The organism is Kitasatospora sp. NPDC088548 (assembly GCF_044753005.1).
Classification (GTDB): Bacteria; Actinomycetota; Actinomycetes; order Streptomycetales; family Streptomycetaceae; genus Kitasatospora.
Genome location: NZ_JBIVMI010000041.1, coordinates 1 through 55909, shown reverse-complemented (window position 1 = coordinate 55909; position 55909 = coordinate 1). Strand labels below are relative to the sequence as shown.

70 protein-coding genes (1 of these 70 cut by a window edge) are annotated in these 55909 nt (G+C 73.4%); 56 read left to right on the top strand and 14 right to left on the bottom strand.

The features are described 5' to 3' along the window. Positions 1–1150, bottom strand: the 5' portion of a protein-coding gene (locus ACIP82_RS35090; RefSeq protein ID WP_400659397.1) for a hypothetical protein. 221 nt of this gene lie to the left of the window's left edge; the window shows 1150 of its 1371 coding nt (coding positions 1–1150); its start codon is at positions 1148–1150; the stop codon falls past the left edge of the window. Positions 1151–2027: 877 nt separating this feature from the next. Between ACIP82_RS35090 and ACIP82_RS35085 the strand changes: the two genes are divergently transcribed. The 3 genes from ACIP82_RS35085 to ACIP82_RS35075 all read left to right on the top strand — a co-directional run bounded on the left by ACIP82_RS35085 (position 2028) and on the right by ACIP82_RS35075 (position 3934). Then, positions 2028–2537, top strand: coding sequence for a hypothetical protein (locus ACIP82_RS35085; protein ID WP_400659396.1), 510 nt, complete (start codon positions 2028–2030; stop codon positions 2535–2537). 55 nt (positions 2538–2592) lie between these two features. After that, complete coding sequence (locus ACIP82_RS35080; protein WP_400659394.1) at positions 2593–2844, top strand: hypothetical protein; 252 nt, start codon at positions 2593–2595, stop codon at positions 2842–2844. A gap of 310 nt (positions 2845–3154) precedes the next feature. Further along, positions 3155–3934, top strand: a complete 780-nt coding sequence (locus ACIP82_RS35075) for a hypothetical protein (protein ID WP_400659392.1) — start codon at positions 3155–3157, stop codon at positions 3932–3934. A gap of 105 nt (positions 3935–4039) precedes the next feature. On the opposite strand, the gene ACIP82_RS35070 is transcribed toward ACIP82_RS35075, so the two are convergent. From ACIP82_RS35070 to ACIP82_RS35060, 3 genes are all read right to left on the bottom strand, one after another. Continuing rightward, positions 4040–4255, bottom strand: a complete 216-nt coding sequence (locus tag ACIP82_RS35070; protein WP_400659390.1) for a hypothetical protein — start codon at positions 4253–4255, stop codon at positions 4040–4042. 154 nt (positions 4256–4409) lie between these two features. Then, entirely contained in the window at positions 4410–4751 is a 342-nt protein-coding gene (locus ACIP82_RS35065) for a replication initiation protein, RepL2 (RefSeq protein WP_400659388.1), read from the bottom strand. Between the two features lie 2 nt (positions 4752–4753). Further along, positions 4754–5242, bottom strand: a complete 489-nt coding sequence (locus ACIP82_RS35060; protein WP_400659386.1) for a winged helix-turn-helix domain-containing protein — start codon at positions 5240–5242, stop codon at positions 4754–4756. 367 nt (positions 5243–5609) lie between these two features. Here ACIP82_RS35060 and ACIP82_RS35055 point away from each other — a divergent pair, with 367 nt between their 5' ends. Next, the gene (locus ACIP82_RS35055) at positions 5610–5771 is read left to right on the top strand and encodes a hypothetical protein (RefSeq protein WP_400659384.1); all 162 of its coding nucleotides are present in this window, start codon (positions 5610–5612) and stop codon (positions 5769–5771) included. Positions 5772–6510: 739 nt separating this feature from the next. Here ACIP82_RS35055 and ACIP82_RS35050 read toward each other — a convergent pair. From ACIP82_RS35050 to ACIP82_RS35015, 8 genes are all read right to left on the bottom strand, one after another. After that, the gene (locus tag ACIP82_RS35050; RefSeq protein ID WP_400659382.1) at positions 6511–7689 is read right to left on the bottom strand and encodes a protein kinase; all 1179 of its coding nucleotides are present in this window, start codon (positions 7687–7689) and stop codon (positions 6511–6513) included. 182 nt (positions 7690–7871) lie between these two features. Beyond that, positions 7872–8168 (bottom strand): hypothetical protein, encoded by a 297-nt coding sequence (locus ACIP82_RS35045; RefSeq protein ID WP_400659380.1) that lies wholly within the window; start codon positions 8166–8168, stop codon positions 7872–7874. Continuing rightward, positions 8165–8575 carry a hypothetical protein gene (locus ACIP82_RS35040; RefSeq protein WP_400659378.1) on the bottom strand — a complete coding sequence of 137 codons (411 nt, stop codon included), beginning with the start codon at positions 8573–8575 and terminating at the stop codon, positions 8165–8167. The genes ACIP82_RS35045 and ACIP82_RS35040 overlap by 4 nt, the downstream gene beginning before the upstream one ends. Beyond that, positions 8572–9408 (bottom strand): DciA family protein, encoded by an 837-nt coding sequence (locus ACIP82_RS35035; protein WP_400659376.1) that lies wholly within the window; start codon positions 9406–9408, stop codon positions 8572–8574. The genes ACIP82_RS35040 and ACIP82_RS35035 overlap by 4 nt, the downstream gene beginning before the upstream one ends. Continuing rightward, on the bottom strand, positions 9405–10043 hold the full coding sequence (locus tag ACIP82_RS35030; protein WP_400659374.1) for a hypothetical protein: 639 nt from the start codon (positions 10041–10043) through the stop codon (positions 9405–9407). The genes ACIP82_RS35035 and ACIP82_RS35030 overlap by 4 nt, the downstream gene beginning before the upstream one ends. After that, positions 10040–11311, bottom strand: coding sequence for a hypothetical protein (locus ACIP82_RS35025; RefSeq protein ID WP_400659372.1), 1272 nt, complete (start codon positions 11309–11311; stop codon positions 10040–10042). The genes ACIP82_RS35030 and ACIP82_RS35025 overlap by 4 nt, the downstream gene beginning before the upstream one ends. Before the next feature lie 1092 nt (positions 11312–12403). Continuing rightward, positions 12404–12976, bottom strand: a complete 573-nt coding sequence (locus ACIP82_RS35020; RefSeq protein WP_400659370.1) for a GNAT family N-acetyltransferase — start codon at positions 12974–12976, stop codon at positions 12404–12406. After that, positions 12973–13767, bottom strand: coding sequence for a GntR family transcriptional regulator (locus ACIP82_RS35015; protein ID WP_400659368.1), 795 nt, complete (start codon positions 13765–13767; stop codon positions 12973–12975). The genes ACIP82_RS35020 and ACIP82_RS35015 overlap by 4 nt, the downstream gene beginning before the upstream one ends. Positions 13768–14235: 468 nt before the next feature. Between ACIP82_RS35015 and ACIP82_RS35010 the strand changes: the two genes are divergently transcribed. The 43 genes from ACIP82_RS35010 (at position 14236) to ACIP82_RS34800 (ending at position 44355) form a co-directional block, all read left to right on the top strand. Then, on the top strand, positions 14236–14856 hold the full coding sequence (locus ACIP82_RS35010; RefSeq protein ID WP_400659366.1) for a hypothetical protein: 621 nt from the start codon (positions 14236–14238) through the stop codon (positions 14854–14856). Positions 14857–15031: 175 nt separating this feature from the next. Beyond that, a complete protein-coding gene (locus ACIP82_RS35005) occupies positions 15032–15436 on the top strand; it encodes a hypothetical protein (RefSeq protein ID WP_400659364.1) in 405 nt (134 codons plus the stop codon). A 5-nt stretch (positions 15437–15441) separates the two neighbouring features. Next, on the top strand, positions 15442–15591 hold the full coding sequence (locus ACIP82_RS35000; RefSeq protein ID WP_400659362.1) for a hypothetical protein: 150 nt from the start codon (positions 15442–15444) through the stop codon (positions 15589–15591). A 218-nt stretch (positions 15592–15809) separates the two neighbouring features. After that, positions 15810–18041, top strand: a complete 2232-nt coding sequence (locus ACIP82_RS34995; RefSeq protein WP_400659360.1) for a hypothetical protein — start codon at positions 15810–15812, stop codon at positions 18039–18041. Between the two features lie 151 nt (positions 18042–18192). After that, complete coding sequence (locus tag ACIP82_RS34990) at positions 18193–18729, top strand: hypothetical protein (RefSeq protein ID WP_400659358.1); 537 nt, start codon at positions 18193–18195, stop codon at positions 18727–18729. Continuing rightward, positions 18726–18962 (top strand): hypothetical protein, encoded by a 237-nt coding sequence (locus ACIP82_RS34985; RefSeq protein WP_400659356.1) that lies wholly within the window; start codon positions 18726–18728, stop codon positions 18960–18962. The genes ACIP82_RS34990 and ACIP82_RS34985 overlap by 4 nt, the downstream gene beginning before the upstream one ends. 134 nt (positions 18963–19096) lie before the next feature. Further along, positions 19097–21322 carry a hypothetical protein gene (locus ACIP82_RS34980; protein WP_400659354.1) on the top strand — a complete coding sequence of 742 codons (2226 nt, stop codon included), beginning with the start codon at positions 19097–19099 and terminating at the stop codon, positions 21320–21322. 3 nt (positions 21323–21325) lie between these two features. Next, positions 21326–21754: a hypothetical protein gene (locus ACIP82_RS34975; RefSeq protein ID WP_400659352.1), complete on the top strand. Its 429-nt coding sequence runs from the start codon at positions 21326–21328 to the stop codon at positions 21752–21754. Positions 21755–21838: 84 nt separating this feature from the next. After that, the gene (locus ACIP82_RS34970; protein WP_400659350.1) at positions 21839–21964 is read left to right on the top strand and encodes a hypothetical protein; all 126 of its coding nucleotides are present in this window, start codon (positions 21839–21841) and stop codon (positions 21962–21964) included. Positions 21965–21979: 15 nt separating this feature from the next. After that, positions 21980–22801: a hypothetical protein gene (locus ACIP82_RS34965; RefSeq protein WP_400659348.1), complete on the top strand. Its 822-nt coding sequence runs from the start codon at positions 21980–21982 to the stop codon at positions 22799–22801. Beyond that, complete coding sequence (locus ACIP82_RS34960; protein ID WP_400659347.1) at positions 22798–24273, top strand: transfer protein; 1476 nt, start codon at positions 22798–22800, stop codon at positions 24271–24273. The genes ACIP82_RS34965 and ACIP82_RS34960 overlap by 4 nt, the downstream gene beginning before the upstream one ends. Positions 24274–24341: 68 nt before the next feature. Further along, positions 24342–24536, top strand: coding sequence for a hypothetical protein (locus ACIP82_RS34955; protein ID WP_400659345.1), 195 nt, complete (start codon positions 24342–24344; stop codon positions 24534–24536). Positions 24537–24584: 48 nt separating this feature from the next. After that, positions 24585–24935 carry a hypothetical protein gene (locus tag ACIP82_RS34950; protein WP_400659343.1) on the top strand — a complete coding sequence of 117 codons (351 nt, stop codon included), beginning with the start codon at positions 24585–24587 and terminating at the stop codon, positions 24933–24935. A gap of 84 nt (positions 24936–25019) precedes the next feature. Continuing rightward, entirely contained in the window at positions 25020–25751 is a 732-nt protein-coding gene (locus ACIP82_RS34945; RefSeq protein ID WP_400659341.1) for a hypothetical protein, read from the top strand. Between the two features lie 133 nt (positions 25752–25884). After that, on the top strand, positions 25885–26520 hold the full coding sequence (locus ACIP82_RS34940; protein ID WP_400659339.1) for a hypothetical protein: 636 nt from the start codon (positions 25885–25887) through the stop codon (positions 26518–26520). A 127-nt stretch (positions 26521–26647) separates the two neighbouring features. Beyond that, a complete protein-coding gene (locus tag ACIP82_RS34935; RefSeq protein ID WP_400659337.1) occupies positions 26648–27031 on the top strand; it encodes a hypothetical protein in 384 nt (127 codons plus the stop codon). 117 nt (positions 27032–27148) lie between these two features. Beyond that, on the top strand, positions 27149–27550 hold the full coding sequence (locus ACIP82_RS34930) for an RRQRL motif-containing zinc-binding protein (RefSeq protein WP_400659412.1): 402 nt from the start codon (positions 27149–27151) through the stop codon (positions 27548–27550). 27 nt (positions 27551–27577) lie between these two features. Then, positions 27578–28750, top strand: a complete 1173-nt coding sequence (gene dnaN / locus ACIP82_RS34925) for a DNA polymerase III subunit beta (RefSeq protein WP_400659335.1) — start codon at positions 27578–27580, stop codon at positions 28748–28750. 86 nt (positions 28751–28836) lie between these two features. Next, positions 28837–29565, top strand: coding sequence for a hypothetical protein (locus tag ACIP82_RS34920; protein WP_400659333.1), 729 nt, complete (start codon positions 28837–28839; stop codon positions 29563–29565). An 82-nt stretch (positions 29566–29647) separates the two neighbouring features. After that, on the top strand, positions 29648–29887 hold the full coding sequence (locus ACIP82_RS34915) for a hypothetical protein (protein WP_400659331.1): 240 nt from the start codon (positions 29648–29650) through the stop codon (positions 29885–29887). 126 nt (positions 29888–30013) lie between these two features. Beyond that, on the top strand, positions 30014–30775 hold the full coding sequence (locus tag ACIP82_RS34910; RefSeq protein WP_400659329.1) for a hypothetical protein: 762 nt from the start codon (positions 30014–30016) through the stop codon (positions 30773–30775). Positions 30776–30814: 39 nt separating this feature from the next. Further along, positions 30815–31414, top strand: coding sequence for a hypothetical protein (locus ACIP82_RS34905; protein ID WP_400659327.1), 600 nt, complete (start codon positions 30815–30817; stop codon positions 31412–31414). A gap of 168 nt (positions 31415–31582) precedes the next feature. Further along, on the top strand, positions 31583–31891 hold the full coding sequence (locus ACIP82_RS34900) for a hypothetical protein (protein WP_400659325.1): 309 nt from the start codon (positions 31583–31585) through the stop codon (positions 31889–31891). 98 nt (positions 31892–31989) lie between these two features. After that, positions 31990–32235: a hypothetical protein gene (locus ACIP82_RS34895; protein WP_400659323.1), complete on the top strand. Its 246-nt coding sequence runs from the start codon at positions 31990–31992 to the stop codon at positions 32233–32235. 104 nt (positions 32236–32339) lie between these two features. After that, positions 32340–32660 carry a hypothetical protein gene (locus ACIP82_RS34890; RefSeq protein WP_400659321.1) on the top strand — a complete coding sequence of 107 codons (321 nt, stop codon included), beginning with the start codon at positions 32340–32342 and terminating at the stop codon, positions 32658–32660. 177 nt (positions 32661–32837) lie between these two features. Beyond that, on the top strand, positions 32838–33245 hold the full coding sequence (locus tag ACIP82_RS34885) for a hypothetical protein (protein WP_400659319.1): 408 nt from the start codon (positions 32838–32840) through the stop codon (positions 33243–33245). 119 nt (positions 33246–33364) lie between these two features. Then, entirely contained in the window at positions 33365–33835 is a 471-nt protein-coding gene (locus ACIP82_RS34880; protein WP_400659317.1) for a Pycsar system effector family protein, read from the top strand. 129 nt (positions 33836–33964) lie between these two features. Then, positions 33965–34336 (top strand): HIT family protein, encoded by a 372-nt coding sequence (locus ACIP82_RS34875; protein ID WP_400659316.1) that lies wholly within the window; start codon positions 33965–33967, stop codon positions 34334–34336. After that, positions 34333–34896 (top strand): nucleoside 2-deoxyribosyltransferase domain-containing protein, encoded by a 564-nt coding sequence (locus ACIP82_RS34870; RefSeq protein WP_400659314.1) that lies wholly within the window; start codon positions 34333–34335, stop codon positions 34894–34896. The genes ACIP82_RS34875 and ACIP82_RS34870 overlap by 4 nt, the downstream gene beginning before the upstream one ends. A gap of 31 nt (positions 34897–34927) precedes the next feature. After that, positions 34928–35437 carry an AAA family ATPase gene (locus ACIP82_RS34865; protein WP_400659312.1) on the top strand — a complete coding sequence of 170 codons (510 nt, stop codon included), beginning with the start codon at positions 34928–34930 and terminating at the stop codon, positions 35435–35437. A gap of 120 nt (positions 35438–35557) precedes the next feature. Further along, a complete protein-coding gene (locus tag ACIP82_RS34860) occupies positions 35558–36313 on the top strand; it encodes a hypothetical protein (RefSeq protein WP_400659310.1) in 756 nt (251 codons plus the stop codon). Positions 36314–36408: 95 nt separating this feature from the next. Next, a complete protein-coding gene (locus ACIP82_RS34855; RefSeq protein WP_400659308.1) occupies positions 36409–36666 on the top strand; it encodes a hypothetical protein in 258 nt (85 codons plus the stop codon). Between the two features lie 60 nt (positions 36667–36726). After that, a complete protein-coding gene (locus ACIP82_RS34850) occupies positions 36727–37275 on the top strand; it encodes a hypothetical protein (protein WP_400659306.1) in 549 nt (182 codons plus the stop codon). 16 nt (positions 37276–37291) lie between these two features. Next, on the top strand, positions 37292–37735 hold the full coding sequence (locus ACIP82_RS34845; protein WP_400659304.1) for a hypothetical protein: 444 nt from the start codon (positions 37292–37294) through the stop codon (positions 37733–37735). A 193-nt stretch (positions 37736–37928) separates the two neighbouring features. Then, positions 37929–38726: a ParA family protein gene (locus tag ACIP82_RS34840; RefSeq protein ID WP_329925890.1), complete on the top strand. Its 798-nt coding sequence runs from the start codon at positions 37929–37931 to the stop codon at positions 38724–38726. Beyond that, a complete protein-coding gene (locus tag ACIP82_RS34835) occupies positions 38723–39649 on the top strand; it encodes a hypothetical protein (protein ID WP_400659302.1) in 927 nt (308 codons plus the stop codon). Before ACIP82_RS34840 ends, ACIP82_RS34835 begins: the two co-directional genes overlap by 4 nt. A gap of 186 nt (positions 39650–39835) precedes the next feature. After that, the gene (locus tag ACIP82_RS34830; protein WP_400659300.1) at positions 39836–40138 is read left to right on the top strand and encodes a hypothetical protein; all 303 of its coding nucleotides are present in this window, start codon (positions 39836–39838) and stop codon (positions 40136–40138) included. Beyond that, positions 40110–40640, top strand: a complete 531-nt coding sequence (locus ACIP82_RS34825) for a DUF6879 family protein (RefSeq protein ID WP_400659298.1) — start codon at positions 40110–40112, stop codon at positions 40638–40640. The genes ACIP82_RS34830 and ACIP82_RS34825 overlap by 29 nt, the downstream gene beginning before the upstream one ends. Before the next feature lie 26 nt (positions 40641–40666). After that, positions 40667–41515: a helix-turn-helix domain-containing protein gene (locus tag ACIP82_RS34820; protein WP_400659296.1), complete on the top strand. Its 849-nt coding sequence runs from the start codon at positions 40667–40669 to the stop codon at positions 41513–41515. 261 nt (positions 41516–41776) lie between these two features. Beyond that, complete coding sequence (locus ACIP82_RS34815) at positions 41777–42211, top strand: ATP-binding protein (protein ID WP_400659294.1); 435 nt, start codon at positions 41777–41779, stop codon at positions 42209–42211. A gap of 93 nt (positions 42212–42304) precedes the next feature. Then, a complete protein-coding gene (locus ACIP82_RS34810) occupies positions 42305–42454 on the top strand; it encodes a hypothetical protein (protein ID WP_400659292.1) in 150 nt (49 codons plus the stop codon). Then, positions 42451–43584, top strand: a complete 1134-nt coding sequence (locus ACIP82_RS34805) for a methyltransferase domain-containing protein (RefSeq protein ID WP_400659290.1) — start codon at positions 42451–42453, stop codon at positions 43582–43584. The genes ACIP82_RS34810 and ACIP82_RS34805 overlap by 4 nt, the downstream gene beginning before the upstream one ends. Positions 43585–43692: 108 nt before the next feature. Then, positions 43693–44355 (top strand): hypothetical protein, encoded by a 663-nt coding sequence (locus ACIP82_RS34800; protein ID WP_400659288.1) that lies wholly within the window; start codon positions 43693–43695, stop codon positions 44353–44355. Positions 44356–44493: 138 nt separating this feature from the next. Here ACIP82_RS34800 and ACIP82_RS34795 read toward each other — a convergent pair whose 3' ends face one another. After that, positions 44494–45432 carry a Ku protein gene (locus tag ACIP82_RS34795; protein ID WP_400659286.1) on the bottom strand — a complete coding sequence of 313 codons (939 nt, stop codon included), beginning with the start codon at positions 45430–45432 and terminating at the stop codon, positions 44494–44496. 225 nt (positions 45433–45657) lie between these two features. Here ACIP82_RS34795 and ACIP82_RS34790 point away from each other — a divergent pair, with 225 nt between their 5' ends. The 9 genes from ACIP82_RS34790 to ACIP82_RS34750 all read left to right on the top strand — a co-directional run bounded on the left by ACIP82_RS34790 (position 45658) and on the right by ACIP82_RS34750 (position 55247). Next, a complete protein-coding gene (locus ACIP82_RS34790) occupies positions 45658–45987 on the top strand; it encodes a helix-turn-helix transcriptional regulator (RefSeq protein WP_400659284.1) in 330 nt (109 codons plus the stop codon). A gap of 7 nt (positions 45988–45994) precedes the next feature. Further along, a complete protein-coding gene (locus ACIP82_RS34785; protein ID WP_400659282.1) occupies positions 45995–48232 on the top strand; it encodes a hypothetical protein in 2238 nt (745 codons plus the stop codon). Further along, positions 48229–48936, top strand: coding sequence for a helix-turn-helix domain containing protein (locus ACIP82_RS34780; protein ID WP_400659280.1), 708 nt, complete (start codon positions 48229–48231; stop codon positions 48934–48936). The genes ACIP82_RS34785 and ACIP82_RS34780 overlap by 4 nt, the downstream gene beginning before the upstream one ends. 120 nt (positions 48937–49056) lie before the next feature. Next, positions 49057–51414, top strand: coding sequence for a Helicase associated domain protein (locus ACIP82_RS34775; protein ID WP_400659278.1), 2358 nt, complete (start codon positions 49057–49059; stop codon positions 51412–51414). Between the two features lie 32 nt (positions 51415–51446). Continuing rightward, positions 51447–51713 (top strand): hypothetical protein, encoded by a 267-nt coding sequence (locus tag ACIP82_RS34770; protein ID WP_400659276.1) that lies wholly within the window; start codon positions 51447–51449, stop codon positions 51711–51713. 110 nt (positions 51714–51823) lie between these two features. Continuing rightward, entirely contained in the window at positions 51824–52930 is a 1107-nt protein-coding gene (locus tag ACIP82_RS34765; protein WP_400659274.1) for a hypothetical protein, read from the top strand. Next, positions 52927–53928, top strand: a complete 1002-nt coding sequence (locus ACIP82_RS34760; protein ID WP_400659272.1) for a hypothetical protein — start codon at positions 52927–52929, stop codon at positions 53926–53928. The genes ACIP82_RS34765 and ACIP82_RS34760 overlap by 4 nt, the downstream gene beginning before the upstream one ends. A 127-nt stretch (positions 53929–54055) precedes the next feature. After that, entirely contained in the window at positions 54056–54469 is a 414-nt protein-coding gene (locus ACIP82_RS34755) for a hypothetical protein (protein WP_400659270.1), read from the top strand. A 121-nt stretch (positions 54470–54590) separates the two neighbouring features. Next, positions 54591–55247, top strand: a complete 657-nt coding sequence (locus tag ACIP82_RS34750; RefSeq protein ID WP_400659268.1) for a hypothetical protein — start codon at positions 54591–54593, stop codon at positions 55245–55247. A gap of 68 nt (positions 55248–55315) precedes the next feature. Here ACIP82_RS34750 and ACIP82_RS34745 read toward each other — a convergent pair whose 3' ends face one another. After that, positions 55316–55753, bottom strand: a complete 438-nt coding sequence (locus tag ACIP82_RS34745; protein ID WP_400659266.1) for a hypothetical protein — start codon at positions 55751–55753, stop codon at positions 55316–55318. Between the last annotated feature and the right edge of the window lie 156 nt (positions 55754–55909).

The following is a 55909-nucleotide window of genomic DNA, read 5'->3' as shown; positions in this document are numbered from 1 at the left end:
GGTGGACCAGGCCGTCGTCGAGCGCCTCGCGGTCGGGGTCGCCGAGGCCGCGGGCGGAGGGCACGATCCAGCCGGTCGGGCGCTTGAGAGCCAGGTGCTGCACGCCGGGCATCGCATGCTCGGGGCGCAGCAGTTCGATGTGCGTGCGGTGCAGGACGTCCAGGGCCTGGCCGACCGTGCGGTGGGTGCTGGCTCCGCTGGCCGGGTTCGTCAGGGTCACGGCGGCCTTGGAGCCCCGGTGGTGGGCGGCGATGTGCCCGGCCTGCCCCCACGGTCCGTCCGGCAGCGGGGCGGTCCAGCCGATCGGCCGGCCCCGGTAGAGCAACTGGTGGACGTCCTCGGCCTGCGGGTCGTCCCAGGAGGCGAGCAGCCAGCCCTCACCGACCGTCAGGTCCAGGTCGTCGAGCCGGTCCGGCTCGCCGAACCGGAGCGTCGGAATGGTGCAGGCGACGCGGCGCAGCGCCTCGAAGGCCTCCGCCTGCTGCTCTTCCGTGGCGGCCGGGGCCGGCGCGGCGGCAGCGGGGCGGATTTCGGCCCGGTCCGAAACTCCCGGTGCCGCCGCCCCAACTGGCGCAGGCGGCATTTCGGACCGAGCTGAAACCGCGGGCGCAGCCAAGGGCACGGCCCGGTCGGGATTTTCGGACCGATCCGAAACAGTGGGCCGGGGCGGGTACGCGGCCAGGACCTCCGGGGAGACGCGGGCCAGGACGTCCGGGCGCATCACCATCTCCTCGGCCCGGCGCAGCTCGCGCTCGGGCCCGGTCAGCTCGGGCCAGCGGACCTCGTCCCGCACGTCCTCCGCAGCCTCCCGCGCGTGGAAGTTCAGCGAGGCGTGCACGGTGTAGAAGGCGTCGTAGGCGGCCACCGGATCGTCGTCCACCGCGTCCAGGAACGCCCGGGCGGCGTCCACGGCTGCCTTCGCGCACCGCAGCACCTCCGCCCGCCCTCCCTCAAGGGTGTCGTCCTTGGCCTTGTCGCGGGCCGCCGCGGACTTGCACGCCTTCGAGCAGTAAATCGCCCGGCGCCCGCGCCTGCCCGGCTCCGGCGGCGGCACGATCTCCTCGCACCCGTTCCGCTCGCACACCGCGCCGACCGCCACGTCGAACAGCACGTCAGCAGCGCCGGAATTTCGGACCGATCCGTTTTGCATGCCCGGATCGTAGCCTTGACGATCGCCCAGGTCACAGCCCATTTCGGACCGGTCCGAAACTGCCGGCGGTACGGGTGGCCATCAAGGAACCCGGATTGCGGACCGGTTCGAAACTCCGCGCTGCTGCGCCTGGTGCAGCGGCGCTGCACTGCTGCTGCTGCACGAAGCGACGGTGCAGCAGCAGCCGAACGTGCTGCTGCACCAGGCCCTGCTGCTGCACGTTGTCCCGCTGCCCGGTACGGCAGCGCTGCATGTTGTCCCGTCACCGGCCGTAGCCGCTCGCCCCCTTGTCCTGCTACCCGTCGGCCCCTTGTCCGGGGTTGTCCCGCGCAACGGCCCGGTTGTCCCGCTGCGCATGCGCAACCCCCTGCGCAACGGTGCCTTGCGCATGCGCAACCGCCCGCCCGCCCGCCACCATGCGCATGCGCATCCGGCCGGGGCCCGGCGCGGTGCGCAACCGGCCCGGCCGGCCCCCGGCCAAGGCCTGCGGCGCCTGCCACTGCGATCCCCATCGCAGTGCCCCCACCTGCGGCATCGCACACCGCGCACCTGGCCCGCACCCGCCCTTGCGCATCGTGATCCGGACGGTTGCGACCCGGGTCGCACTGTCGCACCCGGCTCCGGCCGTTGCGCAGTCGGCGGTTGCGCGGGCCGTCGCAGTCGCAGCCCGTCCGCTGCGCAGCCGGTCGCAGTCGCAGCAGCGCCGGGTGCAGCAAGGGTGACCTTGCTGCACCCTGCTGCCCCAGCCGCGGGCCGGGCAGCGGTGTAGCAAGGTCCGCCTTGCTACACCGCTGCTGCTCCGTGCAGCAGCAGCGGGCGGCCGGCTGCTGCACCCGCTGCCCGTGACCGGGGAGGCCGCGCAGCGGTTGCACCGGGCATGACGACCTCCCCGCTGTCCGCACCGCCGCAGCTCTCCCCGGCCGGGGCCGAGCACCCGAGCGCCGAGCACGACGTCCAGGCGCTCGACCCGGACGTGCTGGCCGCGCTGCACCGGGCCCGCGACGCCGGGGAAGCAGCTGCCGGGTGGGTGCGCGCGCTCGGCGGCCGCCAGAGCAACGAGCACCACGGCCTGGTCCTGGAGCGCGCGGCCGAGGCGATCGAGCGGGCCAGCCACCAGGAGGTGGTCCCCGGCGGCAACGGGGAGCTGGCCGAGGAGCTGCGCTACTCGCTCGCAGCGGATGTGCTGCTCGGCGCCGCCCACACCGCCACCCTGCCCGAGCTCACGCCGGGCGAGCGGATCCCGCTGGTCGCGGTGTGCGCGCTCGCGGCCGCCATGCCGGCCTGCGTGATCGGCGCCCCGGCGCGCGAGCTCACCCTGCTCGCCGACGAACTGGGCGCCGCCACCGCCGCCGGCCACGCCGCCACCGCGGCCGCGAACAGCGGGTGACCCACCCCCGCCGACCGGTGATCAGCACCGGCCGGTGCGCGGGAGAATGGGCCGGGTGACCAGCACCCAGCCGCGCGGCATAGGCTCCCTCATCCCCACCACCCGCACCCAGGCGACGCCCGCCGAACAGGCCGCCGCCCAGCTACTGCACCTGCGCACCGCGACCGTCCCCGTTCCGGTCCTCGCCGCGGCCGCCGCGCTGATCGCCCCGCAGCTGGAGGACCCGGACCCGGCCACCCGCGAGGCCGCCGGCGCGGTCCACGCCCGCCTGCTCGCCGCCATCCAGGACGCCGCACCCGACCAGTAGCCGCCAACCGTCCCAGCCCGGCGAACCGCCCGACGGCGGTCCGGACACAGAAGACACAACAGATACAGGCACACCCCTCCACCTGGGCAAACACGGCCCTCGGGACATAGGTGACACAGGGCGAAACAGACATACCAGGGCAGTTCGGCAGGGCAGAACACAGCCGTGACACAGGGCGCGACACAGCCCAGACACAGCCGGACACACCCCTGTTCGACCGCGAGGAAGCCGGCTGCCGCGCGCCCGGCCCGCACGCCGGTCCGCCGCGCCAGCCACGGTTCCGGCCACCCGCTCCGGGAACGATCCGGGCATGGACAGCGAGCACCAGGACCAGACCGGCCCGGTCGACGAAGCGCGGGCCCGGGAGCTGACCGAGCAGCTGCGCGCGGCGATCGAGGACGTGCGGGCCGCCGTCCTGGTCTTGGCCCGCCGGGTCCGTGCCGCCCACCAGGCGAAGGTGTGGACCGTGCTGGAGTATCCGTCGTGGTCGGCGTACGCGCTCGCCGAGTTCGGGATCGGCCGCTCGACGGCATACCGGTTGCTCGACCTGGCGGCCGTCGCCGAGGCGATCGAGGACACCGTGCAGACGGAGCTCGGGGTGTCCCACGCGTGGGACAGCACCGACCTGGTCCTGCCGGTGCGCGCGGTCGTCGACCTCAAGGGCCGCAGCGCCGAGCTCACCGACCTGATCGCCGACCGCCTCGCCGACGCCCACCAGGACGTCGGCGGCGCCGTGCTTCCGGTCGGGACGGTCGGCGGGATCGTCGCCGCAGCGGTCGCCGAGGTCCGGGCCCGCCCCGACGTCCCGGCCGCCGAGCTGGAGACCGGCCCCGCCCCGGACGGCATCACCGCCGAAGCCTGGCGCCGCCACGTAAGCGTCGGCCGCGACGCGCTCACCCAGCAGCGCGCCGCCCAGCTCGGCATCGGTGCGCTCGCCCTCGAGGTCGTGCCGGCCTACGTCTCCGACCGCCAGGCCGAGGACAGCGGCCTCGCCCGCCTCGCGAACGACATCGGCATCACCACCGCCGAGATCCTCGCCTGCCGCCGCTACGCCATCTCCGGGGACGTCCGGGCGATGGACGGCTGGTAGACCCGCAGGCCAGCGGCGGGGACTTCTACTTTCGGGCCCTCATTTGAGGGCCGATTTTTGAACCCTCCGCAGGTCAGAAGCCTGCGGCGCGGCGACCCGAAGCGGTCAGATCTGGTGGTCCGGATCGGAGAAGGTCAGGCCGCCGGGCGAGAGGCGGCGACGGGCCGGGGCGGGTACGGCCGCGGTCTCACCGGGCGGCTGGCGGAAGTCGGCGCCCTGCTCGACCGGCAGCAGCCGGCGCCCGCCGGACTGGGCGGGAAGGGGCGCGTCGGCGGCAGGGTCGGAGAAGGCGGGCAGCGAGAGGCTGCGTCGGTCGGTCATGATCACCAGTGTCGCAGCCCGGGCGGGCACGGGTAGGCCGGACCGCTATCACCGGTGATAGCGCTTTGATCCTGGCTGGCAGGGCCAGAGCGGAGAGGGCCCGGGCGGGTGCCCGGGCCCTCTCCTGCTGTGCTCCGTGTCCCGGCCGGCTGTGTCAGGCCCGGCGGGCTTGGTGTTCGCCATCGCCGCCAGCGCGGCGCAGGGGGAGGACGTTGTCTCCTCCGCCGGCCTTCGCGGTGAGGCGGTAGAACGGGCTGTTGTCGCTGACCTTCTCCAGCCAGCCGGAGCGGGTCAGCGCCAGGCGAAGGCGGGAGAAGAGGCTGGGGTTCATGTCGATCTCGGCCGCGAGGTCCTGGCCGGTCGACATGACGGCGCCGGTGCGCTCGTTCTGCTCGGAGCTGGCGTAGAGGATGACCACGACGCGCTGGTTGGGCGGCAGGTCGGCCGTGCGCTTGAGCATGGCCTTCACGTCCTCGGCGGACCTGATCTGTGCCATGGTCACTCTTCCTCTCCAGCGGCGGCCTTGCGGGGCCGCTTCGGCTTGTCCTTCTGCGGCGGAACGTACGCGGGGATCTCCGGCGGGTTCCAGTCCCTGATGGCCGTGCGCTGCTCGAACGCGCTGCCCTGGTGGGTCAGGTAGGGGGTGACGCGGAAGAAGCGGTTGCGGCCGATCGTCTTCACGTGCAGCAGCAGGCGCAACTTGTTGAGCTTAGCGACGTTCCGGCTGAGGGCCTTCGGGTCCATCTTGAGCCGGGCTGCGATCTCGGTGATCGTCAGCTCGACGTGCATGTCCGGGCCCGGGGTGTTGGCCAGCCACCAGATCAGCACGCGGGACTCGCGGTCGGTGATCGTCTCGACGGCCTCCGCGATCCCGTTCATCCGGGAGTTGTCCACGGTGCTGTAGCTACCGGCGTACCCGAAATTCGTCGTCGGGACGACGTTGCCCTCGGCGTCGTAGCGCTTGGGCGACCCGGCTGCTCGCGCCATGGGCTCTGCTCCTCACTCCAGCTCAAATCGGGGTGCTTGTGGGCGTGACGGTGCGGAACGGCTCAGCAGCACCACCTGTAAATATACTAACAGTGCATGCACTCATGGTGCATTTAGGTTGCTGGGGACACCACCTATATGACCCATAGGTACATGCACTTAAAGGTCATTTCGGTGATCCTGGGATCACCTCTTGGGGATCGCCGGATCACCTCAGGTGATCCCAGGATCACCGGGGAATCGACGTTTCCGCAGGTCAGCGACCTGGAGGGCCGTGCACCTCTTGTGTGGTCATTGACGTGCGGAACGCGCGCCTCCTGCCGGTGGCCGTCCGTGACGTTCACCCGCATGGCTTCCGCAGTCCGGCGTGTCGCCCCCGCCGGTGGTCGGCAACGACGCCTCCGGCAGGAGTCCACCCGTGCCGCTGCCGCCGCCCGGCCTGGACGGCGTCGCCAGCAGCACCACCTGGTCGGCCGGGCCGTACGGCGCCGATCACGAAATCGCGGCTGCCGCCGCGACCGGGCCTTGACGGCCCTTTCCGCGCTCATCCATCACCAGGCAGGCATCCGTGCCGAGTTGGCGCAGCAGTACCGGTCGCCGATGATCCACGGGTCTCCGTGGGCTGGCGACGTGGCGTGCTGTCCAGGTGGTGCGCAGCGATCTCGTACAGGTGGGTGGTGACCTGGGACAGTGCACGGTGGTCGGCAGGTCCGCGACGACGAGGCAGGCCGGTGCGGCAGGTGCCGGGCCAGGCACGGGCACCCGCCACCTTGCGAAGGGCAACTGCCCAGTGTCACGCCGTCTTCGGCGTGACCGGTGCGGCGACGGGTCGGCGGCGGGGCCGGCCACGGCCCCGGTGACGGGCTGGCGCCGCAGGGCAGGCGGCAGCGGGGTTGCTGGTCCAGCTGAGCACAGCTGGCCACGGGTGCGGGGGCGGAGCACACCGCGCCCAGCCACCTGCTGGGTCAGGTCCGCATGGGGCATCAGGTTGCCGCCCGGGCCCGGCTTCCCGGTAGGGCAGGTGCCGCCACTGGCCGGGCGGGGAGAGCGAGGGGGTGGGGCCGGGATGTACTCATAGTCCATTTTGGTGATTGTGGTGTCCCCCAAAATGGACCACGAGTACATCCGCCACGGGCACGGCGCGGCCGCACTTCATGTGACGTGCCCCAGGATCACGTCACATGTACGCCTGCTCGCCGACAGCAGGGCCTTGGAGCAGGACCGCGGGGGCGAGCTCGGTTCACTCGGAACAGTCGGCCGGCGGCCGATCAGGGTTCGATGTGCACGGTGACGTAGAGGTCGCCGTTCTCGCCGCCGTTGGTGCCGCGCTCGCCCAGGCCGCGAAGTCGGACGCGCTGTCCTTCGCGGAGGCCGGCGGGGAAGCGGACCTGGTGTTCCTGGACGCGCTTGGGCACGAGGCCGGTCCCGCGACACAGTGAGCACCAGCCGTTGTCCTGGCGGCGGGGGTCGCCGGCGCAGTCGGGGCAGGTGCTCCGGGCGTTCTGCCGCAGTGGCACGGTGGCGCCGTGCTGGGCTTCCTCCCGGCTGAGCGTGACGTCGGTGTTGAGATCCTTGCCGCGCCGGGGCGCGTGGCGGCCGTAGTAGCGCTCGCCGATCTCGTTGAGGGCGGTGCGGACCTGGTCGGCGTCCTGGGGGCGGTCGTCGGGGTCCTTGGCGAGCAGGCGGGCGACCAGGTCCTCGAGTTCGGGGTAGACGTTGGGGCGCAGGGCGCGTAGGTCCGGGGGTGGCTGGGTGGCGTGCTGGTGGGCGAGGTTCCAGAAGGTGGCGCCGGTGAACGGGGGTGTGCCGGCGAGGGCTTCGTGGAGGACACAGCCGAGCGCGTACAGGTCGGAGCGGTGGTCGAGCTCGCCGGTGAACGCCTCGGGGGCCATGTAGGCCGGGGTGCCGATGAGGACGCCGGTGGTGGTGATGGCGTGCTTGGTCTCGGTGCTCTTGGTGATGCCGAAGTCGACGACCTTCGCGGTGGAGGCGGCGGATTCGTCGTCGAGGACCATGATGTTGGCGGGCTTGATGTCGCGGTGGACCAGGCCGGCATCGTGGGCGGCGGCCAGTGCGTCGGCGACGCAGTAGGCGATGTCCAGGGTCTCGGCCCGGCCGAGCGGTCCGTCCTTCAAGGCGGTGGAGAGCGGGTCGCCGTCGATCAGTTCCATCACCAGGTAGGCGACCTGGCGGCCGTCGTGGACGGTGGAGCCGAAGTCGTGGACGGTGACGATGCTCGGGTGGGACAGGCCGCCGGCGACCGCGGCCTCGCGGGCGAACCGGGCGACCTGGCGGCTGCTGTCGGGGCTGCCGTCCGCGGTGAGGACCTTGACCGCGACCCAGCGGTCGACCTTCGGGTCGTAGGCCTCCCACACCTGGCCGAAGCCGCCCGCTCCGATCCGCTCGACGAGCTCGTAGCGCCCGTCGAGCACGGTTCCCGCCTGCACGAACTCCCCTTCCGGTAGCGGCCGCTGTGTCCGGTCCGTCGGTCACGCTACGCGGAACTCCCCGCCGGGGGCAGGGTGAAACCCGAACGCGGGGCAGAGGGCGGCCCTACGCTGATGGCCGGGCCCCTCACGTCGACGAGCGTGAGGGGCCCGGCCATCTCCGGGTTGGTGCTGATCCGGGGTCAGGGCCCGGCGATTACCCAGGTCACGAACACAGACCTCATGGTCTCGTGCACCCGGTAGACGATGCTGATGCGGTCGCCGGAGTCGGCGGCCGGGTCGGTGCGGGCGGTGTAGTCGTCGACCTCGAGGTCGGTGCCGCCGGGCACCGGGATGCCGAGCCGCGGGTAGAGGGCCAGGCGCTCGAGGAGCTTCTCGACCGCGTCCAGCTCGCCGGGGCGCAGCGCGCCGAGGGCGGCTTCGGCGGCGTCGGAGAGGAAGACGTGCAGCGGGGCCGGCTGTTCGGGCTGGTCGGTCACCGGTCGCCGCCGGCGGCGCGGAGCCGGGCGAACACATCGGCGGCCGGGGTCCACTGCTGGCCGCCGATCGGCGCGGCGAGGGAGTCCATGGCCTCGGTGCTGGTCCGCAGGGTCAGGCGGTGGCGGTAGGTGGCGATCACCTCGGCGACGGCGGCCAGGTCGCCGATCGGGGAGGCGTCGAGGGCGGCGGCCAGGTCCCGCTCGAACAGGTCGCGGTCGCCGGGCAGGCCGTAGCGGGACAGCGCGGTGCGCAGCTCGTGCAGGGTGGCCGGCCTGGGAGCGGCCGCGTCCTGGTGGTCGGGCTGGGTGGTCACCTGGGCCTCCTCGGTGGTGGCGGCCGCCATGGTGGCGGGCCGCAGGTTCGACGGTAGCGGTCGGCGGGCGGGTGGTGGAGCGGTCCTGGTCACGCGGCACCGGAGAGGGTGGTCGGCTGCCGGGTGCGCTTGGTACGCAGCGGGACGGCGTCGCCGCGGGCGACGGCGAGGGCGGCGCGGTGGCGGGCGAGGAGCTCGCGGGCTCGGGCGGCCCGGGCCATGGCCTCCTCGTCCTCGACCGAGGGGCGGTGATCCCGTTCGGGCTCGCGCAGGCGGTTGTAGTGCTGGCGCAGGATCTCTTCCCGGGCTGCGGCTTCTTCGTCGAGTACGGCCTGGCGGGCCTGGGCCTGCTCGCGCATCTGCTGGCGGAGCTGCTGGTAGGCCAGGCTGTCGGCGAGCGGCGGCGGGGCCGGCGCGGGAGCCGGGTCCGTCGCCGGCCTGATGGGGGCGGTCGGCTCGGTGTCGGGTGCCGGGGCGGGGGCGGCCTGGCCGACGCGGATGTCGATGGCGCGGACGGTGTCGGGGCGGGTGCCGTTGAGCTTGGCCAGGATGGCGCGCTGTTCCAGGCGCAGCTTGGTGGCCCAGGCCGGGGAGTCGCAGGTGATGCGCAGGGTGCGGGTGTCGGCGTTGAAGCCGGCCGGGAACCAGTGGGTGGCTTCCTCCGGGCCGACGAGCTGGGCCCAGTTGTTGCGCATGGTGCCCTGGGCGGTGCCCAGCGCCCAGCCCTGGGCGGCGGCCATGGTGGGTACGACGGTGGCCAGGGTGGAGGGGTCGCGTGCGTCGCGGCCGGCGCGGGCGATCTGCTGGCGGGTCGGGGTGGTCTTCTTCGCGGGGGCGTTGCCTGCTGCGCGGGCGGCGCGGCGGGCGGCGCGCAGCGCGGTGCGGGCGAGGTCGGCGCCGCCGGGCTCCTGGGTGGTGCTGGTCATGCGGTGAACCTCCTGACGGTGATGTTGGCGTGCTCGGCGGCGTCGGCGATCTGCTCGTCGAGGGCACGGTCGTGGATGAAGGCGAGGACCAGGTCGGCGTCCGTGATGAGCCGGGCGGTCAGTTCCTCGTCGGTGAGCGGCGGGTGTTGGTGGTCAAGGCCGCTGTCGAGGCAGCTGCAGAGCGCTTCGCGGTGGACCGGTTCGGTCGGCTGGCCGTTGGCTTCGGCCCAGTGGCGGGCGAGGTGGCCGACCTCGCCGGGGGCCTCGACGTGGCGCACGGCCAGCAGGTGGAGCGATCCGCGGTCCTGGACCAGGTCGTGCCAGCTCTCCAGCAGCACGTCCTCGATCAGCTGCTCGTCGCTCCAGGTGGGCGGGCCGGTGACGACGACGCGGGCGGAGACGACCTCGGCGCGGAAGCCGGCGACGTGAGGCGCACTGTCGATCCGGTTGAGCTTGGCGAGCAACTGCCGGCCGTGCAGCCTGAGCTGGAGCAGGTAGGCCCGGGTGCTGCACAGGAGCACCAGCTCGCGGGTCTCGTGGTCGTAGACCGGCACGGTGTGGCGCGCCAGCTCGGGGGCGACCATCCCCCACCAGGGGAACTCCCGCTGGAGAGCGGTGCGCGGATCGTCGGTCATCGGGTCACTCCCAGCTGGATGTTCGGGTTGGCGGCGAGGGAGGCGTACTGGGCGACCAGGTCGGCGCCGAACAGGTCGAAGGCCCGGTCGCCGGCGCTCTCCATCTGGGCGAGCGCGGCCGCGGGCAGGTAGGCCGCTTCGAGCAGGTCCTGCCGGGTCGCGGGCGCGGTGGAGGCCGCCGCGCCGAACAGGTCGGCCATGAACTCGAGTTCCCCGGCCAGCTCGCGTACTGCGGTGACCGTGGTGTCGTCGACCCGGACGGCGGCCCGCTCGGCCACCTCCTGGTCGTGCTGCTCCTGCTCGACGTCCTGGCGCAGGGCGTGCGCGATCAGCGAGTGGGGCCGCTCCGGGCGCCAGAGCAGACCGGCGCACCCGTACTGACCTGCGATCTCGCCCAGCCAGGCCACGGTCCGCTGCTCGTCCCAGCCCTTGCCGGCGGCGTCGTTGAGCACCCACCGGAGCTGGTCGTGGCTGGCCTGGCGTACCCACGGCACCCGCCGGTACGCGGCCTTGGCGAGCCGGTCGCCAGCGGCCAGCATCGCCGCGGTGACGGCCTGCCCGAGCACCGTCCGCCGCCGCTCCCCGCCCTTGGCGGCCGCCTTCGGCTGCTTCCTGGTGCTGGACTTCTCGTCGACACGGGCCCCGCCCGTAGTCTTTGAATCACCCACAGAGGTAGAGCTCAGGCAGTCAGTGGTACCACCCTCCATTGGGGTGCAACGCGGTGTCTTGACGGACTGTCCGGCACTGGTGTGACGGCGGGGGCGACGGGGGCGACGCAGCTTCCTCGCGGCCTTCTTCCCGAGCTCCGCGATCACGCCCCGGCCCTCCTCCGAGATCCCCGTCATCCGCCGCTCCAGGCCCTCGCCCACGGTCCGGATGCCGAGCGCCTGGTCGTAGGAGGCCGGGACCAGGCGCTCGTACTCGGAGGCGCGGCAGTCCACCCGGACCTGACCGGGCATCATCGGCAGCCGGGTGCCGATCGAGCGCCAGGCCAGCAGGCCGGTCGCCCGCAGGATCTCCAGGTGGTACTGCACGGTCCGCTTGCTGCACTGCATCGCGCGCATCAGGAACGCGATGCTCGGGCGACACGGCGTCAGCTCCGACAGAACCCGCGCGAGCCGCAGCGTCGTCTCGCTGAACTTCGGGCGGCGCGACGGCGGGACGTAGAGGCCGGCACCGTGCACCCAGTGCACTGCCTGCATCCACGAGTAGCCGTCCAGCACGATCCGCCCGGCCGTCCCCGACACCAGGTGCTGCTGCTCCGGCACCCACGCGACCTTCTTCGCGGGGACCACTGCGGCGCCGGCTACCTCCTGGCGCTGGCCAGGAACGGCCGGGACGGCCGGAACTACACCCGAGAGGCCGTCCACGGCACTACCGACGCACTCACCCGAACGTGTGATGTCCGTCACAGACCTAGGTCTGGCGGCGGCCGTTCCGACAACCGGTCCCTGAACCAGTCCCTGGACAGAACCCAAGGCAGCACGGGGGGAGGAGAGATCTCCCCCCTCCCTCCCGGCATCCTCCGAGCTCAAACCGGGGACACCACCCGCCGCCACGGGGACACGGCGGGACTGGAACGGGCTCCTGACCTGCTGCAAAATGGCGTTGCTCCCTACAGCTACATGGGGACGCAGCGGCGCCCCCTCGGGGGTGTTCGTGAAAAGCACCCCTCGTGGGTGTTGGAAAGACCCCCTCCGGGGGGTGCCGAACTGCCTCCTCTCGCTCGCGTTCGTCTCGTGCGGGTCGTGGTGGTGCGGTGCAGCCGAGGCCCCTGCAAGGGCCCCGACTGCGAACGGCTCCTGGCAAGGGAGCCGGGTACTGCGAGTGGCCCTTGGAAAGGGGCCGGTTGTGGTGCGAACCAGGTAGTGCAGCCGGTGGTCGGTTGGAAGCCGATCTCCAGCGAGCCCCGCTCGACGGTTTGGAAGCCCGAGAGCGAGGTGGAGCAGGTGGCCGCGTTGATCCGGGTGGAAAGTCCGGTGAGCGGCCAGCGGAGCTAGACCCCTAGGAAGGTCGAGCACCGCGGACGAGGGCTAGGTCACGGAACACCCCCGCCTCGGGGGCCGCCGTGGCCGGCCACATACACGACGACGGCACCCCGCCGGAGCGAGACCCGGGACTTCCCGGTCGACTCCACGGCGGGGTGCCGCGCGTATGAGGGGGTGCCACTGCGGGTACCCTGCATCACGTCACCACCTCCTACGTGGCTGACCGGGACGGGCCCCTGGCAGGGGGCGCCGATCCACTTGAACGCCGTCCGGACCCTCGGGTCCGGGCGGCGAAGTTCGTTTTGGATCACTGACGATGCCACCCTACCCCTGTGGACAACCTGCGGAGTAGCGGCGAACTCACCGTGTCGATCAGCGATCAGACGTCCCGACAAGTTCCCCTCCCCCTTGGATCGTCCAGTCATCGAACCCGTGGTCGGCGACAACGGCCTTGCGCTGGGCTACCCAGCCCGAGCCGCCAACTTCGGGGTCCAGGACCGTCCTGACGTGCTGAAAGCCGCGTTCCACGTAGTACTGGTGAAGCCGGCGGTTGCTGGTCCAGGCATCCAGGCGGAGCAGCTTGGCCCCGCGCCGTGCTGCGCGGTCGCCGGCCCAGTCCAGCAGTCGGGTACCAAGCTCCTGACCGGCGTAGGCCCGGTCCACCGTGAGCTTGTGGACGTACATGGCGGCGACCTCGCGCTCGGCGGCCGTCCAGAGAAGCGGGTCGGTCTCGGCGTCGAGGGTGATGGTGGCCGCGAGTTCGTCGGCTCCTGCGGACTCCCGGACGACGAACACCTCCCCGGCCTGGATGCTCCGAGCTATGTGGTCGCTGGGGAAGTCAGTGGACCACTGGTCGCTACCGGCCTGGGCGAGCCAGGCCGCGGCATCGGTCCGGAACTGTGCCAGCCGCGGCAGGTCAGCGAGTTCAGCACGCGTGATGATCACTCTGCTGCCGCCTCTTTGGTCTCCGGCTCGGTCTCCTCGGCGCGCCGGTTCCGCTCGTAGACGATTACGTGGCGGTCGCCGGGCAGCAGACAGATGGTGACCTGGACCGGACGCCCTTCGCGGTCATGCCCGGTGCTGATCAGCTCGGCCATCGGGGTGCCGGGCGGGAGAGCAAGGCGCTCCAGCTCGGCAGCCTGCGGCAGCCGCGGATAGATCTCATCGAGCGACTCCACCAATTCGTAGCCGAGCTCGGCCAAGACCTGGTTGGTGCCGCGTTCGACGCTGCCAGGAACCATCCACTCCGAGCCCTCGACGATTCGAAGGGGAACGTACGAGTCGTCAGTGGCGAAGGGGACGCCGTCGACGTAGCTGGTTCGCCGGCGATAGCCGACGGGCTCGCCCTGGGAGAGCTGCAACCGCTGCCGTACCGCTTCGTCCGGCAGCACCACGCCCACTTCGATGGTCTGAGTGCCGTCGCGGCCCTCGTCCTGGAGCAGCTGGGTGTAGATGTCGACCGTCGGCGGCTTCCGCCGAAACTCGGACTGGGGCCGGTAGACCAGCGGGCGCCACTCGCGAACGGTGCGCCCGAGCCGGCCCTTCCCCTCGTTGATCAGCCCCTCGTGCTGGAGCCGTTGCAGCGCGGTCCGCACGGTCTGACGGCTGACCTTGTGCTGCTCGGCGAGCTGGAGTTCTCCGGGGACCTGGTCGCCAGGAGCCAGTTCGTGCTGGTCGATCCGCCGCTTGAGGTCGTCGTAGACCCACTCCCAGCGTGCCCTGCTGTCGGCTGGCACCAGTCGCTCCCTCATCGTGTCCGTTCTGTACGTACAGAAGATAGCGCGTTTTGGTCGCGGCGTCGCCCCCGGCCCCGCGCGCCGGGCGTGGCGGAGACCGCGACGGACCGTGCCGACACGCGCACTGCGCGTCGCTGACCTGCGCCTTTGGCCATTTGTCAAGTCTGTACGTACAGAAGACTTGCGGGGCCAAACTTCTGTACGTACAGTTCAGACATAAGCCAACCGGCCCCGGCCGGGGCGGTCCTGTCGGGCCGTCAGGCGTGCAGGCCCATTCGCTTCGGCGGTGATCAAGTCGAGCCCACCCGCTCCTAATCACCGCAGTTGCCGGGCCGAACATATGGCTCCACCACAGCGCTGCTGCGCTGTCTGTCCGCCAGGACGCCGGCCGATCAGGTCGGGCCTGGCGGGCGGAGAGAGCAGCACACCGCTCCCCCGGACCCTCAATCTCCCTGTCAGGAGGCCCCGATGCCCGCTCGCACCCGCACCAAGCGCCGCAGCTCTCTCTCCCCGCTCAAGCTCTCGACGTTGCTGCCCAGCCGCTACAACCTCCGCCCGGACGAGGCGAACACCGTGGTCTGCCCGTCCTGCGACACCTGGCAGCGGATCATGGGCGACCAGGGCAAGACGCGCACCATCCGCGACCACTACTCCACCGACCTGTCCGGCGCCGAGCTGGAAGCCGGCCAGCGGGACACCCGCTGCCCCTCCGCCCGCCGGATCGTCGAGATCGACGTCAAGGTCGCGCACTGGGCGAAGCAGATCGAGGAAGGAACCACCCAGGTCGCCGCCCGCCGGCCGACCACGGTGCTCCGGAAGATCCCGACCCCGAAGCCCCCGGCGGTCCTCCACATGGCGCAGCCCCGCCCGGCCGTCCCCGAGCCGACCGCCGACGAGCGCGCCGAGCAGTGGGCCGAGATCCTCCTGCCGGTGTTCGTGGCCGACGCCCTGCGCCGCATCCCGCTGCACGGCGCACGCGGCCCGATCTTCCCGCTGGCCCTGCCGGTCGGAGCCCGGCCGATCGCCCAGACGCCCACCGCGGACGAGGTCCTCGCCGAGAGCCCGATGCGCCAGCGCGCCGCCGCCTGACCCACCGCCAACAGCACGAACCGCCACGGCCGCCGCCCACCCGATCTTCGGGGTGGGCGGCGGCCGTGGCTGCTCGTACGCAGCACAGAGCAGCAAGACGGCCCCGGGGGCGCAACCCCGAGGCCGTAGTCGGTCGCGCACCACCAACCCGTAGAAGACCGAGAGGAACACGACCGTGAACACCATGATGGCACTCTCCGTCGAGACCAACACCGCCGACTTCGACGAGCTGTACGGCCGGTACGCCAGCCGCTTGCTCGTCGCCGCCGCCGAGCAGCTCGCCGAGATCAGCCCGGCCGCGACCGACCTCGACGAGGAGCTGGCCGCGCAGGTCTGGGACGACGTCGCCGCCGGCCTCTACCCGAGCGGCGCCCGCGGCTTCACCGGCCTGCTGCTCCTGCTGCGCGACAAGGCCCGCCAGGTCCGCGCCCGGGCGGCGGCCGCCAGCCGCGCGATCCGCGAGGTCGTCATCGACCTGGACGACCTCGCCGGCACCGAGCGGAACACCGCGATCGCCACCGTCCGGCCGCTGCCGGCCACCGTCTCCGCCGCCGTCGCCGCGCTCCCCCTGGCCGGGTGATCACGATGTCCGACACCCTCGCCGCTGCCCAGGCCGCCGCCGCCGCGCTCGCCCAGACCCAGCAGAGCGTCAACACGCTCACCGCTGACATCCAGCAGCACCTGCCCCAGCCCGCCCCGCAGCCGGCCCCGACCACCTCCGGCGGTGGCCAGTGAGCAGCCCCGAGGACCAGGCCTGGACCGGCAGCCAGATGGACGAGCTGCTGCGCAGGGCCCGCGAGATGCACCAGCGCGCGCAGGCCGAGAAGGCCGGCGGACAGCAGCAGTAGAGCCCGACACCGCCGCCGCGCCCCGCCCCGGACCACCGGAGGCCGGGCGCGGCGGTGCTCGACGGTGCCCGCCCCCGCGCGCACCTATATAGAGGAGGAGCCCTCGTGGCGACCCGACGCACCCCGGCGCGCCGCCCGACCGCGGCGAAGACCCCCACCACGAAGAAGACCACCACGGCCCCGGTCGTGGCCGAGCAGCCGGCCGCCGTTGTCGTCGACCAGGCCGCGACCGACGCGGTCCTCGACCAGGCCCACGCCGAGCTGGCCGACGCCCGCGACCGAGCCGCCGACCTCCTGGACCTGGCCGAGCAGGCCACCGCCGACGCCGCCGCCCTGACCCGGGCCGCCGACGAGCAGGCGGAGCAGATCCTGAACGGCGCCCGCCAGCAGGCCACCGACCTGCTGACCGGTGCCGAGCAGGACGCCCAGGCGCTGAGCCGGGAGACCCGGGCCGCCGCCGGCGCCGAGGCCGAGCAGCTGCTCGCCGACGCGAAGGCGCGCGCCTCCGAGCTGCTCGCCGACGCCGAGACCACCGCCGACCAGGTCCGGGCCACCGCCAGCGCGGAGGCCGAGCAGCTCCTCGCCGACGCGAAGCAGCAGGCCCGGCAGGCGGCTGCGGTGCTCACCGCCGAGGCCGAGACCAAGGCGGCGCGCAGTGCGGAGCAGATCCTCGCGGACGCGACCGAGACGGCCGGACAGCTGGTGGAGGCCGCCGAGACCGAGGCACGGCAGATCCGCCGCAAGGCCGGCTCCGACCTCACCACCGCCCGCGAGCAGCTCGCCGACGCCACCGAGGCCCTGGAGCGCACCCGCAGTCGGGTCGACGCCTACCAGGCCGAGGCGGAGAAGGACCTGGCGGGTCGTCGGGCGCTGGCCGACCAGGCCTGCCGCGACGCGCTGGCCGCCGCCGACCAGGCCCGCGCGGACGCGGCCGCCGATGCCCAGCGCATCCGCGACACCGCTGCCGCCAAGGCCCGCGAGCTGGCGGAGGCCACCGAGGCGCAGGCCGAGGAGCTGCGCCGCCAGGCCGAGGACCTGCGCGTGCGGCTGGAGGAGATGGCCCGGGCGGACGCGGACGAGATCCGCGAGACCGCCCTGGCCGAGGCCGAGCGGCTGCGTGAGCAGGCCGAGAACGAGGCCGGGTCGATCCGGGAGGAGGCCGCCGTCCAGGCCGCCGGCCTTCGCGAGCGCGGCCAGCAGCACGCCGACTCCTTGCGTACCGCGGCCGAGAGCCGGGCCGCCGAGCTGGACCGGCAGTCCAAGGCGGCGCGCGGCAAGGCCGAGGGGGAGGCGCAGCGGATCATCACCCAGGCCCGGATCGAGGCCGAGCAGCTCATCAATGGGGCGGCCGGGCAGGTGGTCGAGGCCGAGGCCAGGGTCCAGGTCCTGGTCGCGGAGGAGCGGCGGATCGCGGCCAAGCAGGCGGCGCGCAAGCGCGGCTATCCCGCGCGGGTCCGGCGCCGCACGACGCAGCTGACCGGCTGGGCGTGGACGAAGGCGCCCTGGGCGGCGCTGTCGGCCGGTGTCGGGCTGACCGCCAGCGGCGAGTACGCGCTGGCAATACTGGTCGGCATCCCGGCCTCGATCGGCTGGCTGCTGCCGGTGTGCATCGACGTGTGGGCGATGTCCGCGATCCGCGCCCGCAAGGCGAAGGAAGTCGTGGTCGCGCTGGTGACGATGATCCTCGCGAACGCGGTCTACCACATGGCCGACGCCCACCTCCTCGGTGTCGAGCAGGGCGCGGACGGCACGTGGCACGCGCAATGGCAGTTGATCGTCGGCGTTGCATGCATCGCACCGATCGTCGTCTGGCGCGTCCACGCGCTCATCCCGCACGCCCCTGCAACGCACCCGGCCGACGACCTGTCAGCCGACGAGGTGTCTGCAACGGCCCCCGAAGGGTCTGAAACGGGCGCTGCAACGGAGCCGGTCCACCCCGCCCCGGTGGCGGCGCCGGCGGTTGTGCCCGTCCCTGTTGCACGGCCCGCCGTCCTCGGTGAAACCGCAGGTCGCGGGAGTCGTGCAACGGTCGGCGGTGCAACGCGGCTGGCGCTGGCGCCCGGTGAAACGGGACGCAATGCAACGACTCCGGCCCCTGCAACGGCCGGGTCGGGCGCAACGCCCGCCGCTGCAACGGAGACCGGTGGTGCAACGACGGTGAGCGTTGCACGGGTCCTGACCGAGACCGACATCGAGGTCATCACCCGGCACGTGCAACGCCACCAGGGCCCGCCCGAGAAGCTGCCGTTGCAGCCCATCGCCGACGAGCTCGGCGTCTCCAAGTCCACCGCGTCGCGGCGGGTCGCCGCCTTCCGCGACCTCGCCAAGGCGAGCTGAGCACTCGGCCTCTCCGGTGGTCACCAGGACGCCCGCAGCGTCCTGGTGGCCGCCGAAGGTGCCGACGGCACCGAGCAGCACCTAAGACCCGTGCATCCGGCCGGAGCCCGGGTCGACAACCTTCCCCCCAGCGCGTGAAAGGACGGCCACCGTGGCCTACGACGACGACACCAGCGACTTCGGATGGAAGTCCGACCAGCTGCTCGCCCCCGGCGGCATGGCGATGTACACCGACCAGATCCGCCAGATCTTCCGCGAGCACCGGGACGACTTCCGCGCCCTGGCCAACGACCTCCAGGGCGACCTCAAGCACAACCCGCCCGCCGGCGACAACAAGCTCGAGGCCAACTACCACGCCTGGAAGACCGCCCGGCTGCTCCACCAGATGGAGGGACACGCGCAGGCCATCATCACCCTGGCCGCCAAGCTGCGCGCCACCCACCAGAACATCTACGTCGAGCTGCCCAAGCGCCGCGCGGTGAAGGCCGAGGCCAAGGCCCTGGAGAAGTCCGGCCAGGGTGCGCAGGTGGCCCGGACCGCGGGCAACGTCAACGACCTGGTCCGCCAGATGGCGGCCCACGCCACCGGGCAGGCCGGCGACCAGGCCGGGCAGCCGGCGGCGGGCGTGCCCGCCCAGCCCGCCTACCCGCCGGTCTTCGACATGTTCAAGACGGGCACCGGCCAGTGAGCGGCACGGCACTCGACAAGGCGGCGCGCCAGGCGGTGGAGCGCCGCCTGGCGAACCTGACGAAGTTCTACAAGGACCGCCAGGACGCCGCGAAGACCGACCAGGAGCTCGCCGCGGTGGTGCTCGACCGGGCCCGCGCGATCGCGAAGTTCGCCGAGAAGAACGGCGACTCGACCAAGTGGTACGCGCTTGCCCAGTACCTCGACGCCTGGTGCAACCAGCACGGAGGGTGACCGGGCCGAGGGCCCGAAATCATCATCATCACCGGCTCCGCGAGCTCATCACGGGGCCCCAAGGCGCGCGCGCGATGCGCGCGCGCGAGGCTCCCAGACCAGTGACTGACTGTCAACATCGAGAGGAGGGCGAGTTGAGCGACTCCGACGACGGAAACGTGGTCACCCTGCACCCCCGGATCGGTCTGCGCCCGCCCATCGGGCCGACCCCGAACACCCCCGCGCCGGCACCTTCCCCGGCGCTTGCGGCACCCGCCGCCCCGGCCGCGCCGCCCTCCTTCCCCCGGGTCCGCCACCGCCGCGCGGCGGCCCCGGCCGTCCTTCCGGCGCTGCCGGAGAGCACCGCCGGGGGCGGGGAGGTCGCCGTCGCCACCCCCTCCGCTTCCCCCGTGCCGGGAGGGGGAGGCGGCCCGGCCCCGGTCCGCGACACGGTCGCTCTGTCGATGGTCACCTTCGCCGCCGTCGCCCTCGCGGCGGCCCGCGGCACGTTCGGTGTCGCGTCCTGGATCAAGGCCCGCGCCGGGCAGGTGAAGGAGGCGGCGGAGAAGGCGAAGGACGCCAAGGCCGCCAAGTCCTCCACCGCGGCGGGCGGCGGCCGGGTCCAGTCCGGCCCGGAGTGGGGCCAGCAGGCCCGCCAGCGCCAGGGCGCAGCCGGAGGGTCCGGCCGTTCCGGCGGCGGGAGCGGCGGCCAGGCCGGCCGCGGCGGCCAGGTGCCCGCCACGTTCCGCTCCAGCCAGACCGGCCCCGGTAAGGGCGGTGACCGGCTCGGCGCGCAACAGCGCGGCCCGGGCGGCAAGACGGGAGGCGGCCCGGACCGGCCGAGGCCGGATGCCAGCTTGGCGACGCGGGCCGGCCGCTCGCCCGGCCGGGGCCGCGGCCTGGCGGACCGCCAGCGGGACGAGACCGGCACCACGCCGGACCGGTCGAAGCGCGGGAAGGACAAGGACCGCAAGAACACCGACGGGACGCCCGGGACGGGCAAGAAGGACAGCACCGGCCCGTCCAGCTCGTCCGGCTCCAAGAAGGGCTCCGGCGGTTCCGGCTCCGGCGGCTCGGCGGCGGGCGGCTCCACCACCGGGGCGAAGAAGAGCTCCGGCGGTTCGTCGGGCACCGGGGCGGGCGGATCCGCCAGCACGAAGAAGGGCGGGAGCTCGGGCGGCCCGGCCAAGGGCGGGTCCACCGGCGCGGGCAAGAAGGGCAGCACCGGCAGCGGGTCGGGCTCGACCCCGGGGAGCCGCACCACGCTGGGCGCGGCGATCAGCGAGGAGGCCGAGCGGCGCCTCGACAGGCGCCGCAAGAACCACACCCCGGTCTGGCGGGCGCCGAAGAAGCGCAAGCCCAAGAAGAAGGGGAAGAAGAAGCCCGCAGCCGCCACCGGGTCCGGCACGCCGAAGATGACGACGGCCAGCACCACCAAGCCCGGGGTCAAGCCGCCCACCAAGGGCAAGGCGTCCGGCACCTCGACGACCAAGGCCACCACCGCGAAGGCGAAGAAGACCAAGGCCGCCGGGTCGGGCAAAGGCCCGGGGGTCTACGCGAAGCGGGCCGCGGCGAAGGCGAAGGCCGCCTGGGCCAAGCGGCCGAAGCGCGGGTCCACGGGCCCGGCCTCCGGCCCGACCACAGGCGGCCCGTCCTCGACGGGAACCGCGTCCGCGAAGGCCGGGACGCGGGCCCGCTGGGAGCGCACCAACGCCCGCACCTCCGCCACCGGCTCCACGACGGGCTCCAGGTCGTCGGGCACGCGCACCGGGACGGGGCCCTCGGCCCACCGGGGCCGGGCGGCCCCGCCGCCCGGGATGGTCCACGAGACCACGATCACCCTGGAGCGCATCCCCAAGCAGCCCCCGCCGCCCGACCCGCCCGCCGCGCTCCCCGCCTCCACCGGGTCCGCGCCCACCGGGTCCGCGCCGGTGACCGGTGGGGGCGGCACGACCACCGCCGTGAGGAACCACATGACCGCATCCGTCGAGGTGTACGCGCCTTCGGCCGACTCCGAACTGAACATCTACGACCTGGTGGAGGCCGACGAGGCCGCCGCCGAGGAGATCCTCGACCGCGTCGACGAGGCGAAGGAAGCCGCGTCGGCGTGCGAGGACCTGGAGCACCACCTGGAGAACCTCAAGGCCCAGGTGATGCAGCTCAAGATCCCCGGCCGCCTGCTCGGCTACTGCAACCGGCTGCTGGAGAAGGCCGGCCGGGTCAAGAGCGAGGCCGAGGCCCTGGCCGCCGCCCTGCCGGCCGCGTCCGAGGCCATCAAGACCGCCGGGACCAACGCCGCCGCCAAGCACCAGCGGCCCGCCGACGTCACCCGCGACCACGGCTACGCCGCTCCGGCCGAGACCCACTACCACAAGGAGTAAGCAGTGTCCGACCTGCTTCCCGCCGCCCGGGGCGTCGTCTCCGCCGCCGTCGAGGTGGTCGCCGACGGCGTCCGCTACGGCATCCTGATCGCCCGCCTCGCCAAGGCCGGCCTGGCCCTGCGCCACATGGCCGCCCTCGCCAAGTCCACGTTCGAGTACGTCGGCGACTGCGCGGCCAGCGTCGACCAGCTCGCCGAGATGGCCGCCAGCATGAACGTCGACGCCGACACCGTCGCCGAACACCACGAGGCCGCGAACATCATGCGCGGCGCGCTCGCCAACGCCACCACCATGGCCCAGGAGTGCGAGGAGATGTCGAGCCTGTTCGACGAGGCCTCCGAGGCGCACCAGGCCGACTACGGCGCCGTCACCGAGGCGTTCCAGAACATGCCCGTCGAACCGGCCAACCGCGAGTTCTACGCCAACCGCTGACCCACCCTCACCGTCCCGCCGCTGCCCGGCACCGCACCTCGCGGTGCCGGGCAGCACCGCACCCGAACCCGGAAGGACCACCCCGTGGCCCCCGACAACCGCGACACCACCACGCCGCAGTGCCTGCCCGCCCGGCTGCTGGCCGCCCTGGTCATCACCGCCGGCGCCCTGTGGCTGCTCGGCGAGCTCTACGCCCGCCTCGCTCACTGAGATAGGAGAACCGCCGTGCCGAAGCTCGACCGGGCCCGCCACCTCGCGGGCCGCGCCGCCACCGCGGCCGGGGCCGCCGCCCTGACCGCCAGCATCTTCACCCCGCACGTGCTGCCCGTCGCGACCCCGGTCGTCCTCGGCACCACCGTCCTGTCCGCCGCCGTCTCCATCCAGCCCTGGCGGCGCAGCACCCCCGGCGTGCTCAGCGTCCTGTACGCGACGCCGCCCGCGATCCTGCTCGGCGAGATGGTCGCCTTCCGGATCATCCCGGGCGTGCACTGGGGCGAAGGCTTGGCCGTCGCCGTCTGGGCGGGCGTCACCTGGTGGCAGCGCCCCAGCCACCTGGCCCGCGAACTGGTCCGCCCCAGCGCCCAGGTGCCAGCCACCCCGGACTACCGGCCGCAGGCCCTGGTGCCCACCACACTGGCGGATCAGCTGGTCCTCTCCTGGTCGCAGTGGGCGCAGATGGACCGGTCCCCGGCCGCCGGCACGTTCCTCGAGCACGCCGTGTTCGAGGGCCGCACCGAGTGGCGGGCGCAGATCGTCGCCGAGGGCGGCCGCCCGGTGCCCGACATCCCGATCGCCGCGATCTCGGCGATCACCAACATCCCCGAGGAGTTCATCTCCATCACGGCGGTCAAGGGCCACGGCGCCGGCCGCCGCCAGCTGGTCGTCACCGAGCGCACCGGCGCCGAGGTCGCCAAGCAGGAGATCGACCCGTTCACCCGCTGGGAGAAGGAGATCGCCCCGGGCGCCATGCCCCACTCCCAGCTGATCGCCATCCGGCGAGGCAACACCAAGACCGGCGAGATGGAAGAGGTGCTGCGTCCCGAATGACCACCACCATGGCCCCGGCGCCGCTCGGCCTGGACGTCGACGTCATGGAGCTGGAGGTCCAGGTCCCTCCCGGAAAGCTCCTCACCTACGACCTGCGGGCCCTGGCCTCCTCCCTGGAGATCCTCGACACCTCCTGCATGGCGGTGGAGACGGACGGCCTCACCCGCGCCCTGGTCACCATCTACCGCGACCCGCCGCTGGAGAAGCTGGAGCCCGTCCGCGGCGAAGACCTGGTGATCGACGCGCAGGGCTGGCTGACCGTGGGCCGCTACCACGACGGCCAGCCCGCCCAGATCCGCCTCTACGTCCCCGGCTCCGGGGCACAGCGCGGCGCCCTGTTCGGCACCACCGGCGCCGGCAAGTCCCGCGCTCTGCAGCTGATCCTGGCCGCCGAGAAGCGGAGCGGGATCGTCTCCTGGCTCGCCGACCTCAAGGGCGGGCAGTCGGTGCCGGAGGCCGCCGGTCAGGTCGACTGGCGGGTCACCACCCAGGAGGGCCTGCTCGCGATGCTCCAGGCGGCGGTGCGCGTCGCCGAGGAGCGGATGCGCCGCTACGCCGCGATGGGCCGCAGCTCGTTCATCATCAACCGGCCCGACCCGCTGCTGTCGGTGCGCATCGACGAGGCGAACCGGGCGCTGGAGAAGGGCGCGCCGTACCGGGACAAGGTCGCAGCGCTCATCAAGGAACTCGGCCGCACCGGCCGCTCGGTCGGGGTCGGCATCTCGATCGCGGCGCAGGCCTCGCACGTGGACGAGCTCGGCGGCTCCGACACCCTGCGCGGCATGCTCAAGGAAGGCGAGACCATCCTGCTGCGCTGGTCCAGCTCGATGATGCAGTCGCTGGTCTCCGACGGCCTGCTCCCCCCGGGCACGCACATCGTTCCCATCCCCAAGCGCTCCGGCCCGCCGCTGCTGCGCTCCCGGTTCACCTCCGCCCGCGGCCTGGTCAAGCCCAAGCCCGGCGGCAACACCGGCGGCATGGCCTACCTCCTCGGCAGTGACCGGCCGACCGCGATGATGCGGTTCTTCCCGGTCGGCTCCATGCACGAGGTCGAGGGCCTGGACCCGCTCATCCTCGACCTGTACGGGCCGGGCGAGCCCGCCCACCTGGAGGCCACCTCGCACGAGGCCGCCGGCCCGGCCTACCTGACCCGCGACGGCGACGGCCCCGCCCACCTGGTCGAGGCCGCGAAGGAGGAGACGAAGCGCCTGGCCGAGCAGGCCGCCGCCGAGCAGAAGAGCGCCGGCACTGGCAAGGCCACCGTCGCCGCCCGCGTCCTGCGCGCCCTGGAGGACGCCGACGAGGACGAGGACGGGCAGCAGGTGCTCGACTTCGACGAGCTGTTCGCCGCCGTCAACGCCGACGGCGGCAAGCCCGTCAGCGCCCCGGTCGTGCGCAACAACCTCACCGCCCTCGGCAAGGCCGACCGGATCGTCGCCCTCGGCGGCGGCCGCTACACCCTGCCCAGCTGACACCCCGCCACCCCGGCCCGGGGCAGCCCGACGCGGCTGCCCCGGCCCCGTCCTGCCCTGGAGCCCCCGTGGTCGTCTCCGCTTCCCTCGCCTTCGTCTTCGGCATCATCACCGTCTTCCTCTACCGCAACGGAACCGTCCGCGTCCTCTCCGGGCTGACGCTCATCCTGTTCGGCTTCACCCTCGCCAGCACCGGCCTGGGCCCGACCATCAACCAGCTCCTCGCCGGCCTGGTCCACCTCATCGGCAGCATCCGCTTCTGACCATCCGCCACCCCGCCCGCCAGCACCACCGACCGGAAGGACCCCGCCGTGAACACCCACCCCGCCCCCGCCCTGCTCGGCACCGGCACGGTCGGCGCCGTCGACCTGCTCCTCGCCCAGGCCTCCCTCGACCCGCGTGTACGGCTCCGCCCGCCCACCACCGTCGAGGAGACGCTCACCGCCCTGCGCGCGGCGATGGAACTGCGCCAGCGCCAGGCGCTGCCCGCCGCGCCCCGGCACCCCGAGCTGCCGCCCGGCCCGCCCCGCCAGGTCGTCTTCATCCTCGACGAGGCCGCATACCTGGCCGGCCAGCCCCGCACCGGCAAGCACTCCCCCGAGACGACCCGCCTGCTCCGCGAAATCCTCGCGCTCGGCCGCACCAGCCGCATCAACGACTGACCACCACCCGCCACCGACACCTTGACCGTGCCCGCCGCCCACCACCGGGCGGCGGGCACGACCGTCTCCCGAAGGGAACAGCCCATGACCTCCGCCGCCGCTCTCGCCCGCTACGCCGAACTGACCCGCCAGCACCAGGAGACCGCCCAGCTCGCCGACCCGGCGCCCCGCCCGCCGGCCGACCAGCTCATCGACACCGCCACCGGCACCGTCGCCATCGGCCGCTACGCCGACGGCACCGCGGCCCGAGTGCCGCTGTGGAACACCAACGGCGCCGTGCACCTGCACATCAGCGCCCGCACCGGCGCCGGGTCCAGCACGCTGATCGACCACCTGGTCGCCGCCGAGCACGCCTGCCCGCTCACCGAGCCGTGGGTCGCCGACCCCTACGGCGCCCGCCCGGGCCTGGCCGCCCGCACCGCGACCACCAAGGCCGACACCGTCACCCTGCTGCGCGAAGCGGTCGGCCTGCTGCGCGGCCGCCTGGGCGAGACCGGCGACACCACGGCCTACTTCCCCAGCCCCGAGCACCCGCTGATCACCCTCACCCTCGGCGACTGGCCCCACCTGTCCACCTGCGAGGAGACGGTGCGCCTGGTCGGGGAGATCGCACTCACCGGCCGCCTGGCCGGGTTCAGCCTGCGCATCGAGACCTGGGGCGTGGTGTTCCAGCCCCCGCTCCCGCTGACCACCACCGCCCTGCGCCACGCCCACCAGGTCACCATGACCGCCCGCCTCACCCCGGGCCTGGGCACCCACGCCCCCCACCCGGCCGCCCCCGCCCGCCTGTTCCGCACCTGGACCCCCGAGCAGTAACCCCGCCCGCTCCCGGCCTCTCCGAGGGCCGCCGGACCCGCCCCGACCACCGGTTGCGGGCCCGGCGGCCCCAGAAGGCGCCCGGCGCCCCCAGACCCAGCAAGCCCATCCCCGCCCCCCCTTGGAGCACCCCGTGGACAGCATCTACACCAGCCCCGCCACCATCGCCGCCGACCAGGCCGTCGACCTCAACGCCTACCTCCTCCAGGAGGGCTTCGTCCCGGCCTCGCTCGACGGCCAGGTCGTCGCCGTCCCGCTCCAGCCCTCCCCCACCACCCCGGCCCTGATCCCCGCCCTGGTCGACGGCAAGGTCATCGCCGTCCCCGTGCACAACCCGCTCGCCGCTGCGGCCGCCGCCCAGGCGCAGCCCGCCCCGGCCCCGGCCGCCCAGGCGCAGCCCGCCGCCGAGCAGGGGCTGCCGCTGGCACTGCGTCAGGGCATCCTCTACGGCTGCGCCGGAGCGCTCACCCTCGGCGGCCTGACCTGGATGGTCGGCGCCGGGGTCGGCGAGGTCGCCCCGTACGCGGACCAGATCGGCAAGGTGCTGATGTGGGCGGCCGCCACGGTGGCCGCCGTGGTGATCGGCGTCGCCGCGCTTCTCGGCAAGCTCCGCTCCGTCGCCTCCAGCGCCGGCACCGGGGCGACCGCCAGCGGCGACGGCTCCACCGCGTCCGGCCCCGTCCTCGCGATGTTCCACCGGCACACCGAGGTCACCATCGGCAAGCAGAGCGCCGGATGGAAGGGCACGGTCAACAACAACGTCCGCTGACCGGCCGCCCGGTCTCGCCCCCGGCGCACCTCCGCCCGCCCCGCCGACCCCGGCCGGGCGGGCGGGCCGCCTTCCGGGGACGGGGCCGGCCGACCGGCCGACACCGCGCGACGAGAGGGACCGCACCATGCAGCAGCCCGCCACCCACTCCTCCACCACCCCGGCCCCCGTCAAGCCGACCCCCGGCACCTACGTCCTGTTCCGCGACATGGACCGCTACCTGACCGGCCACCCCGACCACACCCAGATCTGCAAGGTCCTGGTCGACAGCCACCACCGCGAGGACAAGGCCGACCTGGTCGTGCTGGTCACCCGGGAGGTCATCCGCTTCGCCCCGGTCGTCTTCATGCGGCCGCTCGACCCGGCCGAGCTGATGCACGACATCGACACCGCCCCGCTGGACTCCCTCGGCGACGGCCGGCTGATGACCGCCGCCGGGGCCTGGCTCGCCGCCCAGGCCCGCCAGGCCAAGACCAACTCCCCCGCCGCCCTGCCCGCCGTCCGCGACTGACACCGACCCAACCGCGCCGCCGCCCGCCCCGCCGGCCCCCCGGCCGGGACTGGCGGCGGCGCACCGCCCCTCCGATCCGCCGCCAGCACCGCCGCCCACCCAGCAGAGAAGGAGACCCTGGCCGTGCGCGCATCCGACCTCGACCCCTCCGGTGAGGACCACGGCGGCCTGCCGACTTGGCCCTGGCGCTACGCCGACCCCGGCCTGCACACCCGCCGCCAGCTGCGCGCGATGGGCCTTCGCCCCGGCGGCCAGGAGCCCGCCGCGCAGGTGGTCTGCCGCCGCGGAAAGCGGATCGCGTACCTGTACCGGATCGACCAGGCCCTGCCCGTGCGGCCGATGACGCCGGGCCGGGCCGAAGCCCTTGACCGGGCGATGGCCGCCCGCCAGACGTGCCCGCTGTGCCTCACCCGCTACGACGCCTGCCTCCCGCTCAAGACCCTCGGCTCCTGCGTGCCGTGCAGCGAGCTGTCCGACGACGAGCGCGAACAGCTCGCCGCCCTCACCAACGCCGCCTGATCCACCGCCACCGTCCTGGAGGACACCGTGAAGCTCCGCGTCTTCGCCAACGTGCTCGCCGAGGCCGTCGCCTTCGCCGCCCGCGCCCTGCCCACCCGCCCGCCGGTCCCGGTCCTGGCCGGCATCCTGCTGCGCACCGACGAGCGCGGCCTGCACCTGGCGGCCTTCGACTACGAGACCGCGGCGACCACCCGCGTGGACGCGGAGATCGCCGACGACGGCACCGCGCTGGTCTCCGGCCGCCTCCTCAACGAGATCTGCAAGACCCTGCCGAAGGCGGCCGAAGTCGACATCGAGCTGTCCGGCTCCCGGCTGCTCGTCACTTCCGGCACGGCGAAGTTCACGCTGCCGACCCTGCCGGTCGAGGAGTACCCGCAGCTGCCCGGCGTGCCGGACACCGTGCTCACCGTCCAGGCCGACGCGCTCGCCGACGCAGTCGCCCAGGTCGCCGTCGCCGCGAGCACCGAGGAGAGCCTGCCGGTGCTGACCGCCGTGCAGCTGCTCCTCGAGGACGACCGGATCACCCTGGCCGCCACCGACCGCTACCGCTTCGCCGTGCGCGAGCTGACCGTCCAGCCCACCGGCACCCTCCCGGCGGTGACGCCCAAGACCGGCAAGAAGAAGGACAAGGCCGACGACGACGGCGTCCTCATCCCGGCGAAGTTCCTCGCCGAGGCCACCCGCGCGATGACCGGCGAGCACCCGGTCGCCGTCGGCTGGTCGGACGGCCAGCTCACCCTCACCACCGCCGGCTCCTCCATCGGAACCCGGCTGCTCGACGGCGACTTCCCGCGCCACCGCGGCGTGTTCCCCACCCCGGCCGACGCCGAGCTGACCGTCACCGTCCCCACCGACGAGGCGCTCGCCGCGCTCAAGCGCGTCGCCCTGGTCGCCTCCGACAAGACCCCGGTCCGGCTGACCGTCACCGACGACGGCAGGCAGCTGCTCCTGGAGGCCGGGCACGGCGACGACGCCCACGCCGTCGACCGCATCCCCTGCAACACCACGGGCCACCTCGACGGCGGCACCATCGCGTTCAACCCCGGCTACCTCGCCGACGCCCTCAAGGCGCTCGCCGCGCCCGAAGCCCGGCTGCACGCCACCTCGGCCACCAAGCCCGCCCTGCTCACCGGGCACTCCGGCGAACTCGCCGACACCGACTACCAGCACCTGCTGATGCCGATCCGCCTCAACGGCTGACCCCGCCTCACCCCGCCCGCCCCGCACCGCCGGGGCGGGCCCCGGCTACGCCCCCAGCACACCAACCCGAACAGGAGCAGCACCCCGTGAACCAGCACACCGAGCCCACCGTCCCCCAGGAGCAGCCGAGCGTCAGCGTCCGAGAGTCGGCCGGCCGCCGGGTCCGCACCCTGACCGCCCCTGGCGGCTGGCTCGACCGGCGCCGCCGCGAGCTGGCGGCCGGCCTGGACGACTTCTCCGGCGCCGAGCCGTGGGTGCGCGCTCTCGCGTACCTGGTCGCGATCGCCTTCGTCGTCCTGGTGGTGGGCACCGTCGGCGGCATCCTGTTCAACGCGGCCGGCGCCGTGATCGGCGCCGTGCACCTGCCGCAGGACCTGCCCGCCGGCGGCGACGGCCTGCGCGTCGCCGTCACCGGCCCCATCCACGCCTACCTCAACGCCCACCAGGCCTACCCGCTCAGCGCGGCCACCGCCTACGGCGCGTGGAAGACGCTTGGCCTGATCGCCGCCCTGCTGTCGTTCATCACCCGCGGCGCCATCGCGCGCGCCAGCTGGACGGCATGGTCTACCGCCACCCTCGCCATGGTCTGGTACGCCGCCCCCGACACCGGTCGCCCGGTAGCCGTCGGCCTGACCGCCGCCGCCATCGCGGCCGTCTCCCTGTTCGCCCTGCGCGGCCTGAGCTTCTCGCTGCGCCCGATGGTGATCAACCGCACCGACGTCCAGCCGCAGATCACCATCCAGGCCCCCGAGTGCAAGACGGGACGGCCCCGCCCGGCCGTCCCGGCGCCCACCTCGCCCTTCGACCAGCGCTGACCCTCCCGGGCGGGCCGGTGCACCGAGCACCGGCCCGCCCGGCCCCCGCCCGCTCCGCACCGCCGACCGAGAGGCACCCGCCGTGGCCCTGGCCATCTCCCGCGACGCACAGATCGCGGCCCTCTACGAACGCCTTCACCACCGCTCGGCGATCCTGTCCGGCCTCACCCCTGGCAGCAAGGCCCACTCCGGGATCCAGGCCGAATGCGACGCCATCCACGCCGAGATACGGCGCCTGCAAGCCACCACCAGCATCTCGCCCAAGGCCGTCCTCGTCGGGATCGCCGTGATCCTGCTGCTCATCTGGAGCGCCGTCCACTGACCGTCCGGGCACTGACGCTGCCCACCACCGTGCCCGCCGCCCCCGCCACCCAGGCCGGGACAGCGGGCGCCGTGGTGCGCGGCGCGGCCACCCGGCCCGTACCCGCCGTCTGGAAGGACCACCGCCGTGCGCACGAAGAAGCCCGCCACCCACTACCTGGCCACCAACGCGGACGGAATCATCCCGGCCAGCCTCGCCGCCGGCACCCCGGTCAACCTGGCCGACGCGGTCGGCACGACCATCGACCACCCCAACCCCTGCAAGAACCTCTGGTACGACGAGACCCCGTTCAGCTACTTCCGCACGGTCACCGCGCCCGGCGAGGTCCTGGCGGACGTGCCCGGCTGGCCCCGGCGGCTGTGGATCGTCGAACCGCTCGGCACCACCGGCACCTGGGGCGGGCGCGACAGCGCGCACCGGCTGTTCGCCCACCAGATCCGCGTCGTGCAGGAAGCCGAATCCTGGCAGGCGCTCGGCCCGCGCGGCCGCCAGGTCCTTGACCTGATCGACCACCAGCTCCCCGACCTCGCCCGCACCTGGGCCGCCACCCACACCGCCGACCCGGACCGCGTCCACCAGGCGTACGAGGACTGGCGGCTGTGCAACAGCCGCGAGCCCGAAGCCGCCAGCGGCATGAACGCCAAGCAGATGGCCCTCTCCGTCGCCAGCAGCTCCCGCCGCTCCGCCGCCCTCTGGACGGTCAGCCGGCTCGCCATCGACGCCGCCCACGCCGCCGCCGACGAGTTCGGCCGCACCGCGGCCCACTACGCCGCGATGCGCGCCGAGGCCCTCGCCTTCGCGGCCCTGCTGGAGGACCGGCTCCGCGACTACGTGCTGACCGCGCTGCGCGGCGTCGCCCTCGACCAGGCCCTGACCGCCGCGGCCTGACCGGCCCGGGCGATCCCGAAACAAGATGCAGGGAGACAGATGAACAGCACCTTGTCCGCCGAGCAGCAGCTGCAGCTGGCCGTTGAGTTCCGCGTGCCGATCCCCCAGGGCCCGGTCGGCGGGTACGGCGAGGTCGTCGTGCGCCGCGACGAGCCCGGCGACGGCTGGGCGGTGACCGACGGTTCCCTGGTCAGCCTGCGGGCCTGGATCGAGGACGAGGGCTGGCGGCCCGTCCGGGACACCGGTCGCGCCGCCGCCTTCCGCCACACCCGCGAGGGCGCCCTCCTGCTCGCCCACCGGGTCGCTGCGATCGATGCCGCCAACTACCAGGCGCTGCTGGCGGTCGCCGCCGACCCCCTCGGCCACGCCGTACGCACCCGGCAGTACACGATCACGTGCCCGCGCTGCCAGACGCCCGGTGCCGACGAGTACGGCGAGCCGGATTCGACCAGCGACGACTACGCGGACTGCGCCCGCTGCCGCTCCTGCGGGCTCGAATGGGCCCTCGACCCCGGAGCCGACGCCTCCTGCACCACCTGCGGCGGCAGCGGCATCCCCGGCGCCGGCCCCACCCGCACGCGCACCCCCGACGGCTGGCAGCCCGCCCCGAACTGCGAGTGCCTCGAGTCCGGGCGCTGACTCTGCCCACCACCGCGCCCCGCCCCGGTGCCAGCCAGGCCCGGCGGGCGGGGCCCGGTGGTGCACGGAGCCGCCCAACCCCGTGAATGCATAGTCTGGACATGCATAGTCTGAGTCTGCATACTTGGTTGGGCGGGAACCTCTCCCGCCAACCGGGAAGGAACTGCCATGGGCATCTACTGGGGCGAGAACACCGGACACCGCAGCTGCCTCACCACCCAGCGCCTCGCCCGCCGGCTGCGGTGGGCCCGCATCGGCGACAGCGCCACCATCCGCACGTTCCTCACCGCCCTGGACGGCGAATTCCGCGGTGAGCTCGTCTTCACCGCGGACCAGGCCCAGCAGATCATGTTCGCGCTGCGCTGGGCCGAGCCCCGGATGCGCTGGTTCACCCTCCCCGGCTGGACCCGCCTGGCCCGGATCCTGGCCAACGACGCCGAGCGCGCCTGGCGCAGCGGCGGCTGGACCATCGAGTGACCTCCGCTCGGCCCGCTCCGGCCGTACGCAGGGCAGACTGCGAGTCTGCATTCTCCGTGAATGCAGACCAGCAGCCGCCCGAGCGCCAGGAGCCCGTCATGCCCCGCCCCGACCAGACCACCCGTACCGAAGGCCGCGCCCGCATCGCCGCGCTCAAGAAGACGCGCGACAAGATCCACGCCGACGCCGAGAAGGCCAAGACCGACGCGGACGCCGAGATGTGGGCCGCCATCGGGGAGCTGATCAGCACCGGCCAGGTCCTCCAGTCCGACGCCGCGGCCGAGACCGGCTTCACCCGCGACCACGTCCTCAAGCAGACCAAGCGCTACGGCGCCGGCGGCTGATCCACCGCCAGCGCGCCTCCGGCACCAGGCCGGCGAGGGTTCACGACCCAGGCGCGCACCATCCGGGACACCGCGTCCCGGAGCAGCTCGGGGAGGGAAACCCGATGAGCAGCAGCACCACCAGCACCGTGTGGACCGCAGCCTGGCCCGAGAACGTCCTCGCCCGCTACATCACCGTCGGCGGCGCCCACGTCGACCTGACGAGCATCCGCTTCCGCACCAGGTTCCTCCCGAAGGGCCGCCCCTACGTCGGCGACACCTACCGCGAGGTGGACGGCTTCACCTGGAAGTGCAACGGCTGCGGCACCGTCGGCACCGTCGGCGTCTACGGCGACCCGTACCTGCCGAACGAGCGGCGGGAGGCCCACCTCGACGCGAACGGCCACGCCACGGAGTGCCGCTCGATGGCCAAGCCGACCAGCTGACCCGCCAGCGCGTCCCCGGCACCGGCCGGCGCGGGCTCACGACCCGGACGCGCACCACCCCCCTCTCGGTACCACCGGCCGCCAGCCCGACGGCCGGTCACCCCGCCACGCCCGCACGCCTGCCGGGACGGCGGGAGCCCAGCCCACACCCACACCACAACCACCCTGGAGGACCCCGTGAACCTGCCCGACTGGACCCCGCGCTTCCTGGCCCGCGCCCTCGGCCACGGCCGCGCGACCGAGGACCGCACCGCGCTGGCCGCCGCCCTGACCGCCGCCCACGACCGGGCCTGGACCACCCAGCCCGCCGAGGCCCGCACGATGCAGCGGGCGCTGACCGGCCCGCTGAACTTCCAGGCCGCCCTCCTCGACCTCCACCGCGACCAGGCGGCCGTCACCGCGTACCTGAACAGCCTGGCCGGCGCCTCCGAGACCAACCTCAACCTGGCCGACCCCGACCAGCGCGCCCTCTACCAGGCGCTGATCGACGCCGCCCGCCAGGCCGAGCAGCTCGAACAGCGCATCCGGCACGCCGCCACCAGCACGCTCGCCGCGCCCGCCACCGCCGACTGCCCGGCGAACTGACACCCCGGCAGCCGCTGCCCGCCGTTCCCGCCCCGCCCCCGGTGCCCCGCCGGCGGGCCGGGCGGGACCGGTGAGCGCCGCGGCCACCCGGACCGACCCACAGGGAGGGAACACCCACGATGGACACCACCACCGCCACCGAGACCGGCGTCATCGACCAGGCCCTCGACCGCGAAATCTCGGCAACCCACGCGGATATCGCCCGCACCGACAGCAAGGCCGGACTCGTGCTCACCATCGACGGCGTGTTGGTCGCCGCGGTCGCCGCCCTCGGCAAGGCGCCCGCCTACGCCGTCGTCCCGGCCGCCATCGGCACCGTCAGCATGATCGCCGCCGCCGTCCTCGCCGTCCTGGTCGTCAAACCCCGACTCGACTCCGCCCGCACCAACGGGTTCTCCCGCTGGGCTGGCGACTGGGCCACCGACCCCGAGCAGATCCTCCTCGCCCTCGCCGAGGACGTCCGGCCCCACCGGCTCCACGCCCTGTCCGTCCTGTGCGAGCGCAAGATGCGCCTGCTCATCTGGGCCTGCCGCCTGAGCGTCGTCGCCGTGGTCACCGTCGCCACCGCCGCGCTCCTCACCCTCGCCTGACCGGCCGGGCCCCCACGCTGCTCACCACGACGCTCCGCCCACCGGCCAGCCAGGCCGGGCGGCCGCAGCGCTGTGGTGCGCGGCGCGGCCGTCCGGCCGGACCCACCGCCGAGAAGGGAACCGATCACCGTGTCGGTCTCGAACTGCGCCTTCTGCGCCATCGTCACCGGGGAGTCGCCCGCCGACGTCGTCCGCGAGTGGAGCGACGCCATCGCGATCCGCCCGCGCAGCGGCGGCGTCGCCGACGGGCACCTGCTGGTGATCCCCCGCCAGCACGTGGCGGACGTCGGCAGCGACCCGGCCGTCTCCGCCGCCACCATGGCGCGCGCCGCCGAACTCGCCGCCGGCCTGCCCAACGCCAACGTCCTCACCTCCAAGGGCACCGCGGCCACCCAGACGGTCTTCCACCTGCACCTGCACGTCGTCCCCCGCACCGACGGGGACGGCCTGCCCCTGCCCTGGACCCCGCAGCACGCCGCCCGGAACGGAGCCACCGCGTGAACCTCCACCTCGTCATGGCCCGCGAGCCCCTGCCCACCCACGGGCCGTCCGTGTTCCTCGCCGGGCCCACTCCACGACTCGGCGGCCCCGTCGACTCCTGGAGGCCGGCCGCCGTCGCCGAGCTGGGCGCCCAATGGGCCGGCCCCGGCCCGCTGACCGTGCTCTCCCCCGAGTCCCGGGGCGGGCGCCGCGCTGCGCACTACGACGACCAGGTCGAGTGGGAGACCGCCGCCCGGGCCGCAGCCGACGCGATCCTCTTCTGGATCCCCCGCGACCTCACGACGATGCCCGGCTTCACCACCAACGTTGAGTTCGGGTTGGACATCGCGACCGGCCGCGTGGTGCTCGGCTGCCCGCCGGACTGCGCCGCCCCCGAGCGCAACCGCTACCTGATCTGGGTCGCACACCGCCACGGCGCCCCCGTGCGCGACACCCTCAGCGACACCGTCGCCGCCGCCCTCGCCCTCACCTCCAGCCGGCCCGGCCCCGCCGACAACCCGGTGCTCGACGTCCGCGCGACCCCGCCGATGACCGACGACCCCACCGGCGCCTGGCTCTGACCACCCACCACACCACCCGGAGGCCCCCGCGATGACGACCACCACCCTCGCCACCGCCCGCTCCCGCGCCCTCGCTCCGGTTCAGCCCGGCGACCTGGTCGCCCTGATCGGGTGCGCGGCCAGCGGCAAGTCCTCGGCCCTGCGCACTGTCCCGCCGCACCAGATCGTCAGCCTGGACACTCTGCGCGCGATCGTTTCCGAGCCTGGCGACCAGGACGCCACCGCGGACGCCGTCCTGCTCCAGCACCACATCCTCCTGACCCGGGCACGCCGGGGCGCCACGACCTACGTGGACAACACCTCGGTCGAGGCGCAGCACCGGCTCCAGCTGGTGGAGCTGGCCCACCAGCACGGCCGCCGAGCCGTCGCGGTCCTGGTCGACGCCCCGCTCGCCGAATGCCTCGCCCGCAATGCGGCGCGCCCGGCGCAGCAGCGGGTGCCGGAGGACGCGGTCCGCTGGCAGCACCGCATGGCCCGCTCCGCCCGCGAGCTGCTCCCCCGCGAAGGCTGGGACGAGATCCGCCACCTGCGCACCGCCTGACCGGACCACCACGCTGCCCACCACCACGCCCCGCCCACCGGCCAGCCAGGCCCGGGCGGCGGGGCGCCGTGGTGAGCGGCGCGGCCGCCCGGCCGAACCCGCTCCCCTCGGAGGTACCTGATGACCGAGCAGACGACCCGCGCCCGCCTGCTGAGCAACGCCCTCGACACCGCCGACAACATCGCCATCGCCGCCGCCGCGGCCGCCGCCGGACTCACCACCTACCGCACCCTCGCCGCCCGCCCGGCCGAGACCCGCTTCACCCTCGCTGCGGCCGCCGCCGGCCTCGCCGCCTGCCTCGCCGACCAGGCCACGACCCAGTTCCGCCGACCGCTGCGCCACCTCCTCGGCCTCCCCGCCTACGGCTACGCCCCCGCCGCCGCTGCGCCCGTCCCGGCGCCGTCGAGGGAGCAGCTCGCCGAGGAGGCCGCCGCCGACGCCGCACACCGCGCGGCCACTCACGCCAACGGCCTGGACCGCAGCGGCGGCAGCCTGACCGAGGCCGCCAACTGGGTCGGGTCGGCCGACGGCACCGCGACGTGCGAGCTGACCGGCGGCGCGCACCTGCTGTGCGTCCCTTCCCCCGCCGACCAGTTCGGCCACATCAGCCGCACCTACCTGCTCGTTCGCGACGGCGAGCAGCAGATCCGGGTGAGCAGCATCGGCGAGCTGGTCGCGCTCCTGGACGGCCCCACGGCCGACGCGGCGCAGCCCGCCGACAACGAGGACCAGGACGACGACCCGTGGTCCACCCTCGGCGAGGAACTCGCCATCGCCGAGCTCTGCCCCGCCGAACCGTTCGACGGCGAGGACCAGGCCGACGAGGACGACGACCGCGACCAGGAGGCGGAGGCCCACGCCGCCGGCCTCCTGTAGTTCGACAGCAGCTCTTGGCGGCGGGCCGGCCTTCACCGAGGACCGGCCGCCGCTCCCTCCCCCGCCCCGCTGTCCAGATCAGGGAGACCACAGCCATGGCCCGCACCGCCACCTGCCGCACCCGCCCGGCCGCCGACCACAAGCCGGTCCTGATCGCCCTCCCGATCGTCTCCTCCGACCCGTTCGCCGGACCCGCCGGCCGCCGCCACTACACCTGCTCCTCCTGCGAGACCTCCTGGGCCGGAGGAGAGGCCGACTGCTGGAACTGCGGCCAGCCGGCCACCGGCGAGCACCCCAACATCACCGCCGCCCTCCAGCTGCTCCTGCGCCGTCCCGCCGCCCGCCATGCCTGACCGCCCGCCAGCCCGGCCCGCACCAGCGGGCCGGGACCGACCCGTCGAAGGAGACGCACCATGACGATCACGCCGATCCCTCGCCGCGGCCTCTACGCCACCGACCCCGACGAGCGGCTGCGCCCCGGCACCCCGGACCAGCCCTGGGAGCTGTGGCTCACCGGCCCCAACGCCCTCCTGCCGATGCCCGACCTCGCCACCGCCCTGATGGCCGCCGCCGAGCACAACGCCCACTCCACCGACCTGGACGACGGCTCCCCGCTCCAGCCCGTCAGCTACGCCGTCGTCCTCGAGCACGGCTACGCCTGGCGGCGCCGCGGCGCGGCGAGCCTCGGCGCCAGGGTGGCCACACCGTCGCTGTGCTGGACCGCCAGGTGCGGCATCTGCGGCGACATCGTCGAGGACGACTACATCCCCCACCACCCCAGCCCCGAGGACGCCGCAGACGACGCGGTCGGCAGCCGGGAGTGGGCCCAGCTCCCCGACGGGACGCTGGTCTGCGACCAGGACGACGAGGCCCACGCCGCCGCCCGCGCCCAGGCGCGCACCCAAGACGACCCCCGCGAGCAGCCGGACCCGAACCAGCTCACCTTCCCCGTGACCCGCTGACCTGACGGAGGACCACGTGCACCGACCCGTCATCGCACCCTCCCCCGACAGCCCCGCCAGCCAGGCCGTGGGCCTGGACCTGGACGGAACCCTCGCCCAGGACCATGGATGGCAGGGCGGCCGGATCGGCCTGCCCCAGCCCGGCGCCATGGACGCGCTGCGCCTCCTCGCGCGCCACCGCGCGGTGTTCGTCTACACCGCCAGGCCGAGGCGCTGGCTGCCCGAGGTCGCCGACTGGATCACCTGGTACTCCGGCATCGCGGCGTTCGTCGACCCGTCACCGGACCGGGCGTACTGGACCACCGTCGGCGGCCCGATTCTGGTCACCAGCACCAAGCTCGGCGCGGCCGCGTACGTGGACGACCGCGCCGTCCACCACGCCGGAGACTGGACCGACACCCTCGCCACCGTCAGCCGAGCGATCGGCCTCGACCGCGCGGGCGTTCTCGCCCCGGCCTGACCCCGAGCACAGTGAAGGGCCCGCCTTCCCCGGCTTCGACGCCGGAGGAGGCGGGCCCTTTTGCGTTTGTGGACCCCGACGCTAAGGCCTGATCGCGGGGCAGCGGGCCAGTGCAAAAATTTTGCACCCCACCGGGCGACGTGGGGGACGCGGTCGTCGGTCCTGGCGGGAGGCCCCGTTAGGGTCACGGGCTATGGCACTCACACCGGCCGCGGCGATGACAGTAACCGCGATGATCAACCAGAAGGGCGGCGTCGGCAAGACGACCGACACCCTGAACCTCGGCGGCGCGCTCGCCGAGTACGGGCGCCGCGTCCTGCTGATCGACTTCGACCCGCAGGGCAACCTCTCCACCGCGCTCAAGGTCGAGCACCTGGACGAGGACGCGCCGAACAGCCTCCCCAAGCTGATGATCGGTGGCGGCGACATCCGCGACGCCATCATCCATCCCCTGCCGGGCATCGACCTCATTCCGGCCTCTCTCGACATGTTCTTCCTGCCGGGCCGGCTGCGTGAGCAGAAGATGGGCGAGCTGCGCCTCCAGCGGCTCCTGGCCCAGATCGAGGGCGAGTACGACCACGTCCTCCTCGACTGCCGACCGGCGATCGACGACGACACCGACGCCGCCCTGGCCGCCGCCACCGACGCTGTCATCCCGATGGACGTCGACACGTTCAGCATCAGGGCCGTCCACTTGCTCCTCGCGCAGGCCGCCAAGACGATGAACGCCCTCGGCCGCAAGCCGATGGACTACCGAGGCATCGTCATCAACCGCATCGACCGCCCGTTCTCCGACTTCAACCAGTCCGTCTACGACGCCCTGTTCACCCTGCCCGTTCCGGTGAAGGGCGAGGTCCCGGTCCGCTCGAAGATCGCCGAAGCGCGTGAGATCGGCGGACAGCCCGTGTGCATGTACGCCCCGAAGGATGAGGCCGCGAAGATCTTCCGCAACATGATCGTCTCCCTCGGATTCGTGGAGGCCGCGGCGTGAGCGGCAAGACCCGAGAGCGCAAGAAGTTCGTCATCAACACCAGCGCGAGCACGAGCGTCGAGAAGCTGGCCACCGCCATGTCCTCCGACCAGGACGCGCTCAAGCAGGAGATGGAAGCCAACCGGGTGGACGGGATTCCCGCACCCGTCGACTTCAGCAAGCTCACCGGCACCGACGCCGAGAAGCTCAAGCAGCTGGAGGAGATGGTCCACAGCGCCGACCGGCGCCTGGACGGCGAAGTCCAGTCGGCCCAGACCCGCTACGTCATCGTGGTCGGCAGCATCCTGCGGCACATCGACGAGAACGACCTCACCGCGAAGGCGTCGACCGGCCTCAGCTTCGGCCAGTACGTCTGGGACCGGTTCCGCATCCGCTACCGTCGCGCCCGGCAGCTCATCGAGGCCGCGCCGATCGTCTCCGAAGTCGTGGCCGCCCAGGTACTCCCTTCCCCCAACGAGTCGCAGGCCCTGGCCATCGCAGGCTTCCTGCACACCCGCGGCCGCGAAGCCGCCGTCCAGGTCGTCGGCTCGATCGAGACGGCCGGCCAGAAGGTCACCGCCGAGCGGCTCACGGAAGCGATCACCGCCTACGAGCTTTCCCTCATCCCGGCCCAGCCTCAGCTGGAGAGGGCAGCCACATCCACCCAGGGCGAGCAGCCGTCGACGTCGAACGACGAGCAGCAGCCCGAGGACGAGGAGAAGGCCGACGACGAGATCCTCGACGGGGAGCTCGTCATCGAGCCGCTGACCGCCCAGGAACTCCGCCAGGCGGTCTCCCGACGCTCGCTCGACCTCGCCAACGCTCTCGGCCGAGGCCGCTTCACCCCGGGGGAGATCCAGCGCGTCCTCGCCGAAGCGTTCATCGACACCAGCGACCCCGCCGTCTACAAGGCCGTGCTCCGCCGACTGCGGAACACAGACTGACCAGCAAGGCAGACAGCAAGAAGGGCGCCCGGTCAAATGTGGTGGCCGGGCGCCCTTCTTGCTTGGACGGCACCATACCTGAGCCCTCCGACAGCCGGGCCCGGTGGCCGACCCAGTCATACGGTGCGTGCCGCCTGGCTGCGCCCGCGCGCCCTTGACGGGTCGTCAGTCCTGCGGAACGGTGACGTGCAAGTGACCGCAACTGGCTTGGTTCTGGAGGGCGTCATGGGGCTAGATTTCATCGGCATCGACCCGGAGACGGGTAAAGAGGGGTCACCGACGGTGTGGCTCGACCGCGCCAACCGCAGGATCGTCTTCCAGGGCGTGAAGGCCGAGGAGGACCTGGAGGCCGAGGTCGGTGGGCGGAGCTGGGCGCCGGACCACGAGGCCGGCATCCCGGGCCACGAGGCCGTGGTGTGGATTCCCACCCGGATGATCCCGATCTTGCGAAAGGCATGCGATGACGCAGAGCGCGATGGGCTTCTCTGACCTGCTGGCCGCCGCCCGGTACTCGGCGGTCCACCTGGAGCTGCGCGACAGCTACAACGTTCCCGACGAGGCCGAGGCCGTTGAGCGGTTCCGGCTGACCGGCGAGTCCGATCTCGACCCGGAGTCGGAGTACTGGCGGGACTGGACGGCCATGGTGCGCGAGGCGACCGCGCGGGGCGTGGTCATCCGCCGGGCCCGGATCGTGTCCGAGCCGGTCACCCTCTACACGCGCTACCTGCACGCGATGACCTTGGTCAACATCACGGCCGGTGAGCAGGTCCGATGGCTGGCGCGCCGCAACGCCTGCGACCTGGCGCTGCCCGGCAGCGACTTCTGGCTGTTCGACGACCGGGGCGCGCGGTTCAACCACTTCACCGGTGACGGCGACTGGGCCGACCCGCGCACCTCCTACACCGAGGACCCCGCCGTGGCGAAGCTCTGCGCCACCGCGTTCGAGTCGGTCTGGGAGCGGGCCGTCCCGCACGAGCAGTACACCGTCTGAGCCCGCCCGCACCGAGCCGACAGCCCATGCCCACCTCACCCTCCTCCAGCGCCCAGGCCGCCCGCGCCGCGCTCGCCACCCGGCTGCGCGAGCTGATGCTGGACGCCGGGATCGACGGCAAGGAGCTGTCCGCCCGGTGCGGCTGGCACCCCTCCAAGACCTCCCGGATCCTCAGCGGGAAGTCGGCGCCGTCCGAGAGCGACCTGCGCGCCTGGTGCACCGCGTGCGGCGCGGACGACCAGGCCGCCGACCTGATCGCCTCGCTGCGCGCGGTGGAGCTGATGTATCTGGAGTGGCGCCGCGTGCACCGCGCCGGCATGCGACAGGTGCAGCAGGAGTCGCTGACCCTGCACCAACGGACCGCGGTGTGCCGGGCCTACGTCTCCAACGTCGTCCCCGGCTTCCTCCAGACCGCCGCCTACGCCACCGCCCTGATGCGCTCGATCACCGAGTTCCAGGGCACCCCGGACGACGTCGCCGACGCGGTAGCCGCCCGCATCGAGCGCGGCCGGCTGCTCCACGACGGCCGACACCGGTTCGTCATCCTGATCGAGGAGACGGTGCTGCGCTACCGGATCGGCGACGCGGAGACGATGGCCGGCCAGCTCGGCCACCTCCTGGCCGTGATGCCGCTGCCCACGGTCTCGCTGGGGATCATCCCCTTCACCGCGCAGCGCACCGTGTGGCCGCTGGAGGCGTTCTACCTCTTCGACAACGAGGAGGGCTGCGTGGAGACGCTGACCGCCGAGGTCACCGTGACCCAGCCCCGGGAACTCGCCGACTACCACCGCGCCTTCGCCGAGCTGGCGAAGATGGCCGTCCACGGCGCAGCGGCCCGAGCCCTCATCACCACCGCGATCGACACCCTCGGGTGAATCCCCGCAATCACCCGCAATCGCGTTGAACGCGCCAGCGGTCACTCCCTACCGTCGAACCGTCGCCCGCCGTGACGGACCGGACACCGGCCCCGGCGGGCGTGCCGGGGCCGCTGCGCCCGCCCGCCCCCCGTCGGGTGGGCGCAGCCGTCACCGCCCGTCGAGAGAGCGGAGAACCGCCGTGGCCGCGCACCGCATACCCCGCCCACCGGCCACGGCTGTGGTCGCGCCCGGGCGGTGCCGGCGGATGCGAGGTGCCCGGTGACCACGACCGTCGAGACCCCGATGCTGCCCCCGGCCGCCAGCTCCGCCAGGGTGCTGCTGCCGTATCAGCCGCAGTCCGCATCGGCGGCCCGGCGCCTGGTGCGCACGACACTGCGCGCGTGGGGGCTGGACGACCTGGTCGAGGCCGGCGAACTGATCGTCAGCGAGCTGGCGGGCAACGCGGCGAAGACCGGCTGCCAGCGGAAGATGACGGTCACCGTCGAGCGGATCACCGACCGGTGCGTGCGGATCAGCGTCCGCGACGGCTCCCGTGCCATGCCCTGCCTGATCGACGCCGGCCTCGCCGCCGTGTCGGGCCGCGGCATGGCCCTGGTCCACCACCTCACCGGCGGGCACTGGGGCGTGACCCTGGAGCCGCTCGGCAAGACCATCCACGCGGATCTACGCACCCGCTCTCCCGCCCCGGCATAGCCCCACCCGTGCCCCGGTGCGCCGGGGCCGGCCCTCTACTCCTCCCGGGCTTCGGGAGGGCACCATCACGTCAGCGACGACAAGGAGCTCGGCATGGACATCGAGGCAGCCGACGGCGGCGGCTCGGGCGGCGACGGAGGTGGCGGGGGCGACGGCCACCCGGGCACCCCGTGGACGCCGCCGCAGGACCCGCCGTCCCCGGACGGCAGCACCCCGCCCGGAGACGGGGGACACCGGAGGTGACGCTCGCACCTGAGCAGGAGGGCCGCCCCGCACCGGGGCGGTCCTTCCCCGTCGCCGACGCCTGGGCGCCGGCCTTCGACGCGGTCCCGCGTTCGCTGTTCCTGCCGGACTTGGTCTGGGCGCACGACATGGCCACCGGGAAGAGCCGGCCTGTCGACCGCACCACCGACGAGCTGGGCTGGCTGACGGCGGCCGCCGCGGACATCCCGATCGTCACCCAGTGGGACGACGGCGAACACCAGGGCATCGAGCCCGGCACCGTGCCGACCAGTTCGGCATCACAGCCGTCGCTGGTCGCCTCCATGCTGGACGACCTCCAGGCTGAGCCGGGGATGCGCGTGTTGGAGCAGGGCACCGGCACCGGCTGGAACGCCGCCCTGCTGAGCCACCGGCTCGGCGACGCGAACGTGACCACGATCGAGGTCGACGCCGCCGTGTCCGCCCAGGCCCGCGCCGCACTCCAGCGCGCCGGCTACCGCCCGACCGTCGTCTGCGGGGACGGCGCGCTCGGCCACCCGCCCGGCGCCCCGTACGACCGGATCACCGCGACCTACGGGCTCCGCCAGATCCCGCAGGCGTGGATCGAGCAGACGAAGCCGGGCGGGCTGATCCTGGCGCCGTTCGGCACCCACTACTCCAACGCCGACGCCCTGGTCCGCCTCACCGTCCACGCCGACGGCACAGCCATCGGGCCGTTCCTCCAGCCGGCCGAGTTCATGAAGATGCGCTCTCAGCGCCTGACGTGGCCGCAGAACCCGGCCGACGGCGGCACCCTCGCCGAAACCGCGACCACCGTGGCGCTCCCCGCGCACGGCAAGTTCGACCCGTTCCCGCTCGCCGCCGGCCTGCGCCTGCGCGACGTCGTCCACGCGATCCAGCCGCACGAGGACGGCGCCCGCACGCTGTGGCTCTACTCCCTCACCACCCCGGCCTGGTCGGCGACGACCTTCCGCGACGGCGAGAACGAGCACCAGGTCCGCCAGTACGGCGGCCGCCGCCTCTGGGACGACTTCGAGCAGACCCTCACCTGGTGGCACCAGACGGGCGAACCCGGCGTCGACCGGCTCGGACTCACCGTCACCCCGGACGGCTGGCACGCCTGGCTGGACGACCCCGCCCAGCCGATCTGACCGGCATCCAGCCCAGCCCAGCCGGGCGCCGCGAGACCGCCTCGCGGCGCCCGCCCGCAGCGCCACCCCGGGCGCGAGTGCGTCGGCCCGGGCGAGCACACTGGCCCGGTGAACGATGCGGTGGTCAACGGTCTGATCGCGGGCGGCCTCGGCCTGTTCGGTGCCCTGCTCGGTGTCTTCCTGGGGGCGAGGCTGACTCGTCGTCAGCAGCGCGAGACGGATGCCCGCGACGAGGTGCGCCGTCTGCGCGAAGGCATGCAGCAGCTGGTCGTCGCGGCTTCTGAGCTGGCCATTGCCCGCAAGACCCACCACGCGCAGTGGCTCAGCCCGCAGACGCGGCTGCGTACGGTCGGCATGGCCGGCATCGAGTTCTGGTCGGCGTTCCGCTCGGCCGGCGGCGGATGGAGAGGCGTCGCCCGGGGCTACGCACCCGCCGCGCGAGTCGTAGACGAGTGGAACCGGGGCAGTCTGCGCGAGGCTGCCGCGCTGGCCCCGTTCATGGCCAGGGTGGCAGCCGCCGGCCTGCCGCTGGGCATGTCGGGCGACCCCGCCGTGGCGCAGGCGGCGAAGGCCGTGATGGATGCCGCGTTCGAGGACCGGGGCGAGGCCGCGCTGAACGATGCCGTCGCGGCCCTGCGCGCTGCTCTGTACCCGCCACACGAGCCGCCGGTGCGCTGGTACCGCAAGCTGACCCGGCGGGTACAGGAACCCGTCCCGGCCCCGGCGCTCACGACATCCGGCCCCACAACCCCGCCGCCCGTCACTCGTTGATCCTGCGAGCGCCCCAACCAGGGCGCGCGGCTGCGCCTGCTCCACACCGTCCGGCACGTACACCCCCACGGCCTGGGCGCCGCAAGGTGAAGCCCTCGGGCGGCCGGGCCCGTACACAGCCCGGCCGCCCGGCACTGCTCAGCCGTCCTCGCGTCGTGCGGTGCTCTTCCCCGATGGGGCTTGCGTGACTCGAGGCAGCGCCCTGCCCGCAGCGGTGGACTTGCGTGCCGCCGTCTTCTTCGCCGGCCGGGCGGTGCCGCTGGTGCTTTTCACGCCGCCGCCGGTCTTCGGGTGCTGTTCCTGAGCCTCGGCGAGCGCGGACTCCAGGATGGCCATCAGGTCGGTGACGGTGCCGCCGGGCGGCAGGACCCGCGACTGGGGGGCGTGGGGTGGCTCGATGCCGGCGAGCCGGGCCTGGACGACTTCCTCCAGGGCGTGGTTGTACTCGTCCGTCTCGTCCTCGATGTGGAAGTCGGCGGTGATGGCGTCCATCAGGGTGCGAGCGAGTCTCACCTCTTGAGGGCGCAGTTCGACGCCCTCCGGCGCGATGCCGGCCGGGGAGCGGATCTCGTCGGGCCACAGGAGGGTGTGGAGCAGCAGGGTGTCGTCGCGGACCCGGATGACGGCCAGCGATTCGCGGGTGCGCAGCGCCACTCTGGCGACGGCGACCTGGTCGGCCTCCACCATCGCTTGGCGCAGCAGCGCGTACGGGCGGGCGGCGGCCGCCGTGCTCGGGCCGAGGAAGTACGCCTTGTCGTAGTTGACCGGGTCGACCCGGTCGGCCTCCAGGAAGCCCAGGACCCGGATCTCCTTGGCAGTGACGAGGGGGAGGTCGGCCAGGTCGTCGCGGGTCAGCACGACGGTGCGCCCGTCGGGTGCGTCGTAGCCGCGGGCAACGTCTTCGAACGGCACCTCGGAGCCGTCTTTCTCGCAGTACCGCCGCTGCTTGATCCGTCCGCCATCTGCGGCGTGGACCAGGTGCAGCTTGACCGTGTGCCGCTCGGTGGCGGCGTACACGCTCACCGGGATCGACACCAAGGACATGGTGATCTGCAGCTTCGCGATCGCACTGGGCATCGCGACCTCCAAGTCGGTCCTGCTGCGCCCTGCCCTGCTTGAGCGGGGCGTCTATCCATCCTGCCTCCGAGGACCGGACCAGCTTGATTCGAACCAGGCACCGACAATCAGGGCTGGCCAGAGGCCATGAGTGCCATGTGTGGTCATTGATGAGATGTTTGTGCGAGTAAAAATGTTGCCAACGGAGCGGTGTTCTGTGCTACCTTTTGAGATAGGAGGTATGTGATGTCTGAGATTTTCGCGGCGGTGGACGCACTGCTGGCCAAGGCCCGGGACGGCGGGGACCTGCCGGAACCAGTCGAGCGGGAGCGGCTGCGCAAGGCCGCCGGCCTGACCCAGTTGGAGGTGGCCGAGGCCCTGAGCACCCGGCGGGAGACGTTCGCCAAGTGGGAGAGCGGCACCGCCCAGCCGCGGGCCCCCAAGCGTGGCGCCTACGCCTTCCTGCTCGCGGGCCTGGCCGACATCCACGGCACCCAAGGCCCCGACGGCTGGCTCACCCTCGCCCGCCAGGCCCGCCCCCTCGACACCAGCAGCGATGCCACGGAAGGGAAGTGACACCCTGATGGACCGCAAGACGTACACCGCGAAGGTCGCCGAGCTGCGCCCGCTGCGCGAGGAGATCGGCAAGGCCGAGAAGATGGTCGCGGCTGCGCAGGCCGCGCTCGACAAGCTCAACTTGCAGCGCGCCCGCCGGATCACCGAGCTCGCGGGGTACGAGGGCGCCCAGGCGCCGGCCATCGCGAAGGCCTCCGGGCTGTCGGTCGGCGACGTCGTGCGGATCGCGCCGCTGCTGGACCCGACCCCGGCCGCCGTCCGTGCCGCCAAGGCCGACGACCAGGCCGCCGCCGTTGCTGCGCCCGCCCCGGCGCCCGTGGTCGAGCCGGTCGCCGAGCCCGTCGCCGCGGTGGCCCCGGCGCTGACCCGCCCCGCCCCCGTCGTCGAGCAGCCGGCCCCGGCCCCGGCCCCGGCCCCGGCCCTGGCCCCGGTCGAGGTCGAGGACCAGGCCGTCGCCGAGCAGCCCGCCCCGGTCGCTGCCGCGCCGGCCGCCTCGGTCGCTCCGGTCGCTCCGGTGTCGCGTCCTGCGGTCGAGTCCGGTCCGCGCGAGCTGCCCACTCTCCCCGAGGGCCCGGCGGGCGCGCGGTTCGAGGCCGTCACCAACGGTCTGGTCTCCAAGCGCCCCAACTTCACGCAGCAGGCCCGCGCCACGGTGTTCCTGGACGCGGCGGCCGGGATGCTGGCCGTGCGCGACCAGGTCGTGCGGCTCGACCTCGGTGCCCGCACCCCGGGCGAGATCCTGGACGCAGTCCTCGCGACCGCCCCGGGTACGGAGCGCATCTACATCACCGCCGGCGCCCCGTGGCACGACGGCGCCGAGCGGTACTCCACGCTCAAGGACGCCGTGGTGGCCTGGCTCAACACCCCGAGCGAGCGGTGGACCACCGCGATCGGGTCGGGCCGGGACAAGCTGGCCGGGCACTTCGTGCACCAGCGCCAGCCCGTCGGCCGCTACGCCCCCGCCGCCGCCCCGGACGGCCCGGTCACGGAGATCCGCTCGATGGGGGAGTGGTTCGACCCGGACGGCGCCGACGTCGTGACCTGCCGTCAGGCGTTCACGCTGCTGTGGCAGGCGCTGCGCCGCCACTGGGACGACGCGGTCCTGATGGGCTCCCCGTCGCAGACCGGCCGGGACCTGTGGTCGCGCACCATCCCCACCACGGGCAAGTGGGCCGGGGGCTACCCGGTCCTCAGTGAGGAGCTGCGAGGCCTGCTGCACGCGACCGGCGGCCAGGGCCGCACCGAGCTGATCCTGCCCCCGCGCGTCCCGGAGCAGCTGCCCGCGCTGGTGGAGTACGACCGCACCTTCGCGTACGCCAAGCACCTGTGGAAGTCGCCGGTGGGTGTTCCGCGCCGGATCACCGCCGCCGGGTTCGCGGCGATGACCGGGCAGGAGCAGGTCAAGGCGCTGATGTCCTGCTCGCACTGGAACATCCGGGTGACCGTCCCGCAGGGCTGGAACCACGTCGGGCTGCTGCCCGCGCCGGTGACCGGGGACCGGGCCTGGATCTACCCGTCCGAGCCCGGCGCCACGTTCACGACGTGGGCGGGCGGGGCTGAGGTCCACCTGGCGCTGTCGAACCACCTGATGCCGTGGAAGGTCGAGATCCTTGGTGGGCTGCTGTTCGAGGATGGCAAGCCGCTGGACGAGTGGGGCAAGCGGTTGAAGTCGGCCTGGGCGGACCTGACCAACCTGTCGAAGCTGCACGGCGACGAGCGGCAGCGGCAGGCGGCCTACCTCGCCTCCCGCGCCGTCCGGTCGGTGCTGCTGTTCGGCCTGGGCGGCTTCGCGCAGCGCCCGCGCCTGGTCTCCGGCACCACCGCGCTGGGCGAGGCGCTCCCGGCCGGGGTGGAGATCCTCGGCCAGGACGACACCGTCACCACCTGGCAGCGGCAGGCCGGCTTCTCCCGCGACCCCAACGCCCACCCCGAGTGGGCGGCTTACGTGTGGTCCGGGGCCCGCGCCGCGCTGCTGGACATGAAGTACCGCCAGGGCAAGGAGGTCGTCGGCTACGCGGGCGCTCTCCACGCCCGGCCCGGCTCGGTCGTGTACTTCGGCACGGACGGCATCGCCCTGACGGAGCGCCAGCCCTGGCCCTACCGGGGTGAGGTGGGCGACTACCTCCTCAAGGGCCACCTGACCGGCCCGGTGGAGCACCCGACCAGTCAGGAGCAGTACCTCAAGCTGCGCGGCCTGGGCCGCGCCGAACTCGCCGCCGCCGCCACGAAGGGAGCTGACCAGTGAGCCCGGCCGACCCGAACAACCCGAACGAAGCCGCCAGGCTGACCCAGGAGCTGATCGACCAGGGCTACACCAAGCGCCAGGTCGCCAAGATGCTCGGCCGCGACGCCAGCCTGGTCAGCCAGTTCTTCACCAAGGGCAAGGGCGCGTCCATGGTCGGCGCGCTGCGCCAGATGGTCCGGGCGGTGCGCGGCGGCGAGCGCGACGAGGAGGCGCTGTCCGCCGTCGCCGGGGCGAACACCAAGCGGCGCACCACCAAGGGCGGCCAGAAGGCCCGGGTGCGCGGCAAGGACACCGTCGGCGAGGCGGGCGGGTCGATGGCCGGCCGCGCCGGGAAGCAGGCCATCAAGTCCGGCGCCGCCCACCTGGCCCCGGTCGTCCACGAGACCGGCCAGGCCGGCGGGAAGCTCGCGTTCACGGTCCGGATGAAGGCCAACCAGTACACGTACTCGGCCGGGTCGGAGAAGGACTCGCCGGGTCTGCGCCGCGGGTTCATCCCGCGCGCGGACGGCACGGAGGAGCGCACCTACGGCTCCAGCTCCACCGGCGGGTTCGACGCCGCCGAGTGGTCCCAGCGGGTCGCCGACCACCACGGGGACGTCACCGAGGCGATGCGGGAGTGGCTGGTGGAGACCGGCCGTGCTGTGCCGGAGGCGGACATTGCGTATCTGGAGGTGAGGGGCTGGATCCCCGAGGACCAGCAGTAGGTCCGGTCGGCCTCTCCCCAACCATGACCTGGCCCCGGGGAGAGGCCGCCCGCGCCGACCCTCCCACAACACCGCCCGCACCGGCCCCGCCGTCTCACCATCCGAAGGAGTACCGCAGCCGTGGAGACCACGACCACCACCACCGCCACCCAGGCCCACGTGCCGGCCGGGCTGCGCCCGACCCCGGAGCTTCCCCTGCCCGCCCAGCCGCTGGGCACGATGGTGCCCGTGACGCTGCACTGGTTCCAGAAGGACGCGGTCGCGGCCGCCGTGCGGGAGGTGAAGGACGGCGGGCGGGCGACGCTGGTCCTGGCCACCGGCTCCGGCAAGACGCTGATCGCCGCGAACTGCGCCCGCCGTCTGGCCGCGCGCGGCCGGACGCTGGTCCTGGTGCCGACGATCGAGCTGCTGGAGCAGACCGCCGAGTCGTGGTCGCTGCTGGGCGGGCGCCGGGGCCTGGCGGTGGCGCTGTGCTCGCGTCAGGAGGCGCTGGAGAGCGCGGAGGCCGGCGGGCGCATCGAGGCGGCCGTCACCACCCAGGCCGCCCGGGTCACCGACCTCGTCAACGGCGCCCCCGACGGTCAGCCGGTCACCGTGTACGCCACCTACGCCTCGCTGGAGCGCATCGTCGAGGCCCACCACGGCTGGGGGCTGGCCCAGTGGGACCTCGTGATCATCGACGAGGCACACCGTACGGCAGGCGCCGAAGGGAAGGCGTGGGCGGCGGTCCACAACGACGCGAAGGTCCCGGCGAAGCGGCGGCTGTACTTCACCGCGACCCCGCGGATCGCGGACGACCGCACGGCGAAGGCCGGCCTTTCCGACCTCATCGCCGACGGCCAGGAGCTGCCCGTCCTGTGCTCCATGGACTCGGAGGAGATCTACGGCAAGGTCGTTTTTCGGTGGTCGCTCGGACAGGGGATCGAGCACGGCTACCTTGCCGACTATCGCGTCCTGGTGCCGGTCGTCACCGACGAGGACCTGCGCGAGCTCCTCAACCTGCCTGCTGTCGCCGACCTCCGGTCCCAGCGCTCCAACGAGGAACTGCTGCGCCTGGCCCTGCAGATCGCGGTACTGCGCGCGGTCGCCGACCTCGGCCTGCGCCGGGTCATCACTTTCCACTCCCGGGTGTCCTCGGCGCGGGAGTTCGCCGCCACGCTGCTGGAGACCGCCGGACTGCTGAAAGACGCTGACCGCCCCGAGCGGATCTGGGCGAAGGCGGTCGCCGGCACCGACAAGCTCAAGCACCGCAAGGCGGCGTTCGCCGACTTCAAGGCCCACACCGGTGACGACGGCGAGGAGTGCGGCATCCTCTGCAACGCTCGGCTCCTGTCGGAAGGCATCGACGTCAGGAGCGTGGATGCCATCGTCTTCAGCGACCCGAAGTCCTCGGTCATCGACATCGTCCAGGCGGTGGGCAGGGCGCTGCGCCAGTCCTACCGCCAGGGCAAGGTGAGCTGGGTCATCATCCCGGTCTACCTCCCGACGCCGCTGGTCGGCGACGACACCGCGGCCGCGGACCCGGCTGAGGTCCACGACGCGGGCGAGGCCGTGAAGGCGGAGGCCGACACCGAGATCGAGGCCAGCTCCTTCCGCACGATCTGGCGCGTCCTGCGCGCCCTGGCAGCGCACGACGCCCGGGTGGTCGGCCGGATCACCGAACTGCGTGGCAGCCGCTCCCAGCCCGCCGCGCACACCACCACGACCACGAAGGCACCCGAGGACGGGGCGGCGGCCGAGACTGGCCCCGCCGAGGAGGGTGAGCAGCCGGCTGCGCCGGAGTCGCCGGTCGACTGGCTGAAGATCAATGCCCGCCACCACGCGGGCGCGATCCTCCAGGCGGTGAAGCTGCGCGCCTTCAACCCGCGCGCCACGGAGTGGCAGCGGATGCACGGCCTGGCAACGAGGTTCCACCTCGAGCACGGCCACCTCGACCCGACCGACAAGGCCAAGCACGCGGAGCTGATCTCCTGGCTCGCCCGCCAGCGCCACCTGAACGGCCAGCACCTGCTCGATGCCGCCCGCGTCTCGGAGCTGGACGCGCTCGGCATGATCTGGTCGAAGAACGCCAACGCCTGGGAGCGCGGGGCCGCCTACGCGACCGCGTTCCACCACCAGCACGGGCACCTGGCGATCCCGGCGACCGCGAAGCTGGACGACTACGCGGTCGGTGCGTGGATGCGCCGCCAGCGCAAGGCCGACAACCTCACCAAGGGCCAGGTCGCCAAGCTCGACGCCCTGGACGAACTGTGGCGCCTGGAGCCGGACTGGAACAGGTCGTACCGGCGCCTGCTCGCCTACCTCGCGGCCGGCGGCACCCTCACCGGACCCGCGAACCGCACCGGCCTGGGCGACGACACGGCGTTCCGGCCCGGGACGTGGCTGCGCAAGCAGGACAAGGCCCGCACCGACGGCAAGCTGACCGAGCAGCAGAGCGCGCTCCTGGACGCCCTGCACACCCACGCCCCGGGTGCCTGACCACCCGCCAGCACACCGAAGGGAACGAGCCCGTGACCGTGACGACGTCCACCACCCGCCCGCCGGCCGCCCAGGTCACCTGGAGCGCGGAGTGGCACTGCGCCTCCTGCCGGGACGGCTGCGACGCCTACTTCGACGACGGCACCTTCGTGAACGCCGACCACGACTGCGACCAGGGCGAGGGCGAGGTGTCGTGGCAGGGCCGGGCCGAGTGCTCCGCCTGCGGCTGGAGCCTGGACACCGACTTCGCCGACGGCGAGTACGTCGAGGCCGACCACGACTGCGCCACCGACCAGTAGCACCACCGCCCAGGGGCGGCCCGTGCACCGGGCCGCCCCTGCGGCCGTCACCACCTGGTGGCGGCCGCCGTTGAACCGCACAGCCGAGAAAAAGGGGAGGCACCATCACCATGCCGGACTCTACGAAGCCGGTCCCGTCCTACACCGGATGGGGGGAGGTCCCCGGCCACCTGCGCACCCGCACCGCCCTGGCCGACCTCGACCTGCCCCGTCAGCCTGCCGGCCCCGTCCGCGCCGTCATCGACACCCGCAACCCGGCCGGGAAGAAGGCGACGTACGACCTGTACGACGTGCGCGAGTCGATCCCCAGCCCGGCCACCGCCGCGCAGCTCCTCGCGGCCGCCGCCCGCCGCACCCTCAGCCGCACCTGCGCGGACTGCGGCGCCCACCCCGAGACCCCGTGCACCCCGGCCGCCGACGGCCGGGCCCTGTGCGCCACCTGCGCCCACATCACCCGCCTGCGCACCCGCCAGCACGAGGCCGCGACCGCCTCCCAGGACGTCGCCGAGAGCGCCGCCCGCATCCTGGCCGACGATCAGCTGGCCGTCCTCGGCGTCGAGTACATCCCCGGCGAGCCCACCGCCGCCGGAACGCCCCGACCGCCGGCCGCCGCCCGCCTCACCGTCCTCGACCGCACCGGCCAGGCCCTCTACGACCGCACCGTGCGCCTGACCGGCCCCCGCACCCCCGGCGCCCCCGACCACGCCATCAACCCTGCGCCCACCCTGGACTACCTCACCAACCTCCTCGCGGAGCGCACCGTCCTCGTCTGGACCCCGGGGGACCTGGAGCCCCTGTACGACGCCCTGCGCCGCCTCAAGCTCAACACCGACCTGCTGCCCGCCAGCCGCGTGAACAGCCTGCGACCGGCCGCCATCCAGTGGCGCGCCGACCTCGACCCCACCACCGGCCACCACCGCGCCCCCACCCCGCCCGGCACCGCCGACCGCCTCCTCCTCCTGCTCCGGAAGATGTCCGCCGACGCCCTGCGCCTCGACCCGTCGGACGAGCGCGACGACCCCAACCGGGAGCGGTGGAACTACCAGTTGACGGCCAGGCGGGTGGACCCGGCGCATCCCGGAGTCTCGGTGATCGTCACGCACGCCGTCGCGGCCTCGGTGGAAGAGGCGGTGCGCCTGACCAGGAAGAGGCATGACGGCCGCCTCTACGGCACCGACCTGTACCGGATCGTGCGCGTGGAGGAGGAGCGCCCGTGACCACCGACACCACCCGCCCCGACCCCGCACGGCTGGAGCTGGCCGCCTCCCGCAGCCGGCCCCAGCCCGTGGACCGGGACCTGGGCCGCCCGATGCACGACTCCCCGCTGGTGCGCGGCGCGATGTGGCTGCGCTGGACCGGCCACGACGGCATCCGCACCCTCCACCAGGGCGCCGACCTGGCCCGCGGCTGGACCGAGAAGGACGTCGACGGCCTGGACGGCTGGGTGGCCCTGGTGGAGGGCCGGGTCGTCCTCGGCACCCGCCCGGGCGGCGGCCTGCCGGAGCCCGTCGTCCACGCCGAGGCGTGGGAGGCCGGCGCGACCCTGCACGCCGCCCTCGCCCAGCACCCCGCCAAGGCCGACCAGTACGACGACCCGTTCGCCGAGGAGGTCGAGGACGAGCACGACGACCAGGAGCACGGTCTGCTCGGCGCCGTCCCCAGCCGGGTCCGCCGCCGAGCGGCCGGGATGACCCTGGAGAACATCGAGCAGGCCCTGCACAGGGCCCGGGACGACGAGCGCACCGCCGACCGGCACGCCGACGCCGGAGCCGAGGCCGGCTACGCCACCGCGGCCGACGCCCTGGCCGAGTGGCAGCGCGTGCGCGACCACACCGCCCAGACCCAGGCCGAGCGCTACGACCCCGACCACGACACCGCCCTCCAGCACGCGCTGCGCGCCGAACGCCACCGCCACGACGTCGCCGCCTGCGCCCGCGAGGCCGCCCACCAGGCCCGCCAGACCACCGAAGCCGCCCACCGCCGCCTGGCCGGCACCGCCGCCCAACCCCTCTACACCGCCCTCGACCGCGCCGGCCTCTACACGCTGACCGACGACGACCACCAGGCCGTCCGCGACCTCACCCGCCACCTCGACCCCGCCACGCTGCGCCAGGTCATGAGCTGGCTGGAGCGCACCCGCACCGCGGCCCTCGCGCTGCGCGGCACCGACCAGGCCCAGCCCGCCCGCCCCAAGGCCCGCCGCAGCCAGTTCTGACAGATCCTCGGGCCCACAGCCCGCTGCCCCTTTCACCACGCGCGGCCCAGCCGGTCACCCTCCGGCTGGGCCGCGCTGCTTCGTCGGCGCCCCGCTGTCCACAGCTGGCCCGGGCCAGGGTGGCGCCATGACGACGAAGAAGAAGACCGCAGCGCTCTGCCAGGCCCACGCCGCCGACAGCCGGGGCAACTGCCCGGTGGCAGAGCTGCACACCGTCCAGGAACGGCTTCTGGCGCTGCTGGAGCGGTACGCCGACGGCCCGCTCAGCATGGACTACCGGTTCAGCCCGGACGAGACCACCCAGCGGGCGATCCGCCTGCTCGCGGCCCTCCTGGACGTGCCCCCCGGGGCCGTACGCCGCCACGCCCGCGGCTCCCGCTGGCCCGCCGGCCGCAGGGTGCGCCTGGCGGTGAACCACCGGACGGAGGAGGAGTTCTGTCCCGTGCGCCTGGCCGAGCGGGCAGCGAAGCAGGCCCGTGCGGAGGCGGCGGATGCCCGGCGGCGAGCCGCGCGTGGGAGCCACGAGCGTGACCTCGGCTGACCGATCCATCCCGCTTGACCACCTTTCATGCCGGTATGGCGGCAGGGATCGGAAAAGTTGTCCACAGGTGAAGCGGGGTCAGATATCCAGGTACGGACCGGACGAGAGGATCTGACCCCAAATGACCGCTATCAACGCAATCGCGCGGCACCGCCGCCCCGAGGACATGCCCGCCTGGGGCTTCCACGTCGAGGAGCGCGTGGGCTGGCCGCTGGCGGAGCGCTCCGCGGAGCTCGCCGGTCTGGCCCTGGCCGGCCGCCTGGACCAGGCGGTGCCCGTGGACGAGTTCGACGCGCTCGCGCTGCGCGTGCTGAGCCAGGAGTACGGGCCCGAGTGCGCAGTCACCCTGGCGGTAGAGCACTGGCTCGCCCTGCACATCGACGCCGACCCGGACCTGAGGAACCTGTTCTTCTCCGGCGCGGAGTACACCATGGACCGCGTGGACCAGCACAACAAGTCGCTGTTCACACAACAGTGGTCGTGGCGACCGGGGGCGTGGCTGCGCCATCAGGAGTCACAGCGCGGCCCGGCGCTGGTGGCGACCGGGGTGGTGGTGTGCGGCTGCCGGGTCCGCTTCGAGGCGGTCGCCTCCACTGGCGAGCCCTACACGTACTCGCGCCGGTGGATGCGCGACGACCCCGTGTTCAACGAGGGCGCGGGGGAGGAGGCCTTCGACCAGGGCCTGCAGAGCTGTGCGGACTGCCCGACGGGGTGCGTGGCCACGGTGGCCTACATCGACTGCCCGTCGTGCGCCGGCTGGAGGGACGCGACCGGCTGACGACGACATGCCCAAGGCGCCGGCCCCAAGGAGGCCGGCGCCTTGAGCTGTGCCCCGCTGCGCGCGGTTCAGAGGGTCCTGAGCGCCTCGTCGGCAGTGGCGGCCTGGACGAAGGCGTCGATGTCGACGTCAAGGGGCAGGGCGTCAGGGTCTCCACCGCCCCAGCGGATGTTGGAAGCGAGCCAGCCGCCGGTGAAGGTGGTCGGGATGTTGTACCGCTTGAGAGCCGTGTAGGCGATCACGCCATAGGCGACGGAGGCCGTCTCCTTCTGCTTCGAGAGCAGCCACCTCAGCGACCACGCGAGGTACATCGAGGAGTCAGGCGCCATGATTCGCGCACCCGCGAAGTCAGGTCGCTCCTTTGCCCAGCGTTCGCGTACTTCGGTGGTCAGGTCGTCGGTCAGGGACTGGATCGCCGCGTCCTCGATCAGGTCGCGGAAGGTGGACAACGGGATCTCGACGGTCTGCTGGTCGAACATGGAGTGCGCGAAGTCGCGGCCGATCACGCCTTGTCTCCGATCTCGTAGAGGTTCCGGCCGAGCGGCCGGTCACGGCCAGCGGCGGATGCTGCGGGTCCTGATCAGCGCTCGGACGATGCGGAGCGATACAACATGGACACGCTACGTTCCAGCAGGACCAGCCCGGACGTAAACGAGCAGATT

Coding starts and splice junctions, on each gene's coding strand:
- ACIP82_RS34840 (WP_329925890.1), top strand. CDS start 37,929: ATGGCACTCACACCGGCCGCGGCGATGACAGTAACCGCGATGATCAAC.
- ACIP82_RS35070 (WP_400659390.1), bottom strand. CDS start 4,255: ATGACCGACCGACGCAGCCTCTCGCTGCCCGCCTTCTCCGACCCTGCC.
- ACIP82_RS35075 (WP_400659392.1), top strand. CDS start 3,155: ATGGACAGCGAGCACCAGGACCAGACCGGCCCGGTCGACGAAGCGCGG.
- ACIP82_RS34750 (WP_400659268.1), top strand. CDS start 54,591: ATGACCGCTATCAACGCAATCGCGCGGCACCGCCGCCCCGAGGACATG.
- ACIP82_RS34905 (WP_400659327.1), top strand. CDS start 30,815: ATGAACAGCACCTTGTCCGCCGAGCAGCAGCTGCAGCTGGCCGTTGAG.
- ACIP82_RS34765 (WP_400659274.1), top strand. CDS start 51,824: ATGCCGGACTCTACGAAGCCGGTCCCGTCCTACACCGGATGGGGGGAG.
- ACIP82_RS34865 (WP_400659312.1), top strand. CDS start 34,928: ATGACGACCACCACCCTCGCCACCGCCCGCTCCCGCGCCCTCGCTCCG.
- ACIP82_RS34755 (WP_400659270.1), top strand. CDS start 54,056: ATGACGACGAAGAAGAAGACCGCAGCGCTCTGCCAGGCCCACGCCGCC.
- ACIP82_RS35000 (WP_400659362.1), top strand. CDS start 15,442: ATGTCCGACACCCTCGCCGCTGCCCAGGCCGCCGCCGCCGCGCTCGCC.
- ACIP82_RS35060 (WP_400659386.1), bottom strand. CDS start 5,242: ATGGCGCGAGCAGCCGGGTCGCCCAAGCGCTACGACGCCGAGGGCAAC.
- ACIP82_RS34855 (WP_400659308.1), top strand. CDS start 36,409: ATGGCCCGCACCGCCACCTGCCGCACCCGCCCGGCCGCCGACCACAAG.
- ACIP82_RS34890 (WP_400659321.1), top strand. CDS start 32,340: ATGAGCAGCAGCACCACCAGCACCGTGTGGACCGCAGCCTGGCCCGAG.
- ACIP82_RS34960 (WP_400659347.1), top strand. CDS start 22,798: ATGACCACCACCATGGCCCCGGCGCCGCTCGGCCTGGACGTCGACGTC.
- ACIP82_RS35065 (WP_400659388.1), bottom strand. CDS start 4,751: ATGGCACAGATCAGGTCCGCCGAGGACGTGAAGGCCATGCTCAAGCGC.
- ACIP82_RS34860 (WP_400659310.1), top strand. CDS start 35,558: ATGACCGAGCAGACGACCCGCGCCCGCCTGCTGAGCAACGCCCTCGAC.
- ACIP82_RS35010 (WP_400659366.1), top strand. CDS start 14,236: ATGCCCGCTCGCACCCGCACCAAGCGCCGCAGCTCTCTCTCCCCGCTC.
- ACIP82_RS34795 (WP_400659286.1), bottom strand. CDS start 45,432: ATGCCCAGTGCGATCGCGAAGCTGCAGATCACCATGTCCTTGGTGTCG.
- ACIP82_RS34785 (WP_400659282.1), top strand. CDS start 45,995: ATGGACCGCAAGACGTACACCGCGAAGGTCGCCGAGCTGCGCCCGCTG.
- ACIP82_RS34880 (WP_400659317.1), top strand. CDS start 33,365: ATGGACACCACCACCGCCACCGAGACCGGCGTCATCGACCAGGCCCTC.
- ACIP82_RS35030 (WP_400659374.1), bottom strand. CDS start 10,043: ATGACCGACGATCCGCGCACCGCTCTCCAGCGGGAGTTCCCCTGGTGG.
- ACIP82_RS35085 (WP_400659396.1), top strand. CDS start 2,028: ATGACGACCTCCCCGCTGTCCGCACCGCCGCAGCTCTCCCCGGCCGGG.
- ACIP82_RS34810 (WP_400659292.1), top strand. CDS start 42,305: ATGGACATCGAGGCAGCCGACGGCGGCGGCTCGGGCGGCGACGGAGGT.
- ACIP82_RS34900 (WP_400659325.1), top strand. CDS start 31,583: ATGGGCATCTACTGGGGCGAGAACACCGGACACCGCAGCTGCCTCACC.
- ACIP82_RS34945 (WP_400659341.1), top strand. CDS start 25,020: ATGACCTCCGCCGCCGCTCTCGCCCGCTACGCCGAACTGACCCGCCAG.
- ACIP82_RS34790 (WP_400659284.1), top strand. CDS start 45,658: ATGTCTGAGATTTTCGCGGCGGTGGACGCACTGCTGGCCAAGGCCCGG.
- ACIP82_RS34820 (WP_400659296.1), top strand. CDS start 40,667: ATGCCCACCTCACCCTCCTCCAGCGCCCAGGCCGCCCGCGCCGCGCTC.
- ACIP82_RS34895 (WP_400659323.1), top strand. CDS start 31,990: ATGCCCCGCCCCGACCAGACCACCCGTACCGAAGGCCGCGCCCGCATC.
- ACIP82_RS34825 (WP_400659298.1), top strand. CDS start 40,110: ATGACGCAGAGCGCGATGGGCTTCTCTGACCTGCTGGCCGCCGCCCGG.
- ACIP82_RS35035 (WP_400659376.1), bottom strand. CDS start 9,408: ATGACCAGCACCACCCAGGAGCCCGGCGGCGCCGACCTCGCCCGCACC.
- ACIP82_RS34850 (WP_400659306.1), top strand. CDS start 36,727: ATGACGATCACGCCGATCCCTCGCCGCGGCCTCTACGCCACCGACCCC.
- ACIP82_RS34935 (WP_400659337.1), top strand. CDS start 26,648: ATGCAGCAGCCCGCCACCCACTCCTCCACCACCCCGGCCCCCGTCAAG.